We start from the raw sequence: 57,471 nt of genomic DNA on the forward strand, positions 1-57,471 counted from the left end.
CACCAAAACTCGTCGGAGCCCATGATGAATCTCTGCGGGTTGCGCAGATCCGGACGTTCCGGAAACTCGGATGGTAACTGTCAATCATTATGTCTAAAGCTTGCTCCGGGCGGCCCGGAAACTCGCTTGCGCTCAAACAGTCCAGGCCGCTGATCCTCCGCGGCGCTTAAGCGGCACTAAAACTCACCGCTGAAGGGGCGCAGGTCGTATCCTCCCGGCACCTCTTTCCGGTTACCATCATGAAAGTCGAAAGTTGAATTACGGAGTATTCGTCCCCGGCCGGCGCTTCTTCCCCTTTGAAAAGCAATGGCGTTTCCGACGGTCCGCCCCACGATGAAGGGTTTGACGCCGAGATGGAGACGCGCCGGATAGGGTTCCTTTCCGACACCTGACATCACGTGCCGGAAGCATCTGAAAAATCGAACACGACCCTGGGCGGCGGCGGACCATCGGTGCTGAGACGCAGTCGTGCTGAAAATGACGATCCCTTTCTGGAGATGAAGCCGGACAGAAGGTCCGTCTCCCCCTTTTCTAAAAGTTGCGCGGCCACCGCAGGAAGGATTTCCTTCTGGGCGATCGTCCGCCATACGACAAAATTGCAGCCGCCGTCCGCTTCCCGCCATTGATCACACCCATAGGCTCTCGGTCCTTCAACCACGTTACCGCCGCAAGCCGGGCATTTGCCAATCACTTTTGAAGGCGTTCCATCCGGAGCGATCTCGCCGAAATCAAACCGGACATCCCAACACGATCCTTCCTGAACCAGCTTCAGGGCGGCGGAAAAGAATTTGCCCTTCCTGGATACAAAATGATCCAGAAGACCGGTCCTCCCTTTCAGAAGCAGTTCTCCAGCCAATTGCGGCGTGATGGGCTTCTGCGCCATCTCTTTCCAGATCACGAAACGGCAGCCCCCGTCCGCTTCCCGCCAGTTGCAACACCCGTATGATTTTGAATTATCGACGATGTCGCCCCCGCATTGGGGGCATTTCCCGATCATATCAGGAGACGCCTTGAGCGTGGGTGTCTCGCCGGGTTCAAGATGGACACACCACACACCGTTGTCCCGGGTCAACCGCAGCGTGCCGCTGAACGGCTCCCCCAGGTCTGATACAAATCCCGACAGAGGGCCGACATGCCGATTTGACAGCAGCGCGGAAAGAATCGCAGGTGATATTCGCAGGCCGGCGATCTCGCTGGCGACAACGAAGCGGCACCCACCGTCGGCCTTGCGCCAGTTGGCGCATCCATAATCCCGCTTGCCGAGGATGACCTCTCCTCCGCACGCCGGACACGGCCCCAGACTTTTGGAACCGGCTTTGAATTCATCGATCATTTGCGTCACCATTTTTTTGATTTCGTTCAGGAAGGTTTCGTCCGATCCATCACCCCGGGCAATTCGATCCAGGCGCTCCTCCCAGCGGGCGGTTTCCTCTGGAGAAGCCAGTATCCTTGCCGTCTGAAACCGGCGGAGCGTATCGATCAGATAACACCCTTTTTCCGTTGCCAACAGATACTTTTTCCGCCGCACCACATACGCCCGCAGCAAAAGGGTTTCAATAATCTGTGCTCGGGTGGATTGCGTTCCCAGTCCTACCTCTCTCCGAAAAATTTTTTTGAGCACGCCGTCGGTCACATATCGCTCCGGACGGCTCATATCCTTGAGGAGCAACGCTTCGCTGTATTCCGGCGGCGGTTCAGTCATCCGCCGCTGAACGACAGCCGACTTGACCTTTGCCGGATCTCCCGGTTCCAGGGCAGGCAGATTTTCCGATATCGCTTCGTCTTCTCCCACTTTGCTGGAATACGGCCCGGCATCGTCTTCGGCGTATAGCCGCTTCCAGCCAAGTTGGAGGGTTCGCCGGCCTCTCGTCTCAAAGACTTCGTCCGCCACCACCGTGACAACATCGGTTTGTTCGAATTGATAATCCGGATGAAATGCGGCTGCAAAGCGTTTCAGAACGAGTTCATACACTTTTTTTTCATCATCGGTAGCGCCTTCCGGGAGGGGGGCCAGGGGGATAAGCGCATGGTGGTCGGTCAGTTTTTCGTCGTTGAACACGCGTCGGTTGGACACCTGAAGCCGTGTTTCATCCAGGCCGTCAAACCGGTCCGGATAAACCTGCGACAGGGTTTTAACCAGAATTCGTGCCAGATCCACATTCCCCGATCCCATCACCTTTGCATCGGTTCTGGGATAGGAGAGACATTTTTTTCGCTCATAAAGATTCTGGGCCACCTGCAGCGTACCTTTCGCCGACAACCCAAATCGCCGGTTGGCCTCCTGCTGAAGATCCGTCAACGCATAAAGCAGCGGTGGTGGTTGCCGCTTGTTTCGAACCGTGACGGATGCCACTCGACCTGTCCGTTCCGTTATTTTTTCCGCCAGTCTTTCGGCATCCCTTTCGGCTGTCATGCGTCGAAGACCGTCTTTGCACCAGACGCCCCACCATTCTCCTTTGGCGTTTGCGAAGCACGCTCTGAGAGTCCAAAAGGGTTCGGCCACGAAGTTTTCCCTATTCCGCTTCCGGTCTACGATGAGCGCCAGGACGGCTGTCTGCACCCTGCCTACACTGAAAACATCGTCTTCAGGTTTCCCTTTGGCGCTCCTCGGTATGGACATATTGGACCGGGATATCAACGTCGCAGCCCGCGAACAGCTCATCCCCACCACCCAGTCGGCAATCTGACGGGTTTGACCGGCTTTCCACAAACGGTTAAAATCCTCGGCAGGCCGCAATTTCGTCAGGCCCGCCCGGACTATCTCAGGGGTGAGGGCCTGGCTCGTCCAGAATCGCAGAATTCGTTCCCAGGCCGAAAAACCGACCGCCATCAGGATAGTCCGGGCGATCACTTCTCCTTCTCGGCCCGCATCCGTCGCAATGATCACCCGCCCCACGGCTGATGAGCCCAGAAGACGTTGAATAATTTTCAACTGTTTTCGCGTCTTGGGAAGAGGCTTGTATCGAAACACGTCGGGGATAATGGGCAGGGTATCCAGACGCCATGGCTTCCATCGGGAATCGTAATCCTCGGGCGAGGCCAGTTCCATTAGATGTCCGACAGCCCAGGTGACAATGAACCGAGAATCCTCCAAATAGCCTTCATGCTTCCCACGAATGCCCAGTGCACGAGCAAAGTCTCGAGCCACGGAAGGCTTCTCCGTGAGAATAAGGGTCTTCAGGCCGACACCGGTCGGGGAAGAATTCATGCGCCAATCATTTCCTTCAAAAACAGCTTGTTATACTTTTTTCTGAGCGACCAGACGGGCAAAATGTTCGAAGGATCGATCATAGGTTTTCTCGGCATCTTTAGGGAAGCAACAACCTGGAAGTTGGCGGCTTTTCAGATGATAGCGGATGCACTCGCAGCATATCCCCTGCTTTGGACAACCGGTGTAAGTACATGTGCAGTTTTCAAGGTTTTTCTCTTTGTTGCACTTCATCCTTTTCTCCTTTTTGAAATTCTTTCAACATCTTGATCCCGGCGATCTCCCGTCAAGTCCACCTGCTGGAAACCCATGCGGATCCGAACAGCACGTCGCACAGATCACCCATTATTATGGTTCGTTGGCGGATTGTGAATGAGAAGCCTTTCAGAGGGCAACCCCAAAAAGCTTTTCCCAAACGCATCTCGCCGCAGATCAGACCAGACGTTCTATCCCAAGGGGTCGAGAACGGCATTCGAAGTTGAGGAACGGCCGCCAAGATACCGCGCCAAAAAGGCTTCCAAAGCGCGATAAAAATCCAGCCGATTTGACTGCGCCTCGAAGACGTGCGCTTCGTTGGCCTTCACCATGTAAGGGACATGGCGCCCGCGACGACGCAACCGTCTGACAAATTCATCAATTTCGGTTTTTTTAACGCGAGGGTCGATGGCGCCCTGGGCGATCAGTAGCGGTGCACGAATCCGATCGACATGAAAATAGGGAGAGGCGGAAATCAGCCGCTGAAATTCCTTCCTGGGATCACCAACCTTTGTGTAAACATTCTCCAACTCAATTTTTCGATAACTCGGAATAGACCCAATCAGGGAGAAGAGATTGACAGGTCCGGCATGACTGACCCCGACTGCATAAAGACTCGGCGTAAAAGCCAGCCCGGCCATTGCCGCGTATCCGCCATAGGAGACACCATAAATAGCGATCCGTGCCGGATCGGCAATCCCTTCCGAGACAAGCCAGGCCACGCCGTCGGTAATGTCGTTTTGCATGACTCCGATTCCCCACTCCCGATACCCCGCCCTTTCAAACCCACGTCCGTATCCCGAAGACCCCCTGAAGTTCGGTTGAAAAACAGCGTATCCTCGGCTGGCGAGAAATTGGACCTCCGGATGAAAACCCCAGACCACCCGTTCCCAGGGATCTCCATGAGGCATCACCACCACGGGCAACTTCCTGCGCGCCTTTTCCGGCGGCCAGGTAATGTATCCGGGAATCCGCCGGCCGTCTCGAGCAGTAAACGCAACGTGCGTCATCTCAGCCAACCTTTCGGGATTGAGCCACGGCCGAAGATCAGCCAGTTTTTCCAGACGATCGTCTGCCGCATCAAAAACGTAATAAGCACCGGGGTGCCGATCTCCCGTCACCCAGACGAGGCAACGACGCCCATTCCGGCTTCGATCCGCGATAGCGGCCTGAAGCCCGGGAAAATGACGGTCGAGAGCGGCTTGAAGCGACTTTCGCCTGTCGTCGAAAAAAGCGTAGTGGATTCGGTCGGTGACATAGATCGCCCCCTCGATTCGACGCTGATAACGGCAGACAAGAGGGGCCAGCACATCGACTTCAGGGTGGCGGTAGAGTTCCTGAGCCTCTTTTCCGGTTTTCGGGTCGAACTTCAACAGGGTCGCTTTGTCTCTGTCCACGGCCGACACGAGCAGCAGGTACCGGTTATCAAAGGTAAATCCGTGAAGGCGAATCCGGGTATCACCGCCGCCGAAGAGCACCGGCCGAAACGCCTCCGTTTCCAGATCACGGTACAAAAGAACGGTCCTGAGACCGTCGGTCTGAACGGCAGCACGGAGATTTCCATCATGATCTGCCGCCCACTGGACGATGTTGCCCGGGTTGTCGGCAATTTTAAGCATCTGACCCGTACTGAGCGTCACTCGGTAGACATCCATCAGGTTGGGATCCCGCTGATTCATCCCGATAAGCATTTCGGCGGGTCGTTGGGGCATGACGTCGATGATCTCAACGTTTACGCCCGGGAAAGGCGTTATATCCCGAATTACACCCCCGGTCCGTGGGATGAGAAACAAACGATAATTTCCGTCCCCCCCCACATCCGCCAAAAAAACGATTTCTTCGTCGTTGGCCCAGACATAATCATGAATATCCCATTTTAACATCGCTGTTATGGGTTGTCCCTCTCTTCCGTGCTGGTCGGCGTCTACCGTACCGATCGTCGAGATCGAATTTCGGTCGTCGGGAAATACGGTCTTTACATGAAGATTCAAGCGGCCTTTCCAGGGCGCCAACCACGCGACACAGGTCCCATCGGGAGATATGGAGAAGGCGGTTTGTTCAGGCGACCTGAAAAAGGCCGAAGCGGGTGTGAGTCCTGCCGGCGTTTCGGCCGGCACCCGATGCACCGGCGCCATATCAGGCGGTACACAGGCCAAAATAACCGTTGAAAGCAACGCCAATGCACACCCGATGAATTTGATCGGTCTGCCGCACCGGCCGCAGCCGGCCGCACCGACACAGAGATGTTTTCGACAGGGCATGGGACCTCCCCCCAAAGTCGCCGTCCTCGAAACAAGACAGCAGGATGCGATTGTATTCAATGATGACTTCCGGATCGATTGGCGCCGCGTGTGTTCAGGCACTTGAGGGTACAATAACCTTTCTGCGCAAGTCAATGCTGATGTCTGATTCGGTGGCGGCAATACCGCGGGAAATGAGTTTTCTTCAACTTTCGATGTTCGTGGAGGTAATACGTGGTTATGGCATCGATCCATGAATACCGAAAAGTTCCTTAGCGTTCTTTGCACCTGACTGAAACATGAAAATCGAAGGTTGAGAGTTTTTCTTGACCCGAAGCCGGTTTTTCGCTAATCTCGCCCTAAAAAGATGCGGTTATGCCTCCAGGGTCAACAGCGGCACCCACTCGAATTCCACTTCAAGTGGTAACGGAATGGGGCCGAACGCCGGCAAGGACCAAAGGCTTCCGCCGTCAAACGTGATGAGTTATGCAACAGGCTAAGCCACCCAGACTCAAGGGGTGGCTTTTCTTTTTGGGGCGGACCACATCGCGCCGGTCGGGTACCGCCTCTGCTGGGAGGTATGGATGACCCGATTGCTTGTCATCGACAATTATGATTCGTTTACCTACAACCTGGTCCAAATGTTTCGGCACTATCCTCTGGCCATCCACGTTGCCCGGAGCGATCAAATCACTATCCATGAGGCCGAACTGTCAAATCCGGACTATATCCTCATAAGCCCCGGACCCAGGAATCCGACGCATGCCGGGATATCGATGTCTCTCATCAGAGCATTTTACAGACGCGTCCCGATTCTGGGCGTCTGTCTGGGCATGCAGTGCATCAACGAGGTCTTCGGCGGCACGACTGTTCGGGCCCCAGTCCCCATGCACGGCAAGACCAGCCACATCCACCATGATCACCAAGGCATATTTCAATCCATTCCATCACCATTCAGGGCAGCGCGCTACCACTCTCTTGCCGTCCGCCGCTCTCTTGCGTCATCGCTCAGGGAATCAGCCCACAGCACGGACGGCGTCATCATGGGAATCTCTCATCCGGAATTTCCACTTCACGGCGTCCAGTTCCATCCGGAAAGCTTCCTTACGGAACACGGCTTCAGATTAATCGACAACTTTATCAATATGAAACCTCTCGTCAACTGCGGAACTCCAGAACGGATGCGTTCATGAAAGAGACTATCAACAGATTCGACACGATAACCGGCGTCCGCGAGATACCCATCACACTCAATGAGGATTTTCTGACCTTCGCCGGCAGATTCACCGCTATACCGGGAACGGTCGCGCTGATGAGCGGGGGGAAACTCGACTGCGCTCGTCATCATATACTGGGAATTCGTCCGTGGATAAGTCTCCGGGGACGAGGAACAACGTGTCGGGTTCAAACGGCCCAAAACGAAACCATCATCCACGGGAATCTGTTGGAGACCCTGCGCCATTTTCTCAACCATTTCAATCTGGCAACGCCCCTGCCCATCTCGCCCATTTCAGCAGGTTTTTTAGGGTACCTTGCCTACGACCTCAAGGATGCCGTTGAAGATCTGCCGCGAACCGCCATCGACGATCTCTGCCTGCCCCATCTTTACCTGACCGTCCCTTCCATACTCATCCTCCACGACAAAGTCCGCCGACAGACCCGCCTCTTCCTCCCGGAACGCCAATCAGACGACGGCTCTCGCATTACGGGGGATCTGGATTGGTTCTCGAAAATGGCCTCCGGCCCAGCGCCCGAGGAGAGCTCTTTCCGGGGAGATGTCGACGGGTTTGCCGCCAATTTTTCCCGATCCGCCTATATGAGCGCCATTCGGCGCATCCAGGCCTATATCGCTTCCGGTGACGTCTACCAGGTCAACATGTCCCAAAGATTTGGCATGAACTTCGAGGGGGATCCTTTCGCCCTCTTCCGCACACTTTACCGGATGAATCCCGCTCCGTTTTTCGCCTATATCAACGCCGGAGACCACCACATCGTCTCTACATCGCCCGAGCGGTTCATTCTTCAGGAAGGGCGCGCCGTGGAGACCCGACCCATTAAAGGCACACGGCCACGGGGCAAAACCCCCTCCGAAGACGACGTCCTTCGCCGGGCACTTATGGACAGCCCCAAGGATGATGCAGAGCTGTCCATGATCGTGGACCTGATGCGCAACGACATCGGGAAGGTCTGCTCGCCTGGGTCGATCCAGGTCTCCGAACATAAGCGCATTGAAACCTATCGGAACGTCTGCCACCTGGTATCGAAAATAACAGGAACCCTCGAAACGGGCAATGGATCCGTCGACTTGATCAAAGCCGTATTCCCGGGAGGCTCCATCACGGGTTGCCCAAAGATCCGCGCCATGGAGATTATCGACGAATTCGAGCCCTCTTCCCGACATATTTACACCGGCGCTATTGGATACATCAGCTTTCATGATACCATGGACCTGTCCATCGCCATTCGGACGGCCACTATTCAGAATGACAGAATCCTGTTTTCAGTTGGGGGTGGCGTAGTCTACGATTCCGATCCATCGGACGAATTTGAAGAGACACTTCACAAGGGAGAGACCCTCTTGTCCGTCTTTCGGACCGGGAAAACAGGAAAGCGCGCTTCCGGCCCATGGGCCTGGATCAACGGTCGTCTTTACCCGCTCAGTCAAGCGATAATTCCGGCCACCCATCCGGGCGTTCAGTTCGGACACGGTTTTTTCGAAACGATTCGGGTGGACACGGGCAGGCCCCGATATCTATCAGCGCATATCGCACGTTTCAACGGGGCGTGGCATCACCTTTTCCCCGGCGATGCCCCCGATTTGAGCTGGGACGTCATTATCCGACAAGTCATCGACAAGAACCATCTCGGCAACCAGGTTGCCGCCGTGAAGATACTTGCATTGCTGGGAAGCCGGACAGAGCCGCCCTTTGACCACACCCTGATGGTGACGGCCAGATCTTATACACACCGGCTCGCCGGACGAGATCCCGGCGGTCTCCGTCTGGTCACCTACCCCCACCCGCGGCAAACGCCATTGGCGGATTACAAAACCCTTAACTATCTTTACTATCGCATGGCCGGCCAGTGGGCTAAGGCAAGGGGGGGCGACGAAGCCCTGATCCTGAATCCCGACGGAACGGTATCCGAGACCGATACCGCCAACATTATCCTCGTCAAGAATCGACAAGCTTGGCTTCCGCGTTCCGCGCACGCCCTGCCCGGCATCATGGTTCGAAAGGTCGAAAACATCCTCTCACGGGATGGATTTACCGTTTCAACGGCAACGTTCATTCCACAAGACCTTTTTGAGATGGACATCGTCCTGTTATCCAACAGCCTCATGGAGATTGTACCGGTGCTCAGTCTGGACGACGCCCCCCTGAAGGTAGTCTGGCGGCTTTTCGAAGACATATGCCGGGCAATTCGCTGATATCAACCGCTTGGATGCCGGCAATCCGTTGACGATTGCCGGCTTTATTTTATTTGACCGAAAAAGAAATAGGCAGGGAACAGGAGGGACGATTGGAAGCCGTTGATTATCAGGCAGCCTCATTCGGTCTGATTGGATTTTTCGGCTTTCTCTTTTTCGAGCAGGTCTCGGTACCAGCAAGAAAACTCGAACATTCCCCTGTACCGTTCATCATCATTTATAAGCCCCAGGCACAACTCCAGAACGCCGCTGCCATATGAGTTGCTGTAGCCGTCGAATGTACGCGACTGGAGGAATTCACGCACCAGCATGTGGGTAGTCCGCTTACTCTGATCACGCCGTATATCGATGGGATCCTTAGGCTCCTGAAATGGATCCCACTTTTCGTACCCCACCCTGTCAAGAATGTGCTGCCGGCGTCGGGATGACATACCCTCGAACACGGCCCGTTTCCGGATCTCCGCCTCATCTTTGGAATCGTTATTCATTGGCGTCCCCCTCCTTGTTTGGGGCATCCGCTTTTTCATTGTCGGGATGGTCGATACCGAGGTATTCGTCATCATAGACAGTCAGCAATGCCATCGACAGCGGCACGAGCATCTCCGACATTTTGACATATCGTGTTTTCAAAACGCTGACGAGTTCTTCGGAAATTTGATACAATCGTTGTTGGACAATGTCCAGGTTCACGGTCGGATACGGTTCGCCGGGGACAAACCCCGATTTGCCGCATGTATGCCCCTTTCCGCCGATAGCCGTCGGAATCCCATAAAAACGACAGGTGACGGGACGGTAGTCGTAGAGACTGCACAAGTCCTGGGCGTTGAGCAGCGGACATCGCACCCGCTTTTTCGCCAGGTCTGCCAGAATTTCCTCCTCTGTCATGCCGGATTCGAGAGCCTTGTAGGCGTCCTTTTTGATCCTGTAAGCCTGACGGTCCGCTCTATTAGCCTTCTCCACGACCTCGGCTTTCTCGTCATCGCGCCCCTGGTACGTCCGATTGAATTGATGATTGATGTAGAGCGCTTCAATCAGCGTCAGATCAAAAAGTGCGTGGCAACAATCGGAACATCCCTCGTCACACTTCACACAGTGGGGATATTCTTCCCGAACCCGGCCGAAAACCTCGTCGGCAGCTTTCAATAACGCTTCGTATTTTTCGAAAAACGGCGTAAAATCAATAGTCATGTTTCACCTCTTAAAAATCGCTTACTTAAAAATGTTCCACGTGGAACATATTATTTCCCGACACAGAACCGTTCAAAGACGTAATCCAGGATGTCATCCCGGATCGTGACCCCAAGGATCTCTCCAAGAAGGTCATAGGCGGATCGGATGTCCAGGTTAACCAACTCGAAAGGCATCCCGCAACGAATGCCCTCAGCGGCGGCCATCAGTGCGGCCACTGCGGCGTCAATGGCATGTTTTTGCCTCAAATTGGGAATGATCGCGCTCTCATAGGCGAGCGACGGTTGAAGCGCAAGTGCCTCGATTTTCTGTTTCAACGTGTCGATCCCCTGATTGTAGCGTGCCGAAATGGAGACCCGAGGGATGCTGCGCCAGCAATCCGGGAAAACAGTATTGTTGCCCAACGGATCAAGGTCGCACTTGTTCAAGACCCAGATGACGGCTTTATGGCGGACAATTTCGAAGAGATCGGTATCCTCGTCCGTTATGGGGCTTCCGGCGGCGGTCACAAACAGGACGAGGTCCGCCCCTTCGATGCGGGAAAGGGTTCGTTCCACACCGATTTTCTCGATGGGATCCTCTGTGGAACGCAATCCCGCCGTGTCCGTCAGGAGGATGGGAATGCCCCTGACGACCAGGTTTTCCTCGATAAAATCCCGAGTGGTGCCGGGAAGGTCCGTCACAATGGCACGATCCTGATCCAGGAGACAATTCATAAGGCTCGATTTGCCCACATTTGGTTTGCCGGCGACGACCACCTTCAGCCCGTCCCGCAAAATATGTCCCGCGTCATATCGTGCCGCCAGGGACCTGAGGGAAGACAGTGCCTCTTGTTCCAGTTGTTTTAGAATCCATCCATCGTCGATATCGCCGCCAACGTCGTCTGGAAAATCGATGGCAGCCTCGGTTTCCGCCAGGACACCGCGAATCAGTTTTCGCAACGATTCGATATGTTGTCGCAGTGCTCCCTGCAGTTGAGCCGTAGCGATATGAAGAGCGCTATCCGTGCGCGCGGAAATAATATCGATCACCGCCTCGGCCTGAGTCAAATCGATACGGCCGCTCAAAAAAGCACGACGGGTAAATTCGCCGGGTTCCGCCGGAACCGCTCCATGTCGAAGGACAAGTCCAAGCACGGCACGAACTACCGCCGGCCCTGAATGCATCTGGATTTCGACCACATCCTCCCGCGTATAGGAATGAGGGGCCTTCATCCATACCAAAAGAACCTCGTCCAGGATCCGCCCTGTATCGGGATCGACGATGCGGCCGTGATGAAGTCGATGAGATTTCAGGATAAACGGCGTCGGTGATCGGCGTCGAAGATGAGACGGCTGGAAGACGGTTTGGGCGATTTGGAGTGCATCCGGCCCTGAAATCCGGACGATTCCGATCCCGCCGACACCCATCGGGGTTGCGATGGCGGCAATGGTGGAAATGGTCACTATAATGATCTCTCGGACGCCTCAAAACACCCCAAAAGGATGAATTGATACAACGATCTCATAAGGCTTGCTTTTTCCGACGTTTTTTGGGGAAAATAACGAGTTTTCGATAAAATCCGTCACCAATACTTTGCGTCCTGACCCCTTGGTCGTTCTTCAGGGTCAAATGAATAATCCGGCGATCGTGAGCATTCATCTGACCGATGGTCGCAGGCTTGCCCGTGCTTTTCGCTTTTTCGGAAAGCTTTCGAGCCAGATTTCTCAAGTTTTCCCGGCGATCGTTCAGGTATCCCTCGACGTCGACCTGAATACGGATGCGCTTATCGCTCTGCCGATTGACGATTTTTTCCACGAGATACTGGATGGCCTCGAGGGTTTGTCCCCGTTTACCGATAAGAACCCCGGCGTTTCCGCCTTCGATATTGAACATGATGCGGTCAGCCTTCGTCTCGATGCTGATATCCGCTCCGGTCGTAATGAAGTCGATAATGCGCCGGAGGGCATCTTTTCCCGCGATTATCGCATCCGAATCAAGATCGACGGCGTCACTTTCAGTGCCAAAAGCCTCTTCAACGAGCGCAGCGACTCGATTGACGGTCGGTTCGTTCACGGCTTCCAGATTATCGTCACCCGCATCAGCGGCGATCTCCTCATCAGCCCTGCGCGTCGGCGATTCAGGTTCCGGATGGACAGGAGGGGGCGGCGAAGTTTTCAGTTTGACATGGTCAGGTACGGTGACGCTGATTTTGGCCTTTTTGACGCCGACCAATCCAAAAATGCCGGAGGATCCATAGGAGATAACCTTATATTGAAGCTTTTCTATCGGGATATTCAGGGCTTTCGAGGCTTTTTCCAACGCCTTGTCAACAGCCTTCGCTTCGAATTCCAGAGAGGACGACATATGTGATAACCTCCATCATTTAGGCGTTTTTCCTTCCAATATAATACTGCTGGGCAATTGAGAGAATATTGTTGACCAACCAGTACAGCACAAGACCGGAGGAAAAGTTGATAAAGATAAATGTAAACACCACCGGCATCAGCATCATCATCTTGGCTTGAGTCGGGTCTCCAGGAGGCGGAGACATTTTTTGCTGCAGCAGCATGGTTGCGCCCATGATAATGGTCAGAACAGGAACGCCGTAAGGCGGCTCCATGAACGGAATGGAAAAATCGAACCGAAACAGACGATCGGGTGCCGATAGATCGTTAATCCAGCCCACAAAAGGCGCATGACGAAGTTCGATCGCCTCGTAAAGCATCCGATAGAGAGCAAAGAATACCGGGATCTGAAGCACCATGGGCAAACACCCGCCCATGGGATTGACCTTATAAATGCGATAGAGTCCCATCAACTCTTCGTTCATCTTCTTCTTATCATCTTTGTGTTTCTCCCGAATTTCGGCCATCAACGGTTGAATTTTTTTCATCTGGTTCATGGAGGCATAACTCTTGTTCCCCAAGGGCCAGAGAATCAGTTTGATGATGATCGTCAGAATGATAATGGCGACGCCATAATTCGGTATAACGCTGTAGATATAGTTCATGAGCCAAAGGCAGGGCTTGGCGAGTATGTCGAACATGCCGAAATGGATAAGCTTATCCAATCCGTTATGATATTGACTGAGAATTTTCAGGCTTTTGGGGCCAAAAAACAGATCAAAGGCAAAGGTTTTCACGGTGGCGGGGTCAAGGGTCACCGCAGGCAGAACATATTGACTCCTGAGAAGGTCGTTCTGGGCCACCGACAGATGCAGCCGGGACGATTCAGATGCTTTTGGAATGATGGCGCTGAAGAAATAGCGCCCTTCAATGGCCGCCCATCCGATCTTACCATCATAGATGTTTTTGTCCTCGATCGATTTGATCTTGATCTGCTCAAGGCTGTTGTCGATTAGAGCGCTCGGTCCCTCGAATCCGTATGTGGCCCCATTTGAGGAGGATTGGCCGGAAAGTCCGACCGAGAGTGCGCCCTCCACCGGCCGGGCGGACATATTTTTCATCGTAAGATCAAAGCCCACGAGATAGGTGTCCGGTGAGAAACGAAAGCGTTTCTCCATCACAATGCCTTCGGGGGAAGCATACGAAAAAACGATATCCTCGGAAACGCTTGAAATCGACAGATTATCGGCGTCGACGGATGCCGTGAAAACGGCATTATCGAGATTCGGAAAATCGCCCCCGGAAAAACCGGTATAAACAGTGCCGCCGGGAACGTCCTTGGGAATCAGTGCCTTCATCGGAGAATCTTTTTGAGCGGTCTCACGATATTTTTTAAGAACAATACTCTCAAAAACAGCCCCTCTTTCTGAAATCTTGGCAATATAGAGAGGCGTATCAATGGTGATCACCCTGGCGGGCAGGGTTTCTTCAGAAGGCGTCGGAAAATCCGTCGCCGCAATATCCGGCTTTGCAATATCCGTCTTCGGGGCAGGCGGTACGGCAACCTCGGCGACGCTGTCGGTTTCGACCGGCGGTGGCGCATCCGGTTCAACCATAAAGAACTGCCAAACAAATATAACAAGAAATGAAAGTGCTATTGCTACAAATAATCGAGCTTGTTCCATTATCCTCTCCTCAAAGTCAAAACGAACATGTTCTCCGACATGAAAACTCGCAACAACGGCCCGCAGGGTATCAATGTAAAAAAGGAGGTTGGAAAGGCCGCAAGGCGCCTCTTATGATTATGGGACAGGATCGATTCCTCCGGGATGGAAGGGATGGCACCGCAGGATGCGCCGACCGGACAGGGCGATTCCCTTGAAAACACCATGACGCGAGATGGCCTCGTAAGCATAATGGGAACAGGTGGGATAAAACCGGCAGGATGGCGCCAACACAGGAGATATTATATATTGGTAAAGCCGTATGAGTATCAGCAAACTATGCTTTATGACTACCATTTGGTATTCTGTCAAAAATATGTTTCAGAGATATAAAAACATCTTTTGTCGACAGGTCTGCCGCCTGCTTTTTCGCAATGATATTAATATCCCAACAACCTGTTATCCTGTGCTTGTTTAAACGAAAAAACTCACGACAAAGCCGTTTGATCCGGTTGCGAACAACGGCGTTACCGACCTTCTTCGTTACAGTAATCCCAAGGCGCGTTCGATCCTGACTCCCCCGGCGGAAACTGATGACGAAATACCGGCTGTGAAGCGCCTGACTCGAACGCGACAACCGGAGGAACTCAGAGCGCTTTCGTATCCTGTCGGCTTTGGTGAATAAAAATTTCAACCGTGTCGATGTATCCCATGGACCGATCGATGCCGGACGGCATAGTCCGTCGATTCGACCGGCCTCACGCGTCAAACCTATGCGGAAAGTCGTTTTCGACCCTTGGCTCGCCGCCGCTTGATGATGTTTCTGCCCGCCTTGGTGGACATGCGCTTCAAAAAGCCATGGGTTCTCGCACGTTTGATTTTGCTGGGTTGATACGTCCGTTTCATAGCCGAATCCTTTTGATCGTTGAATGTATTTGCTTCAAAAGTACAACACCGGGCTAATGAATTCAGAAAAAACTTTTGCGCCTGAATTTGCCCGATCCAATCAGTTTAACCTAAATATTTAAACACAATCATTCAAAAGCGTCAAGATTAAATTCCCAACTCAACCTTCGACTCTACATAGGACGGTGTCGGTCACCATCATGGAAGTCTAAAGTTGAATTCCCATATCATAGGTCGGAAGGATGCTCGTCATCCTTGCGTCATGCCTGCACCGTTTCGAAAATATCGAATTCCTCCAAATGATAGTCCTGATTGGGATAAACGACAATCTGCCTGCCGGTCGCCCGTTCCAGGGCAATAATAATGTGATTCTCCTCTCCGTGGAGCAATTCGGCGATATCCGGATTCACGCGGATCGTCAGGAGGCCGCCCGTCATGTCCCGGACATCCCGCATCACTTCCCGATAAATATTGTAGCATATCGATCGCCCCGACATCAGATATCCTTCGCCCTCGCAGTAAAAACAGGGTTCGCACAAGAGGCGATTCAAGGGTTTCCGGACACGCTTCCGGGTCATCTGGATCAGGCCCATGTCCGACATGGGAAGGATATGCGTCTTGCTCCGATCTTTTTTAAGCGCATCTTTCAGTGCATTGAACACTTTTTCCTGATTCGATTTTTTGGCCATGTCGATAAAATCGATGATAATGATGCCGCCGATGTCCCGCAACCTGACCTGGTAGGCAATCTCCTTGACGGCTTCGAGATTGGTCTTGAGGATGGTTTCCTCCAGATTGTGCTTGCCGACGTATCGACCTGTGTTGACATCGATGGCCACCAGCGCCTCTGTGTGCTCGATAACGATGTAGCCTCCCGATTTGAGCCAGACTTTCTTTTTGAGGGCTCGGGTGATGTCCCCTTCCAGGTTGAAGGCATCGAAAATAGGCTCCTGACCGTCATAAAACTCCACATGGCCTTTAAGGCGAGGCATAAATGTTTCCAGGAAGGAAACGATGGCGTCGTAAGTGGCCCTGGAGTCCACCACCACCTCCCCCGCCTCATGGGTCAGAAGGTCCCGGACGGCTCGCAGGCTGACCGTCAATTCCTGATGAAGCAGACACGGTGCCGAAGCCGCTTTGTATTTGGCCTGAATATTGCTCCAGAGGTTCTTGAGGAAATTCATTTCATAGGCGAACTTCTCCTCCAAAACCCCTTCGGCGGCGGTGCGGACGATATAACCGTCATCTCCTTCCCGAAGAGACAACATCAGGCGCTTCAAACGATTCCGCTCGACCTCATCCTCGATTCGCCGGGAAATCCCCACATGGCTCGAGGTCGGCATCAAAACCAGGAAACGGCCGGGCAAGGAGATGTGGGAGGTCACCCGGGCCCCTTTGGTGCCGATGGACGATTTTGCCACCTGAACCATGATCTCCTGGCCTTCCGTCAGGACATCTTCGATATGATTCGGTTTTTGGCCCACCGTATGAAGATCGCTCACGAGGTCGACATCCCCGCCGTCCTCGATGTCATCGGTGAAAATTTTTTCGAATTCCGAACTGTTTTCATCGATGACGTCGTCCACATAGATAAAGGCCGCCTGGCTCAAGCCGATATCCACAAATGCCGCCTGCATGCCCGGCAAAACCCGCTGAACCTTTCCTTTATAGATGTTTCCCGCGATATCCGATTCATCCTTCCGTTCGACAAAAATCTCGGCGATGGTGCCGTCCTCGAGAAGAGCCACCCGCGTTTCATGATCGCTCACATTGACGATTAATTTTTTGTCCATGAGGTCATTCCCGGGACGATCGCCATTTTCCTGACCGTCACCTGTTTTACGATTTCCTCGGGAAGATCGAAGATGGCCTGCAGGATCTCAACAGGCCTGACGATACTGCCCGGAATGAGATTCAAGGTCATCTCCAGTTCGCGGAGAGAACGCTGATGAATATCCAGCACCACGTCCTTCAGTTCGATTTGGGTCTGCCGCCCTTTCGGGTTGGTCCGCATCAGAATGTGACTGGATGCAACGGCGAAAGCGTCCAGGCGAGGCGGCATAAAAACCGACTGCTCATGATGAATCCGGTAGTGTGCAGCCGAAGGCGTCCTGCGTGCCGACTTGGAAGGCGCCAGTTGACAGTTCGTAACATCGAGCCCTTCGGGCAGGCACGCGTTCAGGCGCGCCGGGATCTCCGTCGGTCGGACCTCACCGTTGACGGTGAGGTAGAAAACCTCTTCTTCGCTTTCCATGCCGATGGGCAGAGGATCTTGAAAGGAGATGCGGGGCATCGGATGGTACCCCTGGGAATACTTAACGGGAATACCCGCTCTTCGAATAGCACGTGTAAAAATGTTCACCATCTCCAGATGGCCGAAGTATCGACCCGACCCGAGCTTGGTATAATGGATCTGGAGGGTTTTGTAATCCGGAACCCCCCGGGAGGTCGGCGCAATGTCGACAACGTCCGGGCTCATGGACTCCGGACCATATATCCGAGGTTCAAGGGTGTCGAAGTCGCAGACACCGCAGTGGTTGCACACCCCGCTGCGGCAGTCTCCGATGGTTTCGGCGGCGAGGGCCGCGGCCCATTCCGAGCGAAAAAATTCGCGACTGACGCCCACATCGATATGATCCCACGGCAGGGGTGCCTCAGGATCTCTGGTCCGGGTGGTATAGAACTCGGGGTCGACGCCTGTCGATTCGAAAGCCTGACGCCAGATATCGAACCGGAACTGGTCCCCCCATCCGTCAAAACGGCAGCCACCCCGATGGGCAGCGACCAAAAGCGTTGAAAGCCGTCGGTCTCCACGGGCGAACACCCCTTCCAGGTAACTGACTTCGGGGTCCTGCCACTTGACCTGGACGCCCGGCAGATTGAGTCGTGCCTTTAAAGATTCGATTTTTTCCCGAGAGGCGCCGATGGGGACCTGACCACACCACTGAAAGGGGGTATGGGATTTTGGAATGAAGGTTCCCACACTGACGTTGATCTTTCCTTTTCGTCCCCTGCCCCCCCCCTGCCGTCGAAGATCCTTCACCAGGTCGACGATGGCGTCCAGGTCCGCGTTGGTTTCGGTGGGAAGGCCGACCATGAAATAGAGCTTGATGACCTGCCACCCCGCTCCGAAAGCATCGGCCACCGTGCGCAGAATATCCTCACGGCTGACGTTCTTATTGATAACGTTCCGTAAGCGTTGACTGCCGGCCTCCGGGGCGATGGTAAATCCGGTTTTTCTGACCTTTTTGATCTGTTCCATCAACTCCTGTGTCAGCGTCCCGGCCCGCAGAGAGGGGAGAGAAACGGCCACGTGTTCTCCGGAATACTGTTTCATCAAGCGGGCAAGAAGCGGAGCGATGCAACCGTAGTCCCCCGTGCTGAGAGAAAGAAGCGATACATCTTCATACCCCGTGGCGGCGATGGCATCGTCCAGCAAGGTCATCAAGGTTTCGGGGGAACGCTCCCGGACCGGACGATAAATCATTCCCGCCTGGCAGAAACGACACCCCCGGGTGCATCCCCGTGCCACCTCGAGGCGGAGGCGGTCATGGATCGGCCTGCCGTAGGGAATTATCGGCGCCCTGGGAAACGGGGCCTGATCGAGGTCGGGAAGGACGGCCCGGCGAACCGTCGCGTATTCACGAAACCGGGGAATAAGGATCTGGATCCCGCGGTCATCGTATCTCGCCTCGAAAAAGCCGGGAATGTAAACGCCCGTGAGCCGGGACCATGACTTCAAAAGCGTCTCGCGTCGACCGTCACCACCGGATCGCCACGCCAACCATAGATCCGCCATCTCGAGAAGCACGGTCTCGCCGTCTCCCACGACCATGGCATCAAAAAAATCGGCCACGGGTTCAGGATTTACGGTACAGGGACCGCCGGCGATAATCAAAGGATGATCGGCATTCCGTTCCCGGGCATAAAGCGGGATGTCCGAAAGGTCGAGCAGGGTCAAAACATTGGTGTAGTTGAGTTCATAAAGGAGGCTGATCCCGACGATATCGAAACGCCCCAAAGGGACACCGGATTCCAGCGTCGAGAGGGGCCGGCCGGTCTCTCGGAGCCGCGCCGCCATGTCCACCGCGGGGGTAAAAACCCGCTCGGCGGCGATATCATCGCGTCGGTTGAGGATGTCATATAGAATCTGCAGGCCGAAATGAGATGTTCCGACCTCGTAAAGATCGGGGTAGGCCAGTGCCACCTTGAGGGCGACCCTGTTGAGGTCTTTTTTAACGATGTTGATCTCGGATCCCAGGTATCGACTGGGCTGGGAGACCAACGGCAAGATATCTTGAATGTCACCAGTGTTCATGTTAAATAACTTTCGTTCGATGCAAAACAAAAAAATCATATTAACCATCTTCAGAAAAAAATACAAACCTTCAATGAAAATAATCCACCACAAAGCCGCGATTATGCTCCTGACGGGGATCGCGCTCGTCATCACGGCCATATCCGCCCTGCAAGCTCCCGCCGCCGAATTCAAGCGGGAAAACGCCGTTGTCAAAGCCGTTCGAAAAGTCAGCCCGGCAGTGGTCAACATCAGTTCGGAGCGCCCTGCCAGGGACCGACGCCCCCCATTCAATGGGATGGATCCTCTATTCGATTGGTTTTTCAAGGATTTCTTTGAGTCCAACCCGAGACGTCAGTATCAACGCAACAGTCTCGGCTCCGGCGTCATCATCGACGGTCGACGAGGCTTCATTCTCACCAACGCCCACGTCATCTTTCAGGCAGGCAGGATCACCGTCACGCTGAAAGATGAACGGGAATTCGAAGCAACCATCGTGGGCGCGGACCCGGATTCAGATCTGGCGGTCCTCAGAATCGACTCCAAAGCGCCGTTGCCGGCTGTCGATATGGGGGATTCAAGCGATCTGATGATCGGCGAAGACGTCATCGCCATCGGCAATCCATTCGGCTTCTCCCACACCGTGACCACTGGGGTCGTCAGCGCGCTGAACCGGAACATCCGGGCCGACAACGCGGTCTACCACGATTTTATTCAGACGGATGCATCCATCAATCCCGGTAACAGCGGCGGTCCCTTACTGAATATCAACGGCGTGCTGATCGGCATCAACACCGCCATTTATGCCAAAGCCCAGGGTATCGGGTTTGCCATCCCCATCAACAAGGCCTCAAGGGTCGTTGCGGACCTCATTGCTTACGGAGAAGTTCCTCAAACATGGATCGGGGTCACCGTTCAGGGAATCACGGAGCAGATGGCCCGATATTTCAATCTGTCCGTTCAAGGCGGAGTCCTGGTCAAGCAGGTGGAGCCCGACAGTCCAGCCCACGCCGAAGGTGTTCGGGAGGGCGACATCATCCTTTCACTGCGTAATATCAAGATCCAATCGGCAGGGGAATTCAACGCAGCAATGAGAGGAATTACCGCAGGGGAAAAGATTCAAATCGTTCTGTGGCGAAACGGCGGCATGTTGAAAAAAACAGTCAAGGCCGACATATTTCCCCTCGACAAGGCGTCTGAACTGGGGTACCGCCTTCTGGGAGTCAAGGTCAAGAATGCTCTTTCTCCACAGGACCGAAACAACGGAGCGGTCATCACCACGGTACGGTCGGATTCCTATCTCGCCGAAATCGGGGTCCAGACAGGCGACATTATTCGTCAGATAGATGAGATGAAGGTCGAAAACACCCAGGACTTCGAGCGGGCCGTTATCAAATACCGGAACAAAGGATCGGTGGTCATCCTCTTGCAGCGCGGTGATCGAGGGTATTACATCACCGTTAAATTATAGACCTTCGGAATCCCCCGGACCCGGTGGGTTCCCAAATCCGTCTCCGGATGCTTGACACGATATTGGCCATGTGTTAATTTTCTGAAATTTCAGAATTATAGAATACAGAAAAAGGCGCCTACGCGTAAACCTACAGGCAGAGAAAACAGCATGAAACCAGAAGACGATGACCACGGGGGGTCCGCCGAGAGAAAGCGGTCGACACTGATCGTTCCGGGAGGAAACCTGGACAGCGTTGCGCCGCTTGTTGAAGGCCGGGATGCATCGTCTGGAACGGAAACAACACCGCCGTTCGATCACAACAGCTTCGAAGCAAAGAGGATCATGGCCCCCGGCGGAGACCTCGATGCCATCGATTTGAAAGCGGGAACGATGGTCAGGGGCAGGCACACCGGGAAATCGAAGCATTCCGTCGCCCCACCTGAACCCCGACCCGCCGGAGAAGAAAAAGAGATGATGTTTCGGGAGAGGGGTACCTTTATTGATTCAGAACCGGACGAACGTTACGGCCAAGGCCGCCAGTCCATTTCCAGAACCGTTCAGGTGAGGACGGACCGTCCGCGGCAAAAAGAGACGGCTGGATTGAGGTTTCAAGACGGCGACGAAGATTCACCTGTCTTTTCAAACACCTTCCACGACGGGGAAGAGGAGAGCCACGGACGACCCCTTCCCGAGCCGGAAATGCATTCCGGACCTGAGCCCATAAAAACCTCGGGCCTTCGCGACGCCGCAGCACCGTTCCAGGCTCTTCGAGAGGTCGATTACCGGACTTCGGACAATTCTCCCCCCCTCCGTTCTCCGGTCGTGAAGATGACCCCGTTTTCCCGGAATGACGACGTCGGCAAAACAACTGAGGAAGACGTTGCCTACCTGGATGTTTCGACAGCTCAGTTGGAAGCCGTGATTCAACACATTATGGAGCGGGTCTTTGTCGAAAAGATTGAGGCGATTTTAGAGAAGGTTATAGAAAAAGCCGTTGCGCATGAAATGCAACAAATTCGAAAGGTTTTTATGGAAGAACTGGGCCGGCCCGTCGGATTCCGGGATGACGAAACGCGGTAAAGCCGCCCCGGAATAAAACGCCCAGACCCATAATGACCCGATCAAACAACGCCAGGACCGCAGACCAGGAAGAAACCGGACCCTCAAAGAGGACCCGTTATCCTTTTTCGGTCACTGCGGTCCGCTGTTTTATTGTATGGCTAACACCATATGGGCGGACGGGTAACAACAGCCGGATTTCAATCGATTGAGGAGTGGAAGTTCATGAGCATCGATCTGCTTGACAAGGGGTATGAGCCCCATGACGTGGAAAAACGCTGGTATGATTTTTGGGAAAAAGAAAGACTGTTCGCCGCCGAAGAGCGGAGCGATAAAAGGAGTTATGCTATCGTCATCCCCCCGCCCAACGTCACCGGCGTTCTTCACATGGGACATGCCCTGAACAATGCGCTTCAAGACATTCTCTGCCGTTACCGGCGGCTCCGCGGCGACAACGTGCTCTGGATGCCCGGTACCGACCACGCCGGCATCGCCACTCAGAACGTGGTGGAACGACATCTTGCCGCGGGCGGTTTGGACCGCCATCAGTTGGGTCGGGAGAAGTTCATAGAACGGGTATGGGAATGGCGCAAGGAATACGGCGGGGCCATCATCCGTCAACTCAAGCGGCTGGGTGCATCCTGCGATTGGGAGCGAGAGCGGTTTACCATGGATGACGGTCTGTCCAAAGCGGTCCGGAAGGTGTTCGTCCAGCTTTACGACGAAGGCCTGATCTACCAGGGCAATTATATCATCAACTGGTGCCCCAGATGCCGTACTGCCCTGGCCGACCTGGAGGTGGAACACGAGGAAGTGAACGCCCATCTCTACTACATCCGATATCCATTTCCCGACGGGTCGGGCGCCGTCACCGTGGCAACGACCCGACCTGAAACCATGCTGGGTGATACGGCCGTTGCCGTCAATCCCGAGGACGAGCGGTATTTGAACCTTCCAGAGGAAGCCGTGATCCTTCCTCTGCTGAACCGCTCCATTCCGATCATTCGAGACAGTTATGTGGATACGGCATTCGGAACCGGCGCGCTCAAGGTTACGCCGGCTCATGATCCCAATGACTTCGAGATCGGTCGGCGCCACAACCTGCCTGCCGTCAAGGTCATTGGCGACGACGGCCGCATGACGAGCGACGCAGGGAAATATGAGGGCATGGATCGGTTCGCGTGCCGGAAAGCCGTGATCGAGGATTTGCGTGCCCAGGGCCTGCTCGAAAAAATCACACCGCTTGTCCACAGTGTGGGACATTGCTACCGGTGTCACACGGCCATCGAGCCCAATCTCTCCAAGCAATGGTTCGTCAAAGCCAAGCCTCTGGCGGACAAAGCCATGGCCGCCGTCAAAACGGGAAAGACGCGCATCATTCCAGACATATGGGAAAAAACCTATTTTGAATGGCTTGAGAACATCCGGGATTGGTGCATCTCCCGCCAGATCTGGTGGGGCCATCAGATTCCGGCCTGGACCTGCGAGGCCTGCGGAAATCTGATGGTGGCCATGACGGCACCTTCGGCATGCACCGAATGCGGGAGCGCCGATCTTGTTCAGGAGACGGACGTCCTTGACACGTGGTTCAGCTCGGCGCTGTGGCCCTTCTCGACCATGGGATGGCCGGAAAAAACACCCCTCCTGGAAACCTTCTACCCCACGTCGGTGCTTATTACCGGATTCGATATCCTGTTTTTCTGGGTCGCCCGCATGATGATGATGGGAATCCATTTCATGAACGACGTCCCGTTCCGCGATGTCTACGTTCATGCCCTTGTCCGGGATGAAAACGGCCAGAAAATGAGCAAGTCCAAGGGTAATGTCATCGACCCTTTGAACGTCGTCGAAAAATACGGGACTGATGCCTTCCGCTTTACCTTAGCCGCTTTCGCCGCTCAGGGAAGAGATGTGAAGATGTCCGAAAAACGGGTTGAAGGTTACCGAAATTTTATCAACAAACTCTGGAATGCCACCCGATTTTCCCTGATGCACCTGGACAAGGCATACCCCGACATCCCCACAGACCGTATCTCCCTGGCGGATCAGTGGATCTTGTCGCGGTTGAACCGGGTCATCCGGACGGTCGAGGAAGCACTTTCCGGCTACCATTTCAACGAAGCCGCCAACACCCTCTATCAGTTCGTCTGGCACGAATTCTGCGACTGGTACCTCGAGGCCGTCAAACCGGCCCTTTACGGCAATATGGGCGATGCGGCAAGAGATGCGGCACGAAGCGTCCTGTGGCGGGTTCTCAGGGAAACGCTCATCCTGCTCCATCCGTTCATCCCCTTCGTCACTGAAGAGATCTGGAACAAGTTGCCGGGCACCAAGGGATCCATCATGCGGGCCGCCTTCCCCCTGGATAATCCCGACACCGCGGTTATTGTTTCAGCACCCGAAGCCGAGATCAAAATGAATACGGTCATGGACATCATCACCGGTGTCCGCAATATTCGGGGAGAGATGAATATTCAGCCGTCCGCCGCCTTGGAGGTCATCATCCACTCGCCGGATGACGCGGTGCGTACGACCATTGAGGCGCAAAGCGGGATTATCAAGGACTTGGCCCGCCTCAAATCCCTCATGGTCTCGACGCCGGGGGAACGACCGAAATCGGCGGCGACGGCCGTTCTGGAAAATGCCGCCGTCTTCGTTTCCCTGGAGGGGATCCTTGATATCGATATGGAAACCATGCGCCTGGAAAAGGAGATGGCCAAGATCGACAAAGAGTTGACCGGAATCTCGAAAAAACTCAACAACGAGGATTTCCTGGCCAAAGCCCCCGAGGACGTAGTGGAAAAGGTTCGGGAGAAGCATCGCGGTCTGATGGAAAAACGACAGAAACTCGAAGTCAATATGGAGAAGATCAAGGCGCTGGATCTCAATTAAAATCCAGGATCGAAAACATTCCCCAGATGCTTCCGCAGCGGAAAAGCGCCGTCCGATCCGGACGGCAACCCCGCCCTGTCCTTTGCAAAGGCTTCAGGAGACCAAATGGCATATCGGCGACGGCGAACTGATGAAACAATAGACCGAAGACTTGATCAGAGCGGGGGCGATACAAACAGATGCACCGCCAAAATCGATTTGAGAGGAGCTTGGGTCCGCGTCATCCCCAGAGATCGGTAATGCTCCCCGAACGGCAAGGTCGAGACGCAATAGCGCACCGTTTAAATGTCCTGATCACGCTCGTTCGAGCCGCCAGGTTCTTCGACATCGAAGCCCGGGCGAAGGTCGAAAAGGAACTTTTGCTGGGCGGCATCAGCCGTATCGCTGTCGTCGGCGAAGCGGCTTCCGGAAAGTCGACTTTCATCAACCGAAAAGTGCTTTCGGAAGACATTCTCCCCATGACGGGCGGCACCGCCGTCCCCGTAGAGATCCACAACAGTCCTGACAGGCGTATGGAGATCATCCCCTATGTCGAACGTTCAAATTTCCCCATGACGGGAAACGGAATGAAATCAGGGGGGATGACCGGTTTGCGGGTATGCGAAGGCCCTGCCGTTATCATCGCCGATCCGACACCGGCGGATGTAATGCGTCATGTGTCGGGATCAACCCTTGAAGCACGAGAACGCCTCGCCGAGACCACCGCTCGGGTCAGAATTTTCCTGGATACATCCGCGCCGACGGGCCTGATCCTGGTAGACACCCCCGGCATTGGTCCCGTGAACCGTGCAACCGTCGCCACCCGCTATCGCATTCTTCCCGGTTGCGACGACATTTTCTTTCTGCCCTTGGATAGAGGGCTTTCATCGGCCGAACGAGCGTTTCTCGATAGTCCGGCACTGACGGGGCGTCGGATCAGATCATTGCTCCCCGGCGCCGGGTGGTCCCGACAAGACAGCGACGAGAGCTCGTCGTGGTCGGTGGCGGCCCACGACCGACGGCTCACTTTTGCCGTTCGTGCCGAACCGGTGATCCGTCACCAGGCGTTCCTGGCCCGAACCCGTTGTGATGCGGAAATGAGCGCGCGGCGGAAGTCCGCGACGGAATGCAGACGCATCGAGACCGAGATCGGCATCCTGGAAACAGAAATCCGTATTGAAGCGGCGAAGCAACTGTCCCGTCTGAACGTCGACCTCACAGCCCTGAAGACCCGGATGTCGGAAGTGATCGAACAAAAGATCACGACCGCCGCGGAAGGCATTTCCCTCCCGGTCCTGACCACGCTGGAATCGGCCGTAGCCGGCTGCACGGCGGAAACGATGGCGGCAATTCAATCCCTTGCCAAACAATACGAATCGAAAAGCCGGGAACTCCTCGCCCCCTGGAACGTTCTGATCCAACGCGAACTCGGCGTCGTCACCGTGCCGGGGGAGCACAGGGGATTTCATGCCCGGGTCCTGGCCGCGATCGCTCTGGCGCGAATAAACCCTTACAGCATTCTCGCGGATATTCTGCCTGGGATGCTGACCTGCAAACCTGCCGTCATCGTCCACCGACTGGAGGCGATCGCAATGGATGTGCCTCGTCGCGTGGAAAGCGTTTTCCGCCCGGTCGAGGAGCTCTTTCCGGCGGAATGGAATGACGAAATAAACGGTCGAATGAACACCGTTCGTCAAGGGATTTCCGCGGCCAGACGCGGGCCCATGGAATTCGAACGGGAGTCTCTGCTCAGAACGATCCGGACAAAACTCCATGCGATCGCAAGAAAAAACAGGTTGTAACCGGGAAGCGAACGAAAAAACAGCGAAGAGGAGTGATCGATGATTCCCATTCGAGATATCAACCCGTCAAGAACCGTTCCGATGGTCAATTATGCCATCATCGGGGTCAACGTGTTCGTATTTCTGACCGAGCTTTTTCAGGGCGGCGACATGGCCCGCTTCATTTATTATTATGGTTTGGTCCCCGCCCGTTATTCCGTTCCTGAGATCGCCTCATACTTCAGCTTCGGGCAGCAGATCTTCTCATTCTTCTCTTTCATGTTTCTTCACGGCGGCTTTCTTCACATCCTGGGAAACATGTGGTTTCTCTATATCTTCGGCGACAACGTGGAAGATCATCTGGGCCCTTACCGGTATTTGGCCTTCTATCTCCTCTGCGGCATATCGTCGGGCCTTTCTCACATGCTCCTCAACATCCATTCGAACGTCCCGGTCGTCGGTGCCAGCGGCGCCATTGCCGGCGTCATGGGAGCCTACCTGATTCTCTATCCCCGATCCCGTGTCCTGACCCTGGTTCCTATCATCATTATTCCTTTTTTCTTTGAACTGCCGGCTTTCATCTTCATGGGCATCTGGTTTCTGATTCAGTTCCTCAATGCGGCGGGCAGTTTCGGCAACGCCACGGACATCGCCTGGTGGGCACACATCGGGGGGTTTCTCTTCGGCATCCTGTTCCTGCGGCTATTGGGGAGAGTTCCGTCTACCGGCGTCACCCATTTCACCCGGCAACTGGCTGAACGGAAAACCACCCATCGCCTCCAGGTCATTCGGCCCACCGGTCCCGTGGAAGACCAGAACCTTTACGGCACCATTCTGATCACCCCTCACGAAGCGCTTCGGGGTACCCAAAAGGTCGTCAACATTCCGTGGGGGTTTCACAACCAAATGATTCGCGTTACGGTTCCTCCCAACACCCGGGAAGGAAATATTCTCAGGCTCGACGGCATGGGCAAGCGGATGCCCGACGGACGACGAGGGGATCTGATGCTCACGGTCAGATTCGAGGCCTATCACAGGTAAGGCGTGAACAGCCAGGAAAACGAATCGCGAAGCTTGAGAGCAAGAGGCCTGGCCACCATCTCCTCGAGTGTGATCTCCCGAGCCTTCTCGAGTTGATGTTCGAAATGCGGCAGCAAGTCCTGAGCTACGCTGCGACCGTAGATTTCAACCATGAGCTCGAAATTGAGGCGAAGACTCCGGGTATCGAGATTGGCGGAACCGATCTGAGCATAATGATGGTCGATGATGATCAGCTTGGTGTGGACAAATGGGGGGGGTTGAAAAAAGATACCAACCCCCCGCTCCAGCAGATCGGGAATCAGCCTCATGGAAGCCCAGTGAACGAAGGGAAGGTTGTTTTTTTCAGGCAGCAGAATCCGAACCGCCACCCCTTTGAGAGCGGCGGCTTGCAGGGCGCCGATAAGCTCTGACGACGGCAGGAAATACGGGGTCATGATGGAGATGGACTTGCGGGCGAAGGAGACGGCGCAAAGCAGCAGCATTTCCAGCCGGTCGATATGGATATTCGGACCGTCCACAACAACGCGACAGATCGTATTGCCCGTATTGAATGAATGAACGGGGCCGGGAGTAAGTTGCTCACCGGTAGCAAAGCGCCAATCCTCAAGAAAGGCATGCTCGATCTGGCCGGCGATGGGACCGGTAAGCCGGAAATGGAGATCGATAACCGGGTGTCGATTTTCCGTCTTGTTGACCAGGTGCCCGTCGCGAATGTTCATGCCGCCGACAAAGGCAACCTTTCCATCGACGACCAGAATCTTCCGATGATTACGAAGATTGATTCGAAATGTCGGAGGATAAAGCCTGGGCGGCAGGAAGCGGGCGAACCGAATCCCCCGCTTGGCGAGAAGCCTGCCCGCCCGTGGAATACTGTACCACTCCCCCACCCCGTCGATGATTACCCGGACGTCGACCCCGCGTTCCCGAGCATGAGTCAAGGCGTCGACAAAGATCCGTCCCGTCGAACGGGTCTCAAAAATATAGGTGCTCAGGTAAATGTATTTTTCAGCTTGTTCAATCGCCGAAATCATACTCGGATATGTTTCCTCGCCGTTCACAAGAGGCGTAATCATATTTCCGGCGATAAGGGGCCTCCGATTGACGGCATCCGACATCCGGACAATCTCATCCAGAGGAGGGGGGATCTGAAATGCCATAATTTGCCGCTGGTCCCGCATTTCATGCTCGATCTTGAACGGCGAATCCACCTCCAGCTTTCTCGCCCGAGAGCGGATGCGGTTGACCCCGAAAAAAAAATAACAGACAGGGCCGGCCAAAGGAAATGTCAGACAGATAACAAACCACCCCAGAGCGGAGCGAGAGTCCTTCTTGAAAAGAAGAGCATGCCCGGCCGCAGGAATTGCGAGAACCGCATACATCAGCAGAAACCATCCATCAATCATAGGCATCTAAAAAACCATATCTTGAAAATTAGCAAGAAAAATCTGAGGTCGCCGTCCGGACCGGGTCTGAAACACCGCATCCGCCGGAGGAGGGCCGGTGCCCGCGAGGAATTGCAATCTCCGCGTCATTATGATACCGATCGGCAGAGGTGAGGTCTACATTGAACTCAACTTTCGACTTTCATAAGCCGTATCTATCCGGTCAACATCATGAAAGTCGAAAGTTGAGATTGAATTTTAAAAACGTCTATACAATCCGACGGAAAACGGTGCTGCCATCGGTAAACCGGCGCCCGAAATGCGTGATCCGTCCGCTCTAAAACAGCCTTGAATTTTTGCCCATTTCAGGACTACGGGAAACCCCGACGGCAAGGGAAAGGATACTGGCTATGGCCTGTGATGAACAGCAGCGAATTGTCGTATTTCAGCAGCATGCCTCCGGTGCCGGTAAAATTCGAGGTATCAGACTATATGGAGGTGGGCAGTTCAAAATTCAGACGATCTCCATTGACGACGACCTTCCCCCGATATTGGACGAGACGGACCGTTACTTTCCGAAGACCCTTTACGCGGATCTGGTCCTGAATTATCTCAACCATCCGGATCTGTCCTGTGATCTTGTGGAAAAATGCATAGCACAGGGGATTCCGGTAGTGGTTCCCGGCAAGAAAGGGGGCTTGAAGGGCGTCTATACCGCCCCCACCTGATGCGGTCTTACCCGGCAGGTCGGCCTGGGACGTTATGGTGAACACTTTGGTCTACCCGAGTACAGCATCGAAATTTGCCGCGAAAAAATCGCAGACATAAAGGTTGTCCGCGGCGCCCCTTGTGGCGCGACATGGCAGGCAGCCCGGCGGATTATCGGACTCGATGTATCGGCGGCCGTGACACGCATCGGCCTGGAGGCTCAGTTTTTCTGTATCGCGGATCCGGCCGCTTGGGATCCGATCTATGGACACAGCCCCGTCCATTATGCCGGAGAATTCCACATTGCCGCCGTCCGTCGTGCACTCAAGGGATTGAAATCAAAGAGCGTTGGGTGATGCCGTCAAGCATTCGGCAGGAGATCGTTTTCAACAGCGGTGATGATAGTCGCTTAAGGCCCATATACGGCTTTTTTTGAAAGCCTTTCTCGGAAAAATAAACCCACAGACAAAAACAAACACAGAATGATGCGAGATCATCTTTTTGATTTTCTTGTAAAAATTAAATATTTTTTTGACAAGGCCATGACTTTAAATTATATTCCAGAATTCCGTCTCGCCAGGGTTGGTATTCCAGCTCCCTGAAAGGAGAAATTTATAACCTCCCGCACTATAGGGCAATCGACCATCTTTCATGAAGAAACACCTCGTGGCAGAAGATCGGGCCCGAAAGGCATGCCGAATCGCTGCTTCGTCGGCCACGTTTTCCCGGCCACCCTGAACGCTCAAATGAAACCGAATCACAGGCGATTCCGGAAAAAATACCTTGGATGGCATAGCCGCCCCGCATTCCGGACATTCCCGCCAAATCGGTAGGGTAAGAGAAGAGAAGAGAAGAGAAGAGAAGAGACAACATACCAGGGAAAGGAAGGAAAAATGAATGATTTTTTGAAAAGCCTCCGCTCCAACAGCAAGGACAAACGCTACGATCGCAATGACCGTAATGAAAGGCCGAATCGCCGGCAATACGGGAACGGCAACTACGGGAACTCGGCCTACAGCGGCAATCCCCAGTACAAGAACGACAGAAATAACGGCAATCTCAGAAAACCCCACAGACCTTTTGAGGACAACAGGATGTCCCTCTTGCTGGAAGAGGCCCTACCCGAAATCAAAGAGGCCGTATCGCGCCTGGCGAATGCAGGCGAACGGCTGGTCGCAGCGGAAGAACGCAAAGCCAACGCCATGGAAAGGCTCTCAAATTCGCTTCAGGAACTCCTCCTGGGCGGTTCTCCCCTTGCGGTTTCACGAAACGAGCCCCCCGGCATCGATGCCGCGTCGGCCGCAGCAGCCCACGACAATGCACAAAAGCCGACCAACAACGTAACAAGAGAAGCCGTTCTCGACATCATTCTGACGATGCGCGAAGAAGGTGCTACCTACGGCAAGATCGCCGACCATCTGGAATCGGAAAATATCCCGACATTCTCCAGGAAAGGAAAGTGGCATGCCCAGACCATTCATCGGGTATGCCGGGAATGCGCCTGAATTCACATCCGTACCGATCGATTAAACGGCACTTGGTCGCGTCTTGCGAAAGCCACCACAAGACCGGGGATGTTCAACCCTCGCTCCTGTGTGATTTCAAGGAAAGCGATTCCGCAAAATGATGTTTACTCAACTGTCGACTTTCATGATGGTGACCGGATAGCGGTGCCGGTAGGATACGGCCTATGAAAGTCGACAGTTGGGATGTTTGAAAAAAATGTTTCAGGGGATGGTGGGATTCAATGGAGCGGCGAGCTGAAAGCGGTTGTGCACCCCCTGGTCGAATCTTTTCCTTTCAACACGCCACAGATTGACCGGGATCGATCCGCGACACAGACGCCATCACTTATTGCTGCTTCCTTCCGGACCTGACAAGGTTCGTGAGTGTCTGTTGCGCGGCGGCCGGTCAAAGCGGCACGTATCGGGGACAAGATCCTCGAGGGGGAATTCAGCCCCGCATAAAGCGGATTTCGGGTAGAGGGCACCGCTAGCTCCCCGCCTAGCACAACCACCTTTTTATACTCGAAATGATTTTGTTAATCAAGTGAAAAGATGTTTTCTTCTCTCCGCCGTCCGGATCCAACCCTTTATAAAGCGCCGAATGGGGGTTTTTCTGTTGACACCGCTCTCACCGCATCGTAAAAGTATATTTTTTACAGACAGATAGTACCAAACCGAAAAACAGGGATACACTCCCCATGCCCAGACATTCTTCAGCCCTGATCAGAAAACGTCCAAGGCTGCCCGGGCACCTCAAAACCGGCGTTCCCCTGACATGCCGAACGGTGGGAGAATCGTGCGCCCCAGGTTCTGAAGCGATTCGACAGGGACAGACCTTTCGGATCTCCGCATCGAAGAAGCAACGGCGGTGGATGAGAGAAAGGTAAAAACCGTGAAACAGCACAACGCCATGCAGTCCTTGAAAATGGTCATTTCGATGCTCATCAGCTGTCAAACCATCATCGGCTGTGCCTTTTTTGTTACCGGCGCGGTTGTTGGCGCGGGGGCCTACACTTACGTCAACGGAGAGCTGAAACGTTCATATCAGGCAGCCTATGAGCAAACCGTCCAGGCTTCCCTGTCCGCCATGAAAGAGATGAACATCGAGGTGATATCCATCGAAAAGCAGGGGTTGACAACAACTATAGAAGGAAACATCAACGGAAAACCTGTCGTAACCCGCATCTCCAGAATGGATGTCAACATTTCCGAGGTCGCGGTTCGCTCCGGCTATGTGGGGGTATGGGATAAAAATTTTTCCACTGCGGTTCATGAAAAAATCGCCCTTCACCTGTGATCATAACCTGATTCAAACTGTCGTTAAAACCATTGTCCGGCATGATATGCTCACGCCGGGAGATGTTGTTCTGGTGGGTGTTTCAGGTGGTCCGGATTCCGTCGCCCTTCTTCATGTCCTGGTCCGGATAGCTGAACGATTGTCATTCTCCATCGGCGTGGCGCACCTCAATCACGGACTCCGCGGCGGGGCTTCCGACGGAGACGCCCGATTCGTGGCTGAGATCGCCGATGCACTTCATCTACCCTGCCACTCCGCGCGTCGGGAGGTAGCGGCTTATCGGCGGACCCGAAAACTTTCACCTGAAGAGGCGGCTCGCAGTGCGCGGTATGAATTCTTCGAGGACACTGCCGTAAGCCATGGATACAACAAGATCGCACTCGGTCATCATGCCGACGACAATGCAGAACTCGTCATGATGTACCTTCTCCGAGGCAGCGGACCCGCAGGCATCGCAGGGATACCGCCCGTCCGGGACGGTCGTTATGTAAGACCGATGTCAAATGTCAGCCGACGACAAATCATCGCTTTTCTATCGAAAAACGGGATTGGATACCGCATCGATGGGTCCAACGCCGATGTGCGCTTTACGAGAAATCGCATCCGACATCGGTTGATCCCAATGCTTCAAAAGGACTACAATCCAAGGATTTCCCACACCCTGAATCGCCTGGCTGACATCCTCAGGGCCGAAGAGGAATGGCTGGATCCCCTTGTCCGGGAAATGTTCGAGCGTTGTCGGTTGAAGGGAAGTGTCGATTCCGTCGTCCTTTCCGTGCCGGAGCTCGACAGGATCGGATTGGCACCCCGGCGGCGGATAATCCGCATGGCTATTTCGAGGATCAAAGGTGATCTTCGGCGAATCGAGCTGGCGCATATCGACCGGGTGTCGGTGGAGATGCTGGCGGTCTCTTCCGTGCGGACAAAGACCATCCACCTGCCGGATCGGATCAGGGTAACCCGGACGGATGCAGCGCTTTGCATCTGCCGTGAATCGGTCCCGCTCCGGCGAATGTCCCTGTCATCATCGCCCCCGGATTACGACTATCAGGTAGCCGACGTTCCAACCCATTGGAAACCGACAGAACTCCGGATCGCGGAGATCGGTGGGCGGTTGCAGTTTTCAATGGCGTCCGTCGAAGACGTGGACGGCTGGCGAAAGACATCTCCAGATACCGCATTTTTCGACATGGCAGCGATCCATTTTCCTTTGACCGTCAGGAATTTCAGACCCGGTGACCGGTTCACCCCGCTGGGATTTTCAGGAACACAGAAGTTGAAAGCATTTTTCATCAACAACAAGATCCCCGTCGCGTTACGTCGGCAATGTCCCCTGTTGTTGAGCGATGAAAAGATTATCTGGGTCGTGGGGCACAGGATCGCCGAAAAGGCCAAAGTCGTCGCATCCAGCAAAAACCTGCTTAAGGTACAACTTTTGCTTGCCTAATTTGCAATGATGGTTAGAATAGTTCAATTGTACCCATAATTACGTTGAGGAGGGATTTTTCCTTGAACCCGTTTTACAAAAATTTGGCTTTGTGGCTGGTCATCACCCTGATGATGATCATGCTCTATAACTTGTTCAATCAACAGAATCTGGCCGAAACCAACGTCAGCTACACCGAATTTTTGGGAATGGTTAATGCGGGCGAGGTTTCGGAAGTGACCATACAGGGACAGGAAATCGTCGTCACGGATAGAAACCGAAAACGTTTCAAGGTCTACGCACCCGAGGACAACGACCTGATCCGCAGGCTGGAAAACAAGGATGTCGTTATCAAGGCCAGGCCTCCGGCTGAATCTCCCTGGTACATGACAGTCCTCGTTTCCTGGTTTCCCATGATGATCCTGATCGGGGTATGGATATTCTTCATGCGCCAGATGCAGTCAGGAGGCGGAAAGGCGATGTCCTTCGGGAAAAGCCGTGCCCGCCTGATGACGGACCAGTCGGCCAAGGTAACCTTCGACGATGTTGCCGGCATTGACGAGGCCAAGGAGGAGTTGGGAGAGATTGTCGAATTCCTTAAGGATCCGAAAAAATTCACTCGACTGGGTGGACGGATCCCCAAAGGCGTTCTGCTTATGGGACCTCCGGGAACAGGCAAAACACTTCTTGGACGGGCCATTGCCGGTGAGGCCGGCGTACCGTTTTTCAGTATCAGTGGATCGGACTTCGTCGAGATGTTCGTGGGTGTAGGGGCCTCCCGCGTTCGGGACCTGTTTCTCCAGGGCAAAAAAAATGCACCCTGCATCATCTTCATCGACGAGATTGACGCCGTAGGGCGACACCGCGGCGCCGGTCTTGGCGGCGGCCATGATGAACGGGAGCAGACCCTTAACCAGCTTCTGGTGGAAATGGACGGTTTCGAGTCCAATGAAGGCGTCATTCTGGTGTCTGCCACCAACCGCCCCGACGTTCTGGATCCGGCTTTGATGCGACCGGGGCGTTTCGACCGTCAGGTGGTGGTCTCCCTTCCGGATGTCAGAGGTCGGGAAAAGATACTCAAAGTACACATGAAAAAAACCCTCATCGCAAACGATGTAGATCCCGTGACCCTCGCCAAGGGCACGCCCGGATTTTCAGGGGCCGATCTGGAAAACCTGGTCAACGAGGCAGCCCTTTACGCTGCCAAACGGGATGCGGAAAAGGTCGCCATGGTCGATTTCGAGGAAGCCAAGGACAAGGTCTACATGGGGCTCGCGCGAAAATCCAAGGTTATCAAGGACGAAGACCGAAAGGTGACGGCCTACCATGAAGGCGGACACGCCCTCGTAGCCCGCTTTATGCCCCATACCAGCGTCGTGAACAAAATTACGATTATTCCCCGCGGTCGGGCCGCGGGCGTGACGTGGTTTCTACCGGAGGAACAAGACTTCAAATACAAGGATCAGCTGGAAAGCGAATTGGCCGTGGCCTTCGGCGGCCGGGCCGCGGAGGAAATTATCTTCAAGCGGATCAGCACGGGAGCCTCCAATGACATCAAACAAGCCACCGAAATAGCCCAGAACATGATTCGGGCCTGGGGGATGAGCGAAAAACTGGGCCCCCTCTCGTACGCCAAGGGAGAAGAGCAGGTTTTCCTCGGTCGGGAGATCGCCCAGCATCGAGACTACTCCGAAGAGACGGCTCGGCTCATTGACAGTGAAGTATCCGCCCTCATCAACGGCGCCTACCAACAAGCACGTAAGGTCCTCGAGGAAAACATGGACATTCTGCATAAGCTTGCGGAACTTTTGTTGGAAAAGGAAACCGTTATGGGATCTGAACTGAACGACCTGATCCTGACGATGCGCCCCGGCATCCGCCTCCCGTCGTTTCATCCTTCACCGGAAAACAAAGACGATGCCGATGACGCCTCTGCCGATGAATCCGACACCCTGAAACAAAAGTCGGACACTCCGGACGATGTGTCCGACTCCGGCAACGATGATCCCGAGCGACGCGGCAAGCATTAGTCGTCCATAGAAAGAATCTCATGAAACACTATACGTTAACCCTGAAAAACCGTCAGATGGAATTGGGAGAGCGGACCTGCATTATGGGAATTCTCAACATTACCCCAAATTCCTTCTCTGACGGCGGGCGTTTTTTCGACACTGAAACCGCCTTGGCCCATGCGGAGCAGATGGCCCGTTCAGGGGCCGATATCATCGACATCGGCGGGGAGTCCACCCGGCCTTTTTCCGATCCTGTTTCCCCTGAAGAAGAGATCAAACGGGTTGTACCGGTCATCGAGAAGCTTTCCGAACGCATCGATATCCCCATCTCCATCGACACCACCAAGGCGTCGGTGGCCCGCCAGGCCATTGCAGCCGGAGCCGCCGTCATCAACGATATTTCCGGTCTTCGCCTGGATCCGGAAATTGCCGAGGTTGCGGCACAGTATGGCGCACCCCTGATTCTGATGCACATGAAGGGAACGCCCAAAACCATGCAGGCACATCCGCATTACGACGACCTGATCGGCGAAATCGGGGAGTTTCTCGAAAACGCCATTGCAAAGGCACGAGCCGCCGGTGTTCCCCAAAACCGCATCATCGCCGATCCGGGGATCGGATTCGGAAAGACACTGTCCCACAACCTCTGCCTGATCAACCGTCTGAACGCTTTTGAACGCCTGGATGTACCGATCCTGGTAGGCTCTTCCCGAAAATCTTTTATCCGCAGCCTCCTCAGAAAGAACGATCAGCCGGATATCGATCCGGCCCACCCTCGGGTGGAAACCGGCACCCAGGCCACCGTGGCGGCCGCTATCCTGAGGGGCGCACACATCGTTAGAGTCCACGATGTGGAAAATACCGTCGTTACCGCGAGAATCATCGATGCCATACGAAACGTTTCCGACAACCCATGAGGCTTTCGCCCCGTCCGCACCCGGATCACGCCGGGGATACCGCTGACGCCCTATGATGAGAACGAGGACATGACCAGCAGAAAACGGATCGGGATGATCATCATTCTGATGATCGCCGTCATGGTTTCTTGTGCGCCAGGGAACAAGGTGTTGACGAATCGCCGGGCAGAGGCTTCCAGGGATCTGGGAGAGGCCTACATGCAGGAAGGAAACTACTCCGCCGCCCTGAGAGAACTTCTCAAAGCTGAAAAGGCTTTGCCGGCGGACCCTTTTGTCAAGAACGATCTGGGCCTTGTCTATCTCGCCAAGGAACGGCCCGAAACGGCCGTCAACTACTTCAAGAAAGCCATCGCCCTCAATCCTGATTACGCACCGGCACGAAACAACCTCGGTACGGCCTATCTCGCCCTTAAGGACTGGGATGCGGCCATCAAGACGCTGACGGTGCTGACGGATGACCTTCTCTATGCATCCCCCCATCTCCCTCTCTACAACCTGGGCCAAGCCTATTACAACAAGCGGAATTTTACCACGGCCCTCAAATATTATCAGGAGGCTTTGGAGCGAAACCCTCAATTCGTTCTGGCCTATCGCGGTATGGGCCAGACATACATGGTTATGAACCAGTTTCCCAAGGCCATCGAAAACTTTGAAAAGGGTCTGGAGATCGCGCCGCGGTTTCCGCCGCTCTATCTCAATCTTGCCGAGGCTTACCAGGCGGCCCGAAATCGCCGGGCGGCCGTCGAAACATACCAGAAAGTGATCGCCCTCTTCCCCCATACGGAATACGCCGAAGCAGCCCGGAAAAGACTCGCGAACGAACGCGAACCGATATGACATAGAAAGGATAGACGTCAGGAAATACCGTCCAGGGCCTGCTTGAGATCGCCCATGATGTCATCGGGGTGTTCGAGGCCGACGGATAGACGGATGAGTCCGTCCGAGATGCCCGCCAGTCGTCTCTCTGCCGGGGAATAAACGGCGTGGGTCATGGAGGCGGGATGTTGGATGAGGGTTTCACAATCCCCCAGGCTCACCGCAAGAGTACATAAGGTTACGGTGTTCATCACCGTCTTTCCGGCAGGAATCCCACCGCGCACCTCGAACGCAATCATGCCCCCATACTTTTTCATCTGCCGCCGGGCAACCATATGCCCCGGATGGGTGGGCAGACCCGGGTAGAAAACCGCCGCCACCCGGGGATGAGAAGAGAGACGTTCTGCGATGGTGAAAGCGCTGTCGCTATGACGCGCCATCCGGAGGGCCAATGTCTTGATCCCTCTCAGGATCAGCCATGCGTTGAATGGACTCATGACCGGTCCGAAATGCTTCATGTACGATGTCTTGATATGCCGAATCATTCGATCGCTTCCCACAATGACCCCTCCGATGAGATCCCCGTGGCCGCCCAGATATTTCGTGGCGGAATGAATCACCAGGTCCGCTCCCAGAGCGAGAGGATGCTGCAGGTAAGGCGAGGCGAACGTATTGTCGACGACGAGTGGGATCCCATGAAACCCGGCCACGTCTGCCCATAAGGAGATGTCAATGATGTCGAGGGTCGGGTTTGCGGGAGTTTCAACATAGAGAAATCGGGTTTTGGCATCTATTCGCTGCTCGATCTCTTCTCGGATACCGCTTAGCCGGGGTGAAATGAAACGGGCACGGATATCGAACCGCGCCAGGTCGGTATTGAACAGCGCGAAGGTTCCGCCGTACACGGTGCTGCAGGAGACAAAATTATCGCCGGGAGCTGCCAGGGTCATCGCCACGGCGGCAACGGCAGCCATGCCCGAAGCCGTGGCTGCCGAAGACTCCCCACCTTCAAGGACAGCGATTTTTCTTTCCAGAAGATCTACGGTAGGATTGCCGAGACGGGTATATATGTATCCGTCACGCTTTCCTGAAAAAAGGTCGGCACCCTGATCCACATCCTGAAATTTGAAGGTGGAAGTCATATGAATCGGGGGAACAAGATCAAGGGACGTGACAGGTTCCGCATGAATCCCGTGAACGATTTCCGTCTCTCTGGTGAGTTTTTTCATCCGAAAGGCTCCTTTTTCTATAGGTCCCAGGAATTGGGAAAACAGTGTTCCACAGGCAGTTGTCCGAGATTGGTGCTGTCGAAGGATCAATCCAGGTTCATTATTGACAGGCCGCAGTCTCTTTTTCAAGCCATTCATGCGGCTTCATTCACTCCGGGTCTGCTTTTCCCGGCCGAACGATTGGGAGCGGGCCACCGGGTCTCTCGTGTCTTTTTGCTGCAGATTTAACGGCTTATCGTTTTTAACATTTTCTCAATATGTAGTGGAACAAAATGTATTGACATACAATATATTGTGTCATATTGTACATATTATATATAATAAATCATAAAATCAACATTACAGGCCAGACCTCGAAATCCCCTATGAATGATCGTGTTGAGCGACACATGTTGATAATTCCTAAAGATTCCGAGCGCTGTTCAGATGCCGTCGCTTCAAGTCGAATGTTTTCCCATCGCTCGGATCGTTGCGAGCCTCCCGTTAAAAGACAAGATCTCCTGCTCGAAAACCGGTAAGCACCGATCCGCAATCGATTACGGATCCAAACAGCTGACCCAGAATCCCAATGGAGAAAATTGGCATGTCACAAATCCGTAAAATTTTAGTGACTGAAAAAGAACGGTTGATATTGAATACCCACCTATGGGATGACCGTCAATTTTCAGACATCTTTGTTCGTCACAACCCCGTCACCAGGGATCAAGCCGTGAGTATCAGTCGCTTTCTGCGGGAGGTGATCGGGAAGATGGAAGAGGAAACCATTCCCCTGCCGCTCATCGACGAGATGATCCGGGAAAAAGCCATGTTATTGGGGTATCCGCATGTTTCTCCTTTAAAATTGGATAATGCCATGTTTCAAAACAACGGACCGATAATTTCCGGCAATGCAAAAGTGGTCCTGGAAAGGCGGTATCTGAGGAAAAACGATCAGGGGGATCCCATCGAGACGCCGACGGACATGTTTCGCAGGGTCGCTCATCATGTTGCCCAAGCGGAAATGCGTTACGGCGGTTCTGAGACCGCAGCGGAAATGGAAGCCATCTTCTACAGCATGATGACGGAGTTTCGGTTTCTGCCCAATTCACCCACCCTCATGAACGCCGGCCGCAGGCTCGGACAGTTGGCCGCCTGCTTTGTCCTTCCGGTGGAGGACAGCATGGAAGGGATATTCGATGCACTCAAGCATGCCGCCATCATTCACAAATCGGGCGGCGGCACCGGTTTTTCCTTTTCACGGTTGCGTCCGAAAAACAGTCGTGTGGGAACTACCGGCGGCGTGGCGTCAGGGCCTGTCTCCTTCATGAAGGTTTTCAACACCGCCACGGAACAGGTAAAACAGGGCGGCACCCGGCGGGGCGCTAACATGGCTATCCTTCGGGTCGACCATCCGGATATTCTGGAATTCATCCAATGCAAAGAAAAAGACAGTGATCTCAACAACTTCAACATATCTGTCGGCATTACGGATGCGTTCATGGATGCCCTGAAAAAAGGGTCCGACTATGATCTCATCGATCCTCGGGAAAAGCGGATTACAAAAAAACTCTCAAGCATCGAGGTCTTTGATACCCTCGTTTATCACGCCTGGAAAAATGGTGATCCGGGGATTGTTTTTCTCGATCGGATCAACCGGGACAATCCCACGCCCGCTCTTGGCGAAATCGAAAGCACCAACCCCTGCGGCGAACAGCCTCTGCTGCCTATGGAATCCTGTAATCTGGGTTCTGTCAACCTTGCCAAATTCGTTATGGAGAAAGAGGGCGCAGCCGTCATCGATTTCGAAGGGCTGTCACAAACGATCTACCATGCAATCCGCTTTCTCGACGATGTGATCGACATGTCCCTTTATCCGATACCCGAAATTGAGCGAATGGTCAAAGGCAACCGCAAAATCGGCCTCGGAGTTATGGGGTTTGCCGATATGCTCTACCAGCTGGGAATTCCCTACAACAGCGAAAAGGGCATAGAGACCGCCGAAACCCTGATGAAATTCTTCCAGGACACCGCTCATGATGCGTCGAGGGCGTTGGCCGAGACTCGGGGAACCTTTGAAAACTTCGAGCAAAGCGTTTACAAGGATCGAGAGGGCTGCGCCTATCGGAACGCAACCACGACAACCATAGCCCCCACCGGAACGCTCAGCATCATCGCCGGATGCTCTTCGGGTATCGAACCGCTCTTTGCCCTGAGCTTCACCAGAACCATCATGGACAACGACGAGATGATCGAGGTCAACCCTGTTTTTGAGGCAACGGCCAGGACCAGGGGATTCTACAGTCTCGAACTGATGAAAATGATTGCCCGGAAAGGCGGCATCCAGGGCCTGGGTAATATTCCCGAAGACGTCAAGCGAGTCTTCGTCACGGCTCACGACATCACGCCGGAATGGCATGTCCGCATGCAGGCCGCTTTTCAGAAATACACGGACAACGCCGTTTCGAAAACCGTCAATTTGCATAGGAACGCCGAAGTGGCCGATGTGATAAAGGTCTACAATCTGGCCTACGACCTCGGCTGCAAGGGTGTCACTATCTACCGGGACGGCAGCAAGGACAGACAGGTATTGTCCGTCAACAAAAACGAAACGAAGGCCAAACCCGTCGTCAAGGAGCGACCCGAAACGCTTGAGGGCTTTACAACGAAAATCAAAACCGGGCTGGGTGATCTCTATGTGACGGTTACGGAAATGGATGGACAACCCTTTGAGGTTTTTGCGACCATCGGCAAATCCGGTCGGTCCACCACGGCCAAAACCGAGGCCATCGGCCGTCTGATCTCCCTCGCCTTCAGATCGGGCATCAAGGTGGAAAAGGTGGTGGAACAGCTCAAGGGCATCGGCGGTGAGCATCCTATCTTCCAGAAGGGTGGGATTGTCCGCTCCATCCCCGATGCCATCAGCCAGATTCTGGAGAAGCGCTATCTGGCAGGCAAAAATAACGGGACCCACGATGTCGCCAATGACATCATGGGAACCTCATGCCCCGAATGCGGAGAGCCCCTCAGTTTTGAGGAAGGTTGCATGCTTTGCCACTTCTGTGGTTACAGTAAATGCGGTTAAGCCGAACGCGACGCGGTCTTACCGGGCATCAGAGAATGCTCCAGAGCATCCGCGTCGCCACCAGCAACAACAGGACAGCGAAGATTCTCTTCAACCGGGCCACCGGCAGGCTATGGGCCAGTCGGACCCCCAGGGGCGCGGTTATTACGCTGGCACAGACCAAACCGACGAGGGCGGGCAGATAGACATACCCAAGGGCATATGAAGGAAGGCCGGAAGCTCCCCAACCGTTATAGATGTATCCCGCCGTTCCGGCAACAGCGATAGGAAAACCAATAGCTGCGGAGGTCCCGATGGCATGGTGTACGGTCATATTGCACCAGATCATGAACGGAACGGACAGCGTCCCGCCTCCGATACCCACCAGGCTCGATACAGCACCGATCACGCTGCCCACGCCGAACATTCCGAGACTGCCGGGAAGCTGTCGGGAGCCCTTGGGCTTTCGGCCCGTCAGCATCTGAATCGCCACATAATAGAGGAACACGACGAAGAACCCCTTGAGAAACCCCGTGGACAAGCGAGCGGCGATGCACGTGCCCAGGAAGGTGCCGACGAGAATCCCGAGAACGATGCGTCGAACGACTACCCAGTGAACCGCTCCCCGCTTATGGTGCGCCCAGAAACTCGACACCGCCGTGAACACGATGCTGGCCATGGAGGTACCCAGAGCCAGATGCATTATCAGGTCGCTCGGCATCTTCTGCCAGGTGAAACAGAACACCAGCATGGGAACGATGACCAGGCCCCCGCCGATCCCGAGAAGCCCGGCTAAAACCCCCGCCACTGCGCCCATCGCCGTATACAGCAGAACAATCGAATACATCTCATCCTTTCTGAACAGATCGTCTTCCATGTGGTTTACAGGGCCGATATCACACATGAAAACACCACGCAACCGCTATCTTCGAAACGGGAAGCGCACGGGCGCACAGACAAAAGAGCACCGGGTACCGATTCCCCGGTGCTCATGCGTTGCGATGTATAGCGTATTCCGTCAGTGCACCTTGATCTGTTTAGGCTTTTTCTCCTCCGGTCTTGGAATACTGACGGTCAGTATCCCGTTCTTGAACTCAGCCGTAATATTCTCGGACGCGACGCCCTCGGGAAGGGAAAACGAACGCTGGAAGCTGCCAAAAACCCGCTCCTTTCGGTGATACCGCTTTTCTTTGACCTCCGTTTCACTGCATCGCTCACCTCTCACGGTCAGAATACCGTCCTTTACGTCTATGGTGATATCCTCTTTCTTCATACCGGGCAGTTCCGCTTTCACCACATAGGCATCATCGGTTTCGTACACATCCACAGCAGGAAGCCACCGACCATTCGTCAGTTCCGAATCATCGTAGCGAGCGGGGAAGGCCGTGTCGCCGAGCATCCGATACAGACTGTTACCTAAAAGCCTCACGTCGTTCCATGGATTCCATCTGACCAGTTGCATAACTTATCCTCCTTGTCATCATTATTTTGACGGGTTGATACTATTTTTGAATGATGTTATTTTATCATTGGGTTTGACTTTAATTTAGTGTCAAAATGATCAATGTCAATTTATATTTTAACTTTTTTTGCACATTATTATTTTATCAATCAATAATAAGTAATACACCAAAACAGATAAAAACATAACCGGGGAATAAGAATTATGCAACTATCGAAACAGGACTATGACAATCGGATGATTTAAAGTAATATGCAGATGGAAAGGAATGAATCATGAAGAAAAATGATGATGATCATATCCGTATTTCTCTGCCGGGAGCCAACGCATCGGATCTCAGGGGAAAACAATCGGTCCGGGCGACCTTCAAGTTGACTGAAGATGCCATCAATACCATCAGCATCGTCTCGATTCATCTGGGCATCAAACAGAAATCCCTCTTTGATCACCTGATTGAAGATATAAACGCTCTGGAAACGATCGCTCAGGAGATCGAACCCCGTGAGTTCAACCATCAGCAGCGAATTCAAAAAACTTTTGTTCTCAGTCGAAAAACACTCATGTCTCTTGAAAAGGTCTGCCGGAATTTCAATGCTCCCCGGGACATCCTGGTGGAATATTCAATCCAGCGTTTGTTACCGGTGATTATCCGGGAGCAGGAACGGCATCGACGGCGAAAGGAAATTCTGAAGGAATTGGAGGCGTTTCTCCGTCAGGGACAACAGATCCTGGAAAAATCGAAACACCTGCTCGGTGACGAGGACATGGTTTATGATCGCCTCGAACGGATGATGGGTGCCTGTACGACCACCTATGAACATGTGGCGGATTACATCGAACGGGGCAAGGTCATAGAGACGTTCAAAATCGATTCGGATTGAATTCCCGGCAGGATCAAGGTCGCTTCAATCGCGAGTAGACGTCGTCGGTCATCTGCGACAGATCCCCCCTTCGGATATAATGATAGCCTACAGCGGCAATCATCGCCGCATTGTCGCCGCAAAAATCCAGAGGTGGGACGTGAACCGAAATTTTTTTATCCGTCCCCTCGTGCAGCAGGCGGCACCGAAGACGCTCGTTGGCGGCCACGCCCCCCACCATGGCGATATCTCGACAGGCCGTGGTCTCGGCCGCACGGATCACCTTCTCGACCAGCACATCCACCACAGCTTCTTGAAATCCGGCTGCGATATCGGCTATCCGACCGTCAAGATCATCACCATGGCGTTTTATATACTGATTTACCGCCGTCTTCAACCCGCTGAAGCTGAAATCGAACCGATCTCTATCCAGGTAAGCCCGAGGGAATTTGATCTTTTCGGGATTTCCTCGGGCAGCCAGGCGTCCGAGCACGGCCCCGCCGGGATATCCCAGCCCCAACATTTTCGAGACCTTGTCAAAGGCTTCTCCGGCGGCATCATCCCGGGTCTGCCCCAACAGTTGAAAACAAGTGGGTCCGGTGACATAGTAGATGCTGGTGTGGCCGCCCGACGCCAAAAGCGCCACAAAGGGGAACGGCGGCGGCGCATCGCTCAGAAAAACCGAATGAAGATGCCCTTCCAGGTGATTAACCCCCCGCCAGGGCACCTTCAGCATCCGCGCCAACCCTTTGGCGAAGGAGAATCCCACCAAAAGAGCGCCAACCAGTCCAGGCCCTTGGGTGACGGCAATGCCGTCCAACCGGCTAAAGTCGATTTGGGCGTCCTCAAGAGCCTCTAATGTCACGGGAACAATGGATTCCAGGTGTTTTCGAGAAGCCAGTTCCGGCACCACTCCACCGTACCGGTGGTGAATATCGACCTGTGAAGCGACGATGGAAGAGAGAATCCGCCGACCATCTTCGACCAAAGCGGCCGCGGTTTCGTCGCAGGAGGTTTCAATGCCGAGTATGATCATGATGCATGGATCCCCGGGTCGGTTGTTTCGAGGAAAAACGTCGGCAAATTCCCTGAACAATCGTCTGTTGCATCAGTGGTGGAATAAAAACGACGCTGTCCCAAAAACAGGGCTGTCAAAATCAGCATAGCCTCATCAATCAAGATCGATCTCCTCCAGGCAAATCGAAAACCGCCTGAGTGAAAGGCCGTGATGTTTACAAAAGGCCTTCGCTGCGGAGATGGCGGCATCATTTTCTGCCGATGACATGAAAGAAATGAAAACACTGCCAAAGCCATATTGCGTAAACAGGCGCTCGATATCCTCGAATGTCCCCAGGATCGGATAGCCCTGCAACCGCTTACCGGTTTTGACGGGGTCGTCGTCGATGAAGCCGACAGGATTGATGCCGTGGGATTTGTTGTTGACGATTTCCCGGAGGAGAATCTCTCCTCCCCGTCCGGCACCATAGATGACGGCTTTTTCTCCCCCAAGGGTCTTCCGGCTCATGAAATCCATGGAAATCCGGAATGATCCGCGAGTCCCCAGCAACAGTCCCGTGGTAAGCAACCAGTCAATGACGAATAGCCCCTTCGAAAAGTCTCTGAAACGATAAAGGAAGGTTATGGCCGCAACGGTGAAGAGCGTTGCGAGAGTAGAGGCCTTGATAAAAGTAAACACGTCGTCTGCACTCATGAACCGCCAGAAACCGCGATAGACCCCTACAATAAAGAAGGCGATGAACTTGCAGGCAATGACGGCTGGAAGGGAGGACAAAAACAATTTGAAGTAAAAAGCAAATTCAGCATCACTGAACCGCAGGCGGTAAGAGAGATAATAGGAGAAGGCAATGAGTCCGAAATCGAGAAAGACCAGAACGATCTGGCGCTTATATGTCAGTTCCATGAGAATGGGCGTATAACCGTGATTTCTGAATACCGAAAACTCCTTTTCCTCGTATACCCGCAGTTGGGCTATATAAATAGCCATGAGCGACAAAGACAACCCCAGAGGAATGATGACGGCAGGCGAGGACAGCGTGTCGATATTGTTAACGACCATCGCGGCTATGCCGGAGATGATACCTACGCCGTACAGGAAGAGTACCGCCTGGCGCTGACTGAAGCCCATCAGAACCAAGCGATGGGAGGTATGGTCCCGCCCTCCGGTGGAGGCTTTCCGTCCGCTCAGAAGCCGTATGCTTGTCACCAGGATGGTGTCGAGAATCGACACCATGAGAACCATCACGGGAACACCATACAAGGCCATGGGTCCAGAGATAGAGGACTCCGTATAGTGTATCCCCAGCATGGCCAGGGTGAACCCGATGACGAGACTTCCGCAGTCGCCCATGAATATGGAAGCCGGGTTGAAATTATAGACGAGAAATCCCGCGAGAGATCCCGCCATGAGAAGTGCCGCCGGAATACCGTTTTCGACCCCGGAAAAGGCGAAGAGAAGACCGAAGTAGACGGCGGCAATCATCCCGACGCCGGCACAAAGCCCGTCCATATTGTCAATGAGATTGAAAGCGTTGGTGATACCCACGATCCAGAAGAGGGTTATCAGGGTATCCAACGTCATGGAGTGAAACCAGTGGAGACGGAATCCCAAAAACGTCATCAGGGAAGCCGCGAGTATCTGGCCGATTAACTTGGTATGGGGCTTGATGCGAAGGAAATCATCCACTATCCCCAAAATGAACATGAGGGTGGCGCCTACCCATATGGCGGCGTCAATGGCAGGGGCGGTGGGCGGAACCCTCCCGCCGAAGATATAGTCCCAGAACCCGTCGAAGTCCGCCATGATACCAAGCGGAACGCCCATAGCGAGGTATATGGCGACACCCCCCATCAGCGCAGTCGGTGTCTTGTGCCAACGATCCTTGACAGGATAAGCGACCCAATCCCGTTGTCGAGCGAGGAACCTCACCGCGGGTGTCAGTACCACGCAGGCAAGGAAGGATATCAGAAAAATTGCATATGGCGGGATCATCTTGATTTATCGGATAACGGCGGTATCGGTCAGGGCAGGTATTCTGGAGACCCCTCATACACAAAATCGCGGAATCGCTTTTCGAGCGGTGCCGAGCTTCAATCGACCCATTTCACTTGAGGAGAGACACCTTTTCGAGCGATGATTTCACCGATGGCCCATGCCCTTTCTCCCAGGGCGTGAAGTCGATCCAAAACGTCCCCCGCCCGATCTTCGGGGACCACCGCGATCATGCCGATCCCATTGTTAAAGGTTCTGAGCATCTCGGTTTCGGAAACATTCCCACCGGATTGAAGAAAATGAAAAACAGGCGGACGCTCCCAACTTCCCCGTCGGATGGCCACGTCACACGCCTGGGGAATGATGCGGACGATGTTTTCGGTGATTCCGCCGCCGGTGATGTGGGCAAGGCCGCGGATGGGCAGGTCGCGTATCAGCATCTGTATCGTTTCCGAATAGATCCGTGTAGGCGTGAGAAGCACCTCGCCTATGGTCTGCTCCAGCTCGGGAACAGGGGTGTCGACGGTGAGTTTCATGATGTCGAAGCAGATCTTTCGTACCAGCGAAAAGCCGTTGCTGTGAAGCCCGCTGGAGGCGATGCCGATCAACACGTCCCCCATACGGATTTCAGCCCCGTCGATTATTCTGCTGTTGTCCACCAGGCCCACGGAAAATCCAGCCAGGTCATACTCGCCTGGATTGTACAGACCGGGCATCTCGGCTGTTTCTCCCCCGATGAGGGCGCAGTTGGCAAGCTTGCATCCTTCTCCTATGCCTTTTACAATGTCGGGAACGACGCTTTCGTCCAACACCCCCATAGAGACATAATCCAAAAAAAACAAAGGCTTGGCACCCTGAACCGCAATATCGTTGACACACATGGCCACGAGATCGATTCCGATGGTATCGTGGATGTTCGTCATGAAGGCAATCTTGAGTTTGGTGCCGACCCCGTCCGTAGAACTGACCAGAACCGGTTTTTCATACCCGTCCACATTCAGAGAAAAAAGGCCGCCAAATCCGCCGATTTCGCCCATAACGCCTTGCCGGGGTGTTCCCTTGGCGATGTCCTTGATTTTGTCGACGAGTCTGTTGGCCTTATCAATATCTACGCCGGCTTCCGCATATGTGAGCGACTTTGTCATGATTGTCCTTTTAATTATCTCGGAATACAGGAAATTAGTAGAAAAAAGTAAACCGATTTCCTTTAAATGTCAAAACAATTTTTTTGACATCGCCGCGCGCTTTGGGTAATAACGAATTCGGTGCATTGACGTGTAAGATAGGCGATCAGGAGCATCAAGAAAATACTTCAAGGAGCTTTCCTATGAGACAGGTCAACGTGGGCGTGCTGGGATTCGGTACGGTCGGAACAGGCGTGGTCAGGATACTGTTGGAGAACAACCACCTCCTCAAGGCGCGAGTGGGCGCGGAACTGAACCTGAAATATGTGGCGGATATCGATACTGAAACCGATCGCGGCATTCGGCTGGCTCCTGGTGTTCTGGTGAACGACGCCTTCAAGGTCGTGACCGATCCCGACATCGATATCGTCGTCGAAATGATCGGCGGCGAAGGGATCGCCAAAGAGCTCATCCTGAAAGCCATCGAAGGCGGCAAGCAAGTGGTGACCGCCAACAAAGCCCTGATTGCCGGTCACGGCAACACCATCGCTCGGGCAGCTGCCGAAAACGGCGTGGACTTCGGATACGAGGCCAGCGTGGGGGGCTGCATGCCCATTATCAAATCGGTGCGGGAGTCCCTGGTCGGCAACCGTATCCATTCCATGGTCGGCATTCTGAACGGCACCTGCAACTATATTCTGACCCGGATCGCCGAATCCGGCAGCACCTTCGCCGAAGCGCTGGCCGAGGCGCAGGCCGAAGGGTTTGCCGAGGCCGATCCCACCCTGGACGTGGAAGGCTTCGATACGGCGCACAAATTGGCCATCCTGAACGCGCTGGCCTACGGCATGGAGATCAATTTGCACGATATCTATGTCGAGGGGATTTCCGGAATCGATCCCGTGGATATCGCCTATGCCGGGGAGTTCGGTTACAAGGTCAAGCTGCTGGCCATCGGCAAGGACAACGGCGATTCGGTGGAAGCCCGGGTTCACCCGACCATGATTCCCTTTGCGGATCCCCTCTCCAGCGTCAGCGGCAGCCTCAACGCCGTTTCGATCTCCGCCGACGCCGTCGATCGGATGATGCTGTACGGTCGGGGGGCCGGAATGATGCCGACAGGAAGCGCAGTCGTCTCGGATATTGTCGACATCACGAGGAACCTGCTTACGGGAAGCGTCGGGAGAATTCCGGTGTTATCCTATCAGCCGGAGGCCATCCACAAAATCCCCATCCTTCCGGTGGACGCGATACACACCCACTATTATTTCCGCTTCGCAGCCGTCGACCAGCCCGGCGTGCTCTCGAAAATCTCCGGCATCCTCGGCGACAACGGCATCAGCATCCGCTCGGTACACCAGAAGGGACGCCGATCCGAAGGTGCGGTGCCGATCGTGATGTTGACTCACAGAGCCAGGGAAGCTGCGGTGAAAAGGGCACTGAAGGAGATCGCCGATCTCGACATCGTCAGCGATCTGCCCGTGCTGATCCGCATCGAGGACGAAAACGGGGGCGAGTGATCATTCCCCGACCGTCAACATAACCCCCCTTATCGCCAATGAAAAAAGAGGTGCGCCATGTACATTGTCTGCTCAGATCTGGAAGGAGTCTTCGTTCCCGAGATTTGGATCAACGTCGCCGAAAAGACGGGCATCGAGGAGCTTCGATTGACGACACGGGATATATCGGACTATAATATTCTTATGCGGAAACGGCTGTCCATCCTGGATCGGCACGGTCTGAAACTCAAAGACATCACCGATGTCATCGCCGCCATGCGACCGCTGGACGGCGCCCTTGATTTTCTCGACTGGCTAAGGGCGAAGGTATCGGTTATCGTGGTGTCGGACACTTTCACCCAGTTTGCCGGGCCTCTCATTGCCCAACTCGGCTGGCCGACCCTGTTTTGCAACACGCTGGTCGTCTCGCCGGTCGGCAGGATCACGGATTATCGTCTTCGGCAACCCGACGGCAAACGCAGATCGGTCGAGGCCTTGAAAAGTCTTAATTACAAAGTCATCGCCATGGGGGACTCCTACAACGACATCACCATGCTCAAAACCGCCGATCACGGGATTCTTTTCAGACCGCCGTCCAACATAGTCGACGAGTTCCCTGAATTTCCCGTCACGACCGGATATGAAGAATTGAAACCCATCTACGAAAAAATTCTGGCATCGGAAGGCTGACGCCATGCCGACACATACGACCCGCTACCGGGTAATCTACGGCGACACGGATCAGATGGGGGTAGTCTATTATGCCAACTACCTCCGGTTTTTCGAGATGGGAAGGGCAGCCATGTTCAGGCACCTGGGCGTTTCCTACCGTGAGATCGAAGCCAGAGGCTATGTCCTGCCGGTATCGGAGGCTTTCTGTAAATATCATGCATCGGCGCGTTACGATGACGTGATCCTTATTGAGACCGCTTTGGACTCGGGCATTCGGGGCGGTATAAAATTCAACTATACCATCCACAGAGAAGCGGATGGGGTATCCCTCGCGACAGGCCATACCCGGCATGCCTGTATAACTTCCGAAGGACGGGTGGTTCGTCCTCCCCAATTTTTAAGGGAACTCATCGTCCGAAAGGATGGGGGGGGCAAATGACGTCGGCCATGGACATTTCGGCCTTTTCAAACTGCCGCATTCTGGTTGTCGGCGATCTCATGATCGACGAATATGTCTGGGGAAGCGTTGATCGCATATCCCCTGAGGCGCCGGTTCAAGTCGTTATCGTAGACCGGGAGGAGTACACGTTGGGCGGCGCCGGCAACGTGGTCAACAACCTGGCGGCGCTGGGTGCCCAGGTTTCGGTTGCAGGCGTCATCGGTACCCGTGCCGACGGAGATCGACTCATGGCGATGTTCACGGCCATGGACGTCGATGCATCGGGAGTCGTTCGTGACCCCGTACGTCCTACTACCCGAAAAACCCGCATCATCGCCGCCAACCAGCATGTACTTCGTATTGATCGAGAGACCCGAAGCAGCATATCGGAGGACGCCCACCAGGCCCTGGACATGTTCATCCGTCGGAAATTGCCGCAATCGGATGTCATGCTGATTTCCGATTACGGCAAGGGTGTCGTCACGCCTTCCTTGATTCAGACCGCCGTTCGAATCGCCGATGCCTGCGGTAAAATCGTCATCGGTGATCCCAAAGGTGTTGATTTTTCGAAATATGCCGGTCTGACGTTAATCACGCCGAATCAGAAGGAGGCGGCCCTCGCATCAGGTGTCGATATCGCGGACGATGCCGGCCTGTCCCAAGCAGCCCACCGGCTTCTGGATATCTCCGGCGTCAGGCATCTCCTGGTCACGCGAGGGAAGGACGGTATGGTGCTCTTCGAAGAGGGAAAATCGCCTTATGCCATTCCAGCCGAAGCACGGCAGGTTTACGACGTATCGGGAGCCGGCGATACGGTCATCGCCGTTTTCGGTCTGGCCGTTGCCGCAGGACGGTCCTTCCGGCAAGCTGCCGTAATGGCCAATACGGCGGCCGGTCTCGTTGTGGGAAAAGTGGGAACCGCCACCATAACCCCGGCCGAATTGTCAACCGCATTACGCCATGACGCCATCTCCCGGAAGCACAAATCCCTGGCTGAATTGTCCAAAATCGTTTCCGAACTCCGACGAAAAGGCAACAGGATCATTCTCACCAATGGTTGTTTCGATCTTCTCCATGCCGGCCACATCCATCTGTTTTCAGCGTCCAAGGAAATGGGGGACGTTTTGGTTGTCGCCATCGACGACGATACTTCCGTCCGACGGTTGAAAGGAAACGGACGGCCGGTCATCGGCGCCCGGGAACGCGTCCGGATCCTGAGTGCGCTGGACAGCATCGACTACGTCGTGGTATTTTCCAGCGAGATGCTCCCGCAACTGATTGAAACCCTCCGACCCGACGTTCTGACCAAAGGCAGCAATTACACCGCCGACACCGTTCTCGGGCACGAACAGGTGGAACGGATGGGTGGACGGGTGGCCTTGGTCGAGGTGACGGAAAGCATCTCCTCTTCGGAGATCATTCAGAGCATTCGATCCAACCCGGCAAAGTGACCTGAATCAGCGACGAAGAGGGCATCAATGTTTATCGACGAAAAAGAAAACGGCATTACATTCAAGGTGTTCGTTCAACCCAGATCCTCCCGGAATATGATCGTCGGATCCCACGGAGACGCCCTTAAGGTCAAATTGACCGCCCCTCCCGTAGGAGGAGCGGCAAACCGTATGTGCATCACGTTTTTCTCGAAAATTCTCGGGGTGCCAAAATCTTATCTCGAAATCCAGGCCGGACACGCCGGTCGAACCAAAATTCTTCGCGTTCTCCTGGACGAAGGGTGCAGTGACCGGAGGCGCATTCGAGAGCTCTTGAAAAAAATATCGGTTCAATAAAAAATATTTCTTGACTTTATTCGCCGATGATATTAGTTTCGGGAATTGTTGATGCGGGGTGGAGCAGCCAGGTAGCTCGTCGGGCTCATAACCCGAAGGTCACAGGTTCGAATCCTGTCCCCGCTACCACACTTCTTCAAAACAAACGGTGCGATATCGATTCAGATCGACGTATTACAGTGTACTGTTTTAATCACGATTAAAACAGGGTTGTATTTTATGTTGACGCTATGGAAACATTGACGCTATCCACCATGCAATGCGCATTATTCAATTCACCTTTCCTGTTTTTATTGCCCATCCCTTCTACATACCACCCCTTCTATATAAGAAGCGTAACGGTCGCGATGTGATGGAGATCCGAATGATACACCCACCGATGTAATTGCGGTTTACAATCGGGCACAGTGTCGGCATGCCTATCCAGAACCGTAAAGGCCATCCCCGACAGAGGGATACAGTGTGTCGTTACCGCTCTGAATATACATGCCGTCTGGTGAAAGCGTTTGTCGTCTGGATTGCCCAGGCAAACCGAACCGTTATAAAATCCGACCGCTCACGCCCGGAGCGTTCGACTTCGCCGGGTCGAAAAGCATCGCTTAACAACATTATCTTGAGGATGGTGTTTCCTTGAAAACCAAAACATCTCTATTTAAATTCCTGGAGTTCTTTCGTCACAAAAAGAATGGCTCATCAGCGCCGTCTCTTCTCTCGCCATTGTCCTTTCCGTCCCCCAGCGGACTGAGCGAGGAAACCTCCAACCGGTCCGTCAAGGGACTCATCATTGGCCTGCTGGCGGCACTGCCGCTCGTATATGGCTTTTTCTGGGGCGACTATTTAGAGATGCTGGAAATTTTCGTCTACCACCGGGAGACCTCGTGGTCTGTCGATGTGATCCGGATCTCCGTCTGGATCGCCCTGGCGGCCCTGGTGTGGCGCGTCTATCTCGTTTACACTTACCGTCCCGCAGCAGCCTGCACCGATCAGGAGCTGCCCCTCTGTTCGGTTATCGTGCCGGCGTACAACGAGGGCGCTCAGGTGCTCTATACCCTCCGCAGCGTGGCGGCCAGTGATTATCCCGTCGAGAAACTGCAGATCATCACTGTTGACGACGGCAGTAAGGACGACACCTGGCGCTGGATGAAGCAGGCCGAAAGAGAGCTGGGAGATCGGGTGGAATTGATCCGCCTGGCTGAAAACAGCGGAAAGCGCCGTGCCCTTTATGAGGGGTTTCAGCGCAGCCGGGGGGATATTTTGGTGACCATCGACAGCGATTCCGAGGTGGATGCCTCGACCCTTCGCCATCTCGTCAGCCCCTTCGTTCGCGACCCCATGGTAGGGGGCGTCGCCGGCAACGTTCGGGTGCTCAACACCGCGGCAGGCATCATTCCCAAGATGCTCGACGTCGGTTTTACCTTCAGCTTTGATTTCATCCGGGCCTCCCAGAGCCGGGTCAACACGGTGATGACCACTCCGGGAGCGCTGTCCGCCTATCGGCGGAGCGTCGTCGCTCCAGTGCTGAAGCAGTGGCTCCACCAGACCTTCCTGGGTCGGCCCGCCAATATCGGCGAGGACCGCGCTTTGACCAATCTGATCCTCAAGAACGGCTACCATGTCCATTTTGCCAAAAAAGCCTTCGTATATACCGAGGTGCCCACCGCTTACATGGGGCTTGCCAAGATGTTTCTGCGATGGGCCCGCTCCAATGTGCGGGAGACGATCGTCATGGCGGGGTTTATCTTCAAACGGTTTCGCAGGACGCCGGCTCTCGGGGCCCGCATCAACCTGCTCCTTCATCTGCATCGCATGACCATCGGTGAAATCCTCAAGATCTGGTCCCTGGGCGTCATTGTCTTTTACCCGACGCTGTTCCTGCTCAACATGTTCACGGGCGCGATTCTCTTTTCAATGATCCCCGGACTGTTTTATCTTTACCGGCACAAGGACAGCAATTTTCTGTGGGCGATCCCCTACAGCCTTTTCTGGCTCATCGGCCTGTCCTGGATCAGTCTGTATGCCTTGTTCACGCCCCACCGCACGGGTTGGCTGACACGGGACCTGAAAGATCAGGCAACGCCTTTGCTCGCGGCCGTCCCCCAAAAAAGCAAGTAGCCATTCAACGACCCGGGTCTGAAAAAGGACGGCCCGGGTCGTTTTTGTCAGACCGCCCGATACACCTCGGATCGACCGCTGCAATTCCGATTACAATCCGCCATTTTTATCGGATCGACCCCATCTATTCAACGCTTCCGCCGGATATACCTGCATTGTAATACATCATGACCGGTTCAAATCGGATAGAACCGACTCCACCAGACGCCGGATCTCCTTCAAGCGAGCCTCGGACACGGCCTCAAAACGCAACACCAGGGCCGGTTGCGTGTTGGAGGCCCGCACCAACCCCCATCCGTCGTCAAAGAGAATGCGAACGCCGTCGATGTCGATGATGTCATAACGGGTTTTAAAATATCCGATCGCTTTCTCCACGAGACCGAATTTTTTGTCGTCCGGACAATCAATCCGGATCTCGGGCGTCGTATAGGTTCGGGGAAGATCCGAGAGCAGGTCCGAAATCCGCCGACCCGTGGCCGCCAGAATCTCCAACAGACGGCAGGAGGCATAAACGGCGTCGTCGAAGCCCAGATAACGGTCTTCAAAAAACATGTGGCCGCTCATCTCGCCGGCCAGAACCGCCCGTTCCTCTTTCATTTTAGCCTTGATCAGGGAATGGCCGGTCTTCCACATCACGGCACGTCCGCCCCGCCTTTCGATGTCGTCATACATCACCTTGGAGCATTTGACCTCGGAAATAAACACCGATCCGGGTCTTCGGGAAAGGATTTCCCTTGCATAGAGGACCATGAGTTTATCACCGTAGACAATCTTGCCTGTTTCGTCCACCACGCCGATGCGGTCCCCGTCTCCGTCGTAACCGATGCCGACATCCAACTCATGCTTTCGAACAAGAGCGATAAGGTCTTTCATGTTATCGAGAACCGTGGGATCGGCTTCGTGATGGGGGAAGGTGCCGTCCATCTCACAGTAGAGTTCATGAACCTCACAGTTGAGATTCTTCAAAATGGGTACCGCTACCACGCCGGCCGTGCCGTTGCCTGCATCGATGCCCACTTTCAACGGTCGGGCGAGAATGATGTTCTCCTCCACGAATCGCTGATATTCAGGGATGATTTGAGCATTTGAACAAGACCCCACCCCCCTGATGAAGCGACCCGCCTCTACGATTTCGCGGATCGTCTGCAGATCTTTTCCATGTACGGAATCGGACCCGATGCAAATTTTAAAGCCATTGTATTCCTTGGGATTGTGACTCGCCGTGACCATGACGCCGCCGTCCTGTTTCAGGCTTTGAATAGAAAAATAGAGCACGGGAGTCGGACAAATGCCGATATCCGTAACCTGACACCCTGCAGCAATCAAACCCTCGATCAAAGCCCCTGCAAAATCATTTGACGAAATACGGCAGTCGCGTCCAACCGTCATCTTACGACACTCCCTTTGGACCATAAAGGTACCGATCCCCTGGCCCAGCCACCGGACCTCTTCAATCGAGATGTCCTTGCCGGCAATCCCTCTGATATCATATTCTCTAAAAATTTCAGGATTCATCGATATTCCTTTATTGATATGGCTTTGATGCGGTTTACCGCGGTCCGCTATTTCAAATCAACGATTGTCCAAAACGGCCGGCCATGTGTGGGACGACCGTCATCGATCCGATATCGAGAAAAACCCGAAGCACATGGCTTCGGGTTGTAGATTACAGGGTTGATATCACTCAGATCTTCAGAAAAAATCATTGCATCAACAGACAGCTCCGGACAGCTGTCTGTTTCAGTTCAAGGCAGCCCTTCTGGCGGCTTTGATCTTTGCTTTCAATCGTTTTCTGTAATGCTTCTTACTGTTGTCGCCGCGGGACGCGTTGTTGCCAAGTCGGAAGATAACCTCCTCCAAGGCAGCAACCAGATTCAGGTCACCGACAGTAGATCCCCCCGCCATGAGATGTGCCGTTCCGGTAAGAATTTCCCTTATCTCTTCAGAATTCATATCCGGATCAACAGCGAGCATCATCGCTACGGCAGCTGTGACATAGGGTACCGCCATGCTGGTACCGCTCGTAATCCCAAGACCTTTCATGGCATCACCATTGGTAATATCCACAGATAGAATATTGGCGCCCGGCGCCAGAATGTCTATCTCATCTCCAAAATTACTGAACGTCGCCAACCGACCGTAGGCATTGCTTGCGCCAACGGCAATGACTTCCGGATATCTTGCAGGATACATCACTGAGAACTTCGGGAGAGCATTATTCAAATCACCATCCGCAGCACCACCATCCGCAGCACCACCGTCGGCAGCACCACCATCCGCAGCACCACCGTCGGCAGCACCACCGTCGGCAGCACCACCATCCGCAGCACCACCGTCGGCAGCACCACCATCCGCAGCACCACCGTCGGCAGCACCACCATCCGCAGCACCACCATCCGCAGCACCACCATCGGCAGCACCACCATCCGCAGCACCACCGTCGGCAGCACCACC

General features: G+C 54.1%; 46 protein-coding genes, 1 tRNA gene and 1 other RNA gene. 23 read left to right on the forward strand and 25 right to left on the reverse strand.

From position 1 onward, the window contains the following. Window positions 1-394: 394 nt before the first annotated feature. The 3 genes from topB to AB7S84_RS04325 all read right to left on the reverse strand — a co-directional run bounded on the left by topB (window position 395) and on the right by AB7S84_RS04325 (window position 5,724). Window positions 395-3,208 carry a DNA topoisomerase III gene (topB, locus tag AB7S84_RS04315; RefSeq protein ID WP_428153081.1) on the reverse strand — a complete coding sequence of 938 codons (2,814 nt, stop codon included), beginning with the start codon at window positions 3,206-3,208 and terminating at the stop codon, window positions 395-397. 30 nt (window positions 3,209-3,238) lie between these two features. Continuing rightward, a complete protein-coding gene (locus AB7S84_RS04320; RefSeq protein ID WP_020878367.1) occupies window positions 3,239-3,442 on the reverse strand; it encodes a DUF6485 family protein in 204 nt (67 codons plus the stop codon). 212 nt (window positions 3,443-3,654) lie between these two features. After that, entirely contained in the window at window positions 3,655-5,724 is a 2,070-nt protein-coding gene (locus AB7S84_RS04325; RefSeq protein WP_020878366.1) for a S9 family peptidase, read from the reverse strand. Between the two features lie 563 nt (window positions 5,725-6,287). Here AB7S84_RS04325 and AB7S84_RS04330 point away from each other — a divergent pair. Both AB7S84_RS04330 and pabB read left to right on the forward strand, forming a co-directional pair. After that, window positions 6,288-6,896, forward strand: coding sequence for an anthranilate synthase component II (locus AB7S84_RS04330; protein ID WP_428153085.1), 609 nt, complete (start codon window positions 6,288-6,290; stop codon window positions 6,894-6,896). Beyond that, complete coding sequence (gene pabB, locus AB7S84_RS04335) at window positions 6,893-9,133, forward strand: aminodeoxychorismate synthase component I (protein ID WP_428153088.1); 2,241 nt, start codon at window positions 6,893-6,895, stop codon at window positions 9,131-9,133. The genes AB7S84_RS04330 and pabB overlap by 4 nt, the downstream gene beginning before the upstream one ends. 119 nt (window positions 9,134-9,252) lie before the next feature. Here the strand turns inward: pabB and AB7S84_RS04340 are convergent, their stop codons facing one another. The 10 genes from AB7S84_RS04340 to AB7S84_RS04385 form a co-directional block, all read right to left on the reverse strand. After that, on the reverse strand, window positions 9,253-9,621 hold the full coding sequence (locus tag AB7S84_RS04340; RefSeq protein ID WP_020878363.1) for a hypothetical protein: 369 nt from the start codon (window positions 9,619-9,621) through the stop codon (window positions 9,253-9,255). Next, complete coding sequence (locus AB7S84_RS04345; RefSeq protein WP_020878362.1) at window positions 9,614-10,321, reverse strand: YkgJ family cysteine cluster protein; 708 nt, start codon at window positions 10,319-10,321, stop codon at window positions 9,614-9,616. The genes AB7S84_RS04340 and AB7S84_RS04345 overlap by 8 nt, the downstream gene beginning before the upstream one ends. A gap of 50 nt (window positions 10,322-10,371) precedes the next feature. After that, window positions 10,372-11,766, reverse strand: coding sequence for a tRNA uridine-5-carboxymethylaminomethyl(34) synthesis GTPase MnmE (gene mnmE / locus AB7S84_RS04350; protein ID WP_428153092.1), 1,395 nt, complete (start codon window positions 11,764-11,766; stop codon window positions 10,372-10,374). Window positions 11,767-11,824: 58 nt separating this feature from the next. Then, on the reverse strand, window positions 11,825-12,667 hold the full coding sequence (jag, locus tag AB7S84_RS04355) for an RNA-binding cell elongation regulator Jag/EloR (RefSeq protein WP_020878360.1): 843 nt from the start codon (window positions 12,665-12,667) through the stop codon (window positions 11,825-11,827). Window positions 12,668-12,686: 19 nt separating this feature from the next. Next, window positions 12,687-14,333: a membrane protein insertase YidC gene (yidC, locus tag AB7S84_RS04360; RefSeq protein ID WP_428153095.1), complete on the reverse strand. Its 1,647-nt coding sequence runs from the start codon at window positions 14,331-14,333 to the stop codon at window positions 12,687-12,689. 117 nt (window positions 14,334-14,450) lie between these two features. Next, entirely contained in the window at window positions 14,451-14,669 is a 219-nt protein-coding gene (yidD, locus tag AB7S84_RS04365; protein ID WP_211276018.1) for a membrane protein insertion efficiency factor YidD, read from the reverse strand. After that, window positions 14,650-15,081, reverse strand: a complete 432-nt coding sequence (gene rnpA / locus AB7S84_RS04370; RefSeq protein WP_335582839.1) for a ribonuclease P protein component — start codon at window positions 15,079-15,081, stop codon at window positions 14,650-14,652. Before rnpA ends, yidD begins: the two co-directional genes overlap by 20 nt. Before the next feature lie 2 nt (window positions 15,082-15,083). Next, on the reverse strand, window positions 15,084-15,218 hold the full coding sequence (gene rpmH, locus AB7S84_RS04375) for a 50S ribosomal protein L34 (RefSeq protein ID WP_020878358.1): 135 nt from the start codon (window positions 15,216-15,218) through the stop codon (window positions 15,084-15,086). A gap of 260 nt (window positions 15,219-15,478) precedes the next feature. Further along, on the reverse strand, window positions 15,479-17,011 hold the full coding sequence (locus AB7S84_RS04380; RefSeq protein WP_428153099.1) for an Rne/Rng family ribonuclease: 1,533 nt from the start codon (window positions 17,009-17,011) through the stop codon (window positions 15,479-15,481). Next, window positions 16,996-19,536 (reverse strand): TIGR03960 family B12-binding radical SAM protein, encoded by a 2,541-nt coding sequence (locus tag AB7S84_RS04385; protein WP_428153101.1) that lies wholly within the window; start codon window positions 19,534-19,536, stop codon window positions 16,996-16,998. Before AB7S84_RS04385 ends, AB7S84_RS04380 begins: the two co-directional genes overlap by 16 nt. A 73-nt stretch (window positions 19,537-19,609) precedes the next feature. Here AB7S84_RS04385 and AB7S84_RS04390 point away from each other — a divergent pair, with 73 nt between their 5' ends. The 5 genes from AB7S84_RS04390 to AB7S84_RS04410 all read left to right on the forward strand — a co-directional run bounded on the left by AB7S84_RS04390 (window position 19,610) and on the right by AB7S84_RS04410 (window position 27,720). Then, entirely contained in the window at window positions 19,610-20,986 is a 1,377-nt protein-coding gene (locus tag AB7S84_RS04390) for a Do family serine endopeptidase (RefSeq protein WP_020878355.1), read from the forward strand. 150 nt (window positions 20,987-21,136) lie between these two features. Further along, complete coding sequence (locus AB7S84_RS04395; RefSeq protein ID WP_020878354.1) at window positions 21,137-22,048, forward strand: hypothetical protein; 912 nt, start codon at window positions 21,137-21,139, stop codon at window positions 22,046-22,048. A 204-nt stretch (window positions 22,049-22,252) separates the two neighbouring features. After that, a complete protein-coding gene (locus AB7S84_RS04400) occupies window positions 22,253-24,919 on the forward strand; it encodes a valine--tRNA ligase (RefSeq protein ID WP_428153104.1) in 2,667 nt (888 codons plus the stop codon). Window positions 24,920-25,158: 239 nt separating this feature from the next. Then, window positions 25,159-26,700, forward strand: coding sequence for a dynamin family protein (locus AB7S84_RS04405; protein ID WP_428153106.1), 1,542 nt, complete (start codon window positions 25,159-25,161; stop codon window positions 26,698-26,700). A 39-nt stretch (window positions 26,701-26,739) separates the two neighbouring features. Further along, window positions 26,740-27,720, forward strand: a complete 981-nt coding sequence (locus tag AB7S84_RS04410; protein ID WP_020878351.1) for a rhomboid family intramembrane serine protease — start codon at window positions 26,740-26,742, stop codon at window positions 27,718-27,720. On the opposite strand, the gene cls is transcribed toward AB7S84_RS04410, so the two are convergent. Further along, entirely contained in the window at window positions 27,711-29,129 is a 1,419-nt protein-coding gene (gene cls / locus AB7S84_RS04415; protein ID WP_428153109.1) for a cardiolipin synthase, read from the reverse strand. The two genes, AB7S84_RS04410 and cls, sit on opposite strands and share 10 nt — an antisense overlap. Before the next feature lie 383 nt (window positions 29,130-29,512). Here cls and dfsP point away from each other — a divergent pair, with 383 nt between their 5' ends. Continuing rightward, window positions 29,513-30,166 carry a DUF166 family (seleno)protein DfsP gene (dfsP, locus tag AB7S84_RS04420; RefSeq protein WP_267461781.1) on the forward strand — a complete coding sequence of 218 codons (654 nt, stop codon included), beginning with the start codon at window positions 29,513-29,515 and terminating at the stop codon, window positions 30,164-30,166. Window positions 30,167-30,703: 537 nt separating this feature from the next. Then, window positions 30,704-31,315, forward strand: a complete 612-nt coding sequence (locus tag AB7S84_RS04425; protein WP_428153112.1) for a hypothetical protein — start codon at window positions 30,704-30,706, stop codon at window positions 31,313-31,315. 265 nt (window positions 31,316-31,580) lie between these two features. Here the strand turns inward: AB7S84_RS04425 and ffs are convergent. Then, window positions 31,581-31,823: signal recognition particle sRNA large type (gene ffs / locus AB7S84_RS04430), an RNA gene on the reverse strand. A 360-nt stretch (window positions 31,824-32,183) separates the two neighbouring features. On the opposite strand from ffs, the gene AB7S84_RS04435 reads away from it, so the two are divergent. From AB7S84_RS04435 to AB7S84_RS04455, 5 genes are all read left to right on the forward strand, one after another. Continuing rightward, window positions 32,184-32,612, forward strand: a complete 429-nt coding sequence (locus AB7S84_RS04435) for a DUF3568 family protein (protein WP_020878347.1) — start codon at window positions 32,184-32,186, stop codon at window positions 32,610-32,612. Further along, window positions 32,587-34,059, forward strand: coding sequence for a tRNA lysidine(34) synthetase TilS (tilS, locus tag AB7S84_RS04440; protein WP_428153114.1), 1,473 nt, complete (start codon window positions 32,587-32,589; stop codon window positions 34,057-34,059). The genes AB7S84_RS04435 and tilS overlap by 26 nt, the downstream gene beginning before the upstream one ends. Window positions 34,060-34,121: 62 nt before the next feature. Further along, on the forward strand, window positions 34,122-36,068 hold the full coding sequence (gene ftsH / locus AB7S84_RS04445; protein ID WP_020878345.1) for an ATP-dependent zinc metalloprotease FtsH: 1,947 nt from the start codon (window positions 34,122-34,124) through the stop codon (window positions 36,066-36,068). A 20-nt stretch (window positions 36,069-36,088) separates the two neighbouring features. Beyond that, window positions 36,089-36,967, forward strand: coding sequence for a dihydropteroate synthase (gene folP / locus AB7S84_RS04450; protein ID WP_020878344.1), 879 nt, complete (start codon window positions 36,089-36,091; stop codon window positions 36,965-36,967). Window positions 36,968-37,036: 69 nt separating this feature from the next. After that, window positions 37,037-37,804: a tetratricopeptide repeat protein gene (locus AB7S84_RS04455; protein ID WP_020878343.1), complete on the forward strand. Its 768-nt coding sequence runs from the start codon at window positions 37,037-37,039 to the stop codon at window positions 37,802-37,804. A gap of 17 nt (window positions 37,805-37,821) precedes the next feature. Here AB7S84_RS04455 and AB7S84_RS04460 read toward each other — a convergent pair whose 3' ends face one another. Continuing rightward, complete coding sequence (locus AB7S84_RS04460; protein ID WP_428153119.1) at window positions 37,822-39,012, reverse strand: trans-sulfuration enzyme family protein; 1,191 nt, start codon at window positions 39,010-39,012, stop codon at window positions 37,822-37,824. A 709-nt stretch (window positions 39,013-39,721) separates the two neighbouring features. Between AB7S84_RS04460 and AB7S84_RS04465 the strand changes: the two genes are divergently transcribed. Beyond that, the gene (locus AB7S84_RS04465) at window positions 39,722-42,073 is read left to right on the forward strand and encodes a vitamin B12-dependent ribonucleotide reductase (RefSeq protein WP_428153121.1); all 2,352 of its coding nucleotides are present in this window, start codon (window positions 39,722-39,724) and stop codon (window positions 42,071-42,073) included. A 28-nt stretch (window positions 42,074-42,101) separates the two neighbouring features. Here the strand turns inward: AB7S84_RS04465 and AB7S84_RS04470 are convergent, their stop codons facing one another. Both AB7S84_RS04470 and AB7S84_RS04475 read right to left on the reverse strand, forming a co-directional pair. Then, entirely contained in the window at window positions 42,102-42,899 is a 798-nt protein-coding gene (locus AB7S84_RS04470) for a sulfite exporter TauE/SafE family protein (protein ID WP_040416502.1), read from the reverse strand. A gap of 171 nt (window positions 42,900-43,070) precedes the next feature. Further along, on the reverse strand, window positions 43,071-43,514 hold the full coding sequence (locus AB7S84_RS04475; RefSeq protein ID WP_428153123.1) for an Hsp20/alpha crystallin family protein: 444 nt from the start codon (window positions 43,512-43,514) through the stop codon (window positions 43,071-43,073). Between the two features lie 275 nt (window positions 43,515-43,789). Here AB7S84_RS04475 and AB7S84_RS04480 point away from each other — a divergent pair, with 275 nt between their 5' ends. Then, window positions 43,790-44,395, forward strand: coding sequence for a hypothetical protein (locus AB7S84_RS04480; protein WP_020878338.1), 606 nt, complete (start codon window positions 43,790-43,792; stop codon window positions 44,393-44,395). Window positions 44,396-44,408: 13 nt separating this feature from the next. On the opposite strand, the gene tsaD is transcribed toward AB7S84_RS04480, so the two are convergent. From tsaD to purM, 4 genes are all read right to left on the reverse strand, one after another. Further along, window positions 44,409-45,410, reverse strand: a complete 1,002-nt coding sequence (gene tsaD, locus AB7S84_RS04485) for a tRNA (adenosine(37)-N6)-threonylcarbamoyltransferase complex transferase subunit TsaD (protein ID WP_020878337.1) — start codon at window positions 45,408-45,410, stop codon at window positions 44,409-44,411. Next, window positions 45,407-45,553: a hypothetical protein gene (locus AB7S84_RS04490; RefSeq protein ID WP_153302763.1), complete on the reverse strand. Its 147-nt coding sequence runs from the start codon at window positions 45,551-45,553 to the stop codon at window positions 45,407-45,409. Before AB7S84_RS04490 ends, tsaD begins: the two co-directional genes overlap by 4 nt. Then, the gene (locus AB7S84_RS04495; RefSeq protein WP_070962401.1) at window positions 45,546-47,384 is read right to left on the reverse strand and encodes a glycosyl transferase; all 1,839 of its coding nucleotides are present in this window, start codon (window positions 47,382-47,384) and stop codon (window positions 45,546-45,548) included. Before AB7S84_RS04495 ends, AB7S84_RS04490 begins: the two co-directional genes overlap by 8 nt. A gap of 98 nt (window positions 47,385-47,482) precedes the next feature. Then, window positions 47,483-48,529, reverse strand: coding sequence for a phosphoribosylformylglycinamidine cyclo-ligase (gene purM, locus AB7S84_RS04500; protein WP_020878335.1), 1,047 nt, complete (start codon window positions 48,527-48,529; stop codon window positions 47,483-47,485). Window positions 48,530-48,711: 182 nt separating this feature from the next. Between purM and AB7S84_RS04505 the strand changes: the two genes are divergently transcribed. From AB7S84_RS04505 to AB7S84_RS04535, 7 genes are all read left to right on the forward strand, one after another. Further along, window positions 48,712-50,028, forward strand: coding sequence for a homoserine dehydrogenase (locus AB7S84_RS04505; RefSeq protein WP_020878334.1), 1,317 nt, complete (start codon window positions 48,712-48,714; stop codon window positions 50,026-50,028). A gap of 57 nt (window positions 50,029-50,085) precedes the next feature. Further along, window positions 50,086-50,697 (forward strand): bifunctional phosphoserine phosphatase/homoserine phosphotransferase ThrH, encoded by a 612-nt coding sequence (gene thrH, locus AB7S84_RS04510; RefSeq protein WP_020878333.1) that lies wholly within the window; start codon window positions 50,086-50,088, stop codon window positions 50,695-50,697. Window positions 50,698-50,701: 4 nt separating this feature from the next. After that, window positions 50,702-51,118: an acyl-CoA thioesterase gene (locus AB7S84_RS04515; RefSeq protein ID WP_428153128.1), complete on the forward strand. Its 417-nt coding sequence runs from the start codon at window positions 50,702-50,704 to the stop codon at window positions 51,116-51,118. Next, a complete protein-coding gene (rfaE1, locus tag AB7S84_RS04520) occupies window positions 51,115-52,569 on the forward strand; it encodes a D-glycero-beta-D-manno-heptose-7-phosphate kinase (protein WP_428153130.1) in 1,455 nt (484 codons plus the stop codon). The genes AB7S84_RS04515 and rfaE1 overlap by 4 nt, the downstream gene beginning before the upstream one ends. A gap of 27 nt (window positions 52,570-52,596) precedes the next feature. Then, window positions 52,597-52,905 carry a DUF167 domain-containing protein gene (locus AB7S84_RS04525; RefSeq protein ID WP_020878330.1) on the forward strand — a complete coding sequence of 103 codons (309 nt, stop codon included), beginning with the start codon at window positions 52,597-52,599 and terminating at the stop codon, window positions 52,903-52,905. A 52-nt stretch (window positions 52,906-52,957) separates the two neighbouring features. Then, window positions 52,958-53,034 (forward strand) — tRNA-Met (locus AB7S84_RS04530). 501 nt (window positions 53,035-53,535) lie between these two features. Next, window positions 53,536-55,017, forward strand: coding sequence for a glycosyltransferase family 2 protein (locus tag AB7S84_RS04535; RefSeq protein ID WP_020878329.1), 1,482 nt, complete (start codon window positions 53,536-53,538; stop codon window positions 55,015-55,017). Between the two features lie 165 nt (window positions 55,018-55,182). Here AB7S84_RS04535 and AB7S84_RS04540 read toward each other — a convergent pair whose 3' ends face one another. The 3 genes from AB7S84_RS04540 to AB7S84_RS04550 all read right to left on the reverse strand — a co-directional run. Next, complete coding sequence (locus AB7S84_RS04540) at window positions 55,183-56,532, reverse strand: phosphomannomutase/phosphoglucomutase (protein ID WP_020878328.1); 1,350 nt, start codon at window positions 56,530-56,532, stop codon at window positions 55,183-55,185. A 225-nt stretch (window positions 56,533-56,757) separates the two neighbouring features. Then, window positions 56,758-57,240 (reverse strand): S8 family peptidase, encoded by a 483-nt coding sequence (locus tag AB7S84_RS04545; RefSeq protein WP_428153133.1) that lies wholly within the window; start codon window positions 57,238-57,240, stop codon window positions 56,758-56,760. Then, window positions 57,237-57,471 (reverse strand): hypothetical protein (locus AB7S84_RS04550; protein ID WP_428153135.1); only part of this gene is annotated, 235 nt, incomplete at its 5' end. The genes AB7S84_RS04545 and AB7S84_RS04550, both read right to left, overlap by 4 nt.

The sequence above is a fragment of the Desulfococcus sp. genome (assembly GCF_050178255.1).
GTDB classification, from domain to species: Bacteria; Desulfobacterota; Desulfobacteria; order Desulfobacterales; family Desulfococcaceae; genus Desulfococcus; species Desulfococcus multivorans.

Bases quoted from the DNA above. Each gene is read 5' to 3' on its own strand.
- folP (WP_020878344.1), top strand. From the start codon at position 36,089: ATGAAACACTATACGTTAACCCTGAAAAACCGTCAGATGGAATTGGGA.
- AB7S84_RS04400 (WP_428153104.1), top strand. From the start codon at position 22,253: ATGAGCATCGATCTGCTTGACAAGGGGTATGAGCCCCATGACGTGGAA.
- AB7S84_RS04380 (WP_428153099.1), bottom strand. From the start codon at position 17,011: ATGGACAAAAAATTAATCGTCAATGTGAGCGATCATGAAACGCGGGTG.
- AB7S84_RS04525 (WP_020878330.1), top strand. From the start codon at position 52,597: ATGTTTATCGACGAAAAAGAAAACGGCATTACATTCAAGGTGTTCGTT.
- AB7S84_RS04405 (WP_428153106.1), top strand. From the start codon at position 25,159: ATGCTCCCCGAACGGCAAGGTCGAGACGCAATAGCGCACCGTTTAAAT.
- cls (WP_428153109.1), bottom strand. From the start codon at position 29,129: ATGCCTATGATTGATGGATGGTTTCTGCTGATGTATGCGGTTCTCGCA.
- yidD (WP_211276018.1), bottom strand. From the start codon at position 14,669: ATGGTAGTCATAAAGCATAGTTTGCTGATACTCATACGGCTTTACCAA.
- AB7S84_RS04395 (WP_020878354.1), top strand. From the start codon at position 21,137: ATGAAACCAGAAGACGATGACCACGGGGGGTCCGCCGAGAGAAAGCGG.
- AB7S84_RS04495 (WP_070962401.1), bottom strand. From the start codon at position 47,384: ATGATCCCGCCATATGCAATTTTTCTGATATCCTTCCTTGCCTGCGTG.
- AB7S84_RS04480 (WP_020878338.1), top strand. From the start codon at position 43,790: ATGAAGAAAAATGATGATGATCATATCCGTATTTCTCTGCCGGGAGCC.
- AB7S84_RS04460 (WP_428153119.1), bottom strand. From the start codon at position 39,012: ATGAAAAAACTCACCAGAGAGACGGAAATCGTTCACGGGATTCATGCG.
- AB7S84_RS04390 (WP_020878355.1), top strand. From the start codon at position 19,610: ATGAAAATAATCCACCACAAAGCCGCGATTATGCTCCTGACGGGGATC.
- AB7S84_RS04475 (WP_428153123.1), bottom strand. From the start codon at position 43,514: ATGCAACTGGTCAGATGGAATCCATGGAACGACGTGAGGCTTTTAGGT.
- AB7S84_RS04455 (WP_020878343.1), top strand. From the start codon at position 37,037: ATGACCAGCAGAAAACGGATCGGGATGATCATCATTCTGATGATCGCC.
- AB7S84_RS04470 (WP_040416502.1), bottom strand. From the start codon at position 42,899: ATGTATTCGATTGTTCTGCTGTATACGGCGATGGGCGCAGTGGCGGGG.
- tsaD (WP_020878337.1), bottom strand. From the start codon at position 45,410: ATGATCATACTCGGCATTGAAACCTCCTGCGACGAAACCGCGGCCGCT.
- purM (WP_020878335.1), bottom strand. From the start codon at position 48,529: ATGACAAAGTCGCTCACATATGCGGAAGCCGGCGTAGATATTGATAAG.
- yidC (WP_428153095.1), bottom strand. From the start codon at position 14,333: ATGGAACAAGCTCGATTATTTGTAGCAATAGCACTTTCATTTCTTGTT.
- AB7S84_RS04385 (WP_428153101.1), bottom strand. From the start codon at position 19,536: ATGAACACTGGTGACATTCAAGATATCTTGCCGTTGGTCTCCCAGCCC.
- AB7S84_RS04340 (WP_020878363.1), bottom strand. From the start codon at position 9,621: ATGAATAACGATTCCAAAGATGAGGCGGAGATCCGGAAACGGGCCGTG.
- pabB (WP_428153088.1), top strand. From the start codon at position 6,893: ATGAAAGAGACTATCAACAGATTCGACACGATAACCGGCGTCCGCGAG.
- AB7S84_RS04345 (WP_020878362.1), bottom strand. From the start codon at position 10,321: ATGACTATTGATTTTACGCCGTTTTTCGAAAAATACGAAGCGTTATTG.
- AB7S84_RS04325 (WP_020878366.1), bottom strand. From the start codon at position 5,724: ATGCCCTGTCGAAAACATCTCTGTGTCGGTGCGGCCGGCTGCGGCCGG.
- rfaE1 (WP_428153130.1), top strand. From the start codon at position 51,115: ATGACGTCGGCCATGGACATTTCGGCCTTTTCAAACTGCCGCATTCTG.
- AB7S84_RS04320 (WP_020878367.1), bottom strand. From the start codon at position 3,442: ATGAAGTGCAACAAAGAGAAAAACCTTGAAAACTGCACATGTACTTAC.
- AB7S84_RS04515 (WP_428153128.1), top strand. From the start codon at position 50,702: ATGCCGACACATACGACCCGCTACCGGGTAATCTACGGCGACACGGAT.
- AB7S84_RS04505 (WP_020878334.1), top strand. From the start codon at position 48,712: ATGAGACAGGTCAACGTGGGCGTGCTGGGATTCGGTACGGTCGGAACA.
- jag (WP_020878360.1), bottom strand. From the start codon at position 12,667: ATGTCGTCCTCTCTGGAATTCGAAGCGAAGGCTGTTGACAAGGCGTTG.
- AB7S84_RS04330 (WP_428153085.1), top strand. From the start codon at position 6,288: ATGACCCGATTGCTTGTCATCGACAATTATGATTCGTTTACCTACAAC.
- rpmH (WP_020878358.1), bottom strand. From the start codon at position 15,218: ATGAAACGGACGTATCAACCCAGCAAAATCAAACGTGCGAGAACCCAT.
- AB7S84_RS04540 (WP_020878328.1), bottom strand. From the start codon at position 56,532: ATGAATCCTGAAATTTTTAGAGAATATGATATCAGAGGGATTGCCGGC.
- AB7S84_RS04410 (WP_020878351.1), top strand. From the start codon at position 26,740: ATGATTCCCATTCGAGATATCAACCCGTCAAGAACCGTTCCGATGGTC.
- thrH (WP_020878333.1), top strand. From the start codon at position 50,086: ATGTACATTGTCTGCTCAGATCTGGAAGGAGTCTTCGTTCCCGAGATT.
- tilS (WP_428153114.1), top strand. From the start codon at position 32,587: ATGAAAAAATCGCCCTTCACCTGTGATCATAACCTGATTCAAACTGTC.
- AB7S84_RS04425 (WP_428153112.1), top strand. From the start codon at position 30,704: ATGAATGATTTTTTGAAAAGCCTCCGCTCCAACAGCAAGGACAAACGC.
- topB (WP_428153081.1), bottom strand. From the start codon at position 3,208: ATGAATTCTTCCCCGACCGGTGTCGGCCTGAAGACCCTTATTCTCACG.